Raw genomic sequence first — 56,629 nt, forward strand, 5'->3', positions numbered from 1 at the left:
CGACCGAGGTCCGCGAGGGCTACGAATGCGGTCTGACGCTCTCGTACTCCGACATCAAGATCGGCGACGTCATCGAGACCTACGAACTGGTCGAGAAGCCGCGCGACTGAGTTACCCCGGCCGGGTGCGGCCGGCGCTATCCCGCGCCGGCCGCACCCGCCCGCTTATCCCCGGGGCCGGGTGGCCCGACTGATGTTCACAGGTGTCATTGAGATAGATCTGCTCCTGGGCGACGTGCATTCGCTCAAGCACAAGCGTTCCGTCGTCCGGCCCATCCTGGCCGAGTTGCGGCGGTTCTCCGTCAGCGCGGCCGAGGTGGGCCATCAGGATCTGCACCGCCGGGCGCTCGTCGGCGTCGGGCTCGTGGGCCCGGATGCGGGCCACGTCGGGGAGGTCCTCGATCATTGCGAACGTGCGGTCGCCGGCCACCCCGAGGTGGAACTGCTGTCGGTGCGGCGGCGTCTCTGGGGCCCGGAGGACTGAACGTTGAGTGTGGTCGACGCAGGTGCCGACGCCGCGGTGCCGCACCGGGATATGCTCGCTGTTCCATCGGTTGAAAACACCGTTCCACCGATTGATCGTTCGACGTGTAAGGGAGGGAATGGCCATGGCTGACCCGGCACGGGCCGCTCGGCTCGCGAAACGGATCGGGACCATCGTCGCGACCGCGATCGAGCACGACATCAAGGATCCGCGGCTCGACTACGTGACGGTCACCGACACCAGGGTGACCAACGATCTGCACGACGCGACGGTCTTCTACACGGTCATGGGCCCGACGCTCGACGTCGAGCCCGACTACGAGGCGGCCGCGGCCGGCCTGGAGAAGGCCCGCGGCCAGCTCCGGAGCAAGGTCGGCGCCGGTACCGGCGTGCGCTTCACGCCGACGCTCCGGTTCGAGCTGGACGGGGTGCCCGCCGCCGTCGCGAACATGGAGGCGCTGCTCGCCAAGGCGCGCGAGCAGGACGAGCGGGTCGCCGCCGTCGCCGCCACCGCGAAGCCCGCCGGCGAGGCGGACCCCTACAAGCACGACGACGAGGACGCCGACGACGAACCGGACAGGGACGAGCGGTGACGGACGCCGCAGCGGCCGCCGCGGCGGCGCTGGACGGTGCGCGCAGCGTGGCGATCTACTGCCACGTGCGCCCCGACGCCGACACCCTCGGTTCGGGACTCGGCCTCGCGCGAGTACTGCGCGCGGGCGGAGCCGAGGTCACCGTCAGCCACCCGGGCCCGGACCTGCCGTCCGGGATCGGCCTGCTGCCCGGCGTCGACGGCTTCACCGCGCCGCGCGCGGATGCGGAGGTCGGCGTCGCCGTCGACTGCGCGAGCTCGGAGCGTCTCGCGGGCCTAGAGGAGTCGTTCCACGCGCACCCGGTACGGGTGGTCATCGACCACCACGCCACGAACCCCGGGTTCGGCACCGTCGACCTCATCGACGCGAGCGCGAACTGCACCACCGAGCTCGTCCTCGCGGTCGTCGACGCGCTCGGCGCGGAGCTCGACCCCGGGACGGCCGACTGCCTGTACGCCGGGCTGATCACGGACACCGGCTCGTTCCGGTGGGCGACGCCCGCGGGACACGTCATGGCGAGCCGGCTGCTCGCCGCCGGCGCCCGCGGCCGCGAGCTGTCGCGCGACCTGCTCGACAGCCATCCGCGCGACTGGTTCGCGATGGTCGCCTCGGTACTCGGATCCGCCACGGCGGTTCCCCAGGCCTTCGGCGGCCGGGGCGCCGTGTACGCCGTGTGCCGCGCGGAGGATCGCGGGCCGCTCGGCTGGGACGCCGCGGAGTCGCTCATCGACCTCCTGCGCACCGCCGAGGACTGCGAGGTCGCGGCCCTGTTCAAGGAGAGCGACAGCGGCGAGTGGTCCGCCTCGCTCCGGGCGCGGACCGACCTCGACGTCTCCGAACTCGCGCGGGGCTTCGGCGGTGGCGGTCACCGTCTGGCCGCGGGCTATTCCGCCACCGGCTCCGGCGACGACGTCGTCGCCGCCTTCCTCGCCCGGGTCTGATCCGCGCATGACGGGATACGCGTGAGCGAGACCGCCGTCGTGCCCGCCGGACTCGGCAGGCGCATCATCGGGCAGGCCCTGCCCGCGCTCGGGGTCCTCGCCGCCGAGCCGCTGTACCTGTTGTGGGACACCGCCGTCATCGGCCGGTCGGGCGCGCTGCCCCTGGCCGGCCTCGCCGTGGGCGGGCTCATCCTCGCGACCGTCTCGACCCAGCTGACCTTCCTCTCGTACGGCACCACCTCGCGGTCGGCTCGGCGCTACGGCGCGGGCGACCCCGGCGGCGCGGTCGTCGAGGGCGTGCAGGCGACGTGGATCGCGCTGGCCGTCGGCGGCGTGCTGCTGGCGCTGGTGCAGGGCTTCGCGGGCCCTGTGACGCGGGCCGTCGCGGGGCGGCCGGAGATCGCCGAGGCCGCCGAGTCGTGGCTTCGGGTGGCCGCGTTCGGCATCCCGCTGATCCTCGTCACCATGGCCGGCAACGGCTGGCTCCGCGGGGTGCAACGCCCACGCGCGCCGCTGGTCTTCGTCCTCGTGGGGCTGGGCCTGTCGACGGTGCTGTGTCCCGTGCTGGTCTTCGGCTGGGGTGGTGCACCGGAACTGGGGCTCGTCGGCTCCGCGTGGGCCAACCTCGCGGGACAGATCGTGAGCGGCCTGCTCTTCCTCGGGGCGGTCGTGCGCGCGGCGAGCGTGAGCGCGGGCGCGGGTGGGGTCGCGGCGCTGCGGCCGCGGCCCGACCTGGTGCGCGCGCAACTGGTGCTGGGGCGCGACCTGATCGTGCGCAGCCTCTCCTTCCAGATCTGCTTCGTCTCCGCCGGCGCCGTGGCCGCGCGGGCGGGCGCGCAGTACGTGGGTGCCCACCAGATCGCGATGCAGCTGTGGAACTTCGTGGCGCTCGTGCTCGACTCGCTGGCCATCGCGGCGCAGACACTGGTGGGCGCTGCCCTCGGCGCGGGGAACACCGGCGCGGCCCGTTCCCTCGGGAGGCGCGTCACCGCGTGGTCCACGGCCTTCGCCGTGGGGATCGCCGCAGCGCTCGCCGCGGTGCACGGCGTCCTGCCGCGCCTCTTCACCACCGATGCCGCGGTCCTCGACGCCCTCCGCGTGCCGTGGTGGTTCCTCGTCGGGATGATCCCGATCGCGGGCGTGGTCTTCGCGCTCGACGGGGTACTGCTCGGCGCGTCCGACGCCGCGTTCCTCCGGTCGGCGACGATGGCCGCCGCCCTCGTCGGCTTCCTCCCGCTGATCTGGTTGTCCTACGCCTTCGGCTGGGGGCTCGCCGGCATCTGGTCCGGCCTCGCGACGTTCATGGTGCTGCGCTGCGCCGCCGTGGTCGCGCGCTTCCTGGGCCACCGGTGGGAGCGGGTGGGCACCGCGCCGGTGTGACGGCTTGCATTGCGGCCCTGAATACGGTCCTATGTTGCACATGGCATTCACTGTGATTACGACCACGGCCGCGTTCCGTAGGACCCTCGCCGGTGCGGCGGTCGTCGCGGCGTGCGGTGCGGCTGTCGCCTGCGCCCCGTCGGACCCCGAGTCGGTGCCCTCGTTCACCGTGAATCCGTCGGCGGCGCAGAGTGCGCCGACGAGCTCGTCGTCCGCGCCGGCCACGTCCTCCGCCGCGGCGTCGGCGACCACCACACCCGCCCCCGCTCCGACGGTCACGCAGGAGCAGCCCGCGGGCGGTGGCGCGCAGTACACGCCGCCGACCACGACCTACCCGACCGCGGAGACCACCACGGCCGCGCCGACCACGACGCAGGCGTACCCGACCACCGTGGTGATCCCGCCGGCGATCCAGCTGCCCCCGGGGGCTCCCCGCACCATCACCATTCCACCGGGGCTGCCGATCCCGCACTGACGGTCGCGCCCGGATCCGCGCACGTCGCGGCCCCGGGGCGCGGCGTGCGGATCCGCCGCCACCGCGCCTCCGGGGCCGGGCGCGAGGTCAGCGCGCGGCGCGCGGCGCCCCCTGGCCCGGGTCGATCCGCGCCGGGCCGTCCTTGCCGGGTGTGACGTCGAAATCGAAGATCGACGTCGGGATGTACACCGTGGCACAGGAGTTCGGGATGTCGACGACGCCCGACAGGCGGCCCTCGATCGGCGCCGCACCGAGCAGCAGGTAGGCCTGCTCCGGGCTGTAGCCGAACTTCGTGAGGTAGTCGATCGCGTGCAGGCAGGCGCGCTGGTACGCGAGATGGCTGTCGAGATAGCGCTGTTCGCCGTCCAGGGTCACCGACGTGCCCGAGAAGGCGAGGAACTGCTCGTACCGCGGGCCCACGTCGCCGCCGGGCAGGAAGATCGCGTTCTCGCTGACGCCGTAGGTCTCCATGCCGCCGGAGATGATGTCGACGTGCAGGTCGATGAAGCCGCCCATCTCGATGGCGCCGCAGAAGGTGATCTCGCCGTCGCCCTGGCTGAAATGCAGGTCGCCCACCGAGAGGTTCGCCCCGTCCACGAAGACCGGGTAGAAGACGCGGGTGCCGCGGGTCAGGTTCTTGATGTCCTGATTGCCGCCGTTCTCGCGCGGCGGCGCGGTGCGGGCGGCCTCCGCGGCGGCCGCGGTGAAGGCGTCGCCGGTGAGGGTGCCGAGGATCGCGTCGTTCGGCTCGGGCGGCAGCGCGAGCGGCGGCACGCGGTCGGGATCGGTCGCGATGAGCGCGGCCTCGCGGGCGTTCCACCGCGCCAGCAGGTCCTTCGACGGCGCCGTGCCCATCAGGCCCGGGTGGATGATGCCGGTGAAGCTGACGTGCGGCACGTGCCGCGACGTCGCCGTGTGGCCGGTGAAGTCCCAGATCGCCTTGTAGGCGTCCGGGAACTGGTCGGTGAGGAAGCCGCCGCCGTTCTCCTTGGCGAAGATGCCCGTGTACCCCCAGCCCTGGCCGGCCAGCGGCCCGCTGTCCTCCTGCGGGATCGGGCCCACGTCCACGATGTCGACGATGAGCAGGTCGCCCGGCTTGGCACCCTCCACCGCGATCGGCCCCGACAGCGTGTGCACCGTCGTCAGCGGGGCGTTGAGGATGTCCTCCGCCGAGTCGTCGTTGTGAATGGCACCGTCGAACCACTCCCGGCAGTGCACGCGGAAGGTGTCGCCGGGCTTGACCGTGACCGCCGGCGGGATGGCGTAGTGCCACCGGTTGTGGCCGATCTTCTCCTGGTCGGTGAACTTCTTACTGGAATCGAGCGGAAAGACGACTTCGGGCATGGAGCGGGCCTTTCTTGACGTTCGGTTTTCCTGGGTTCAGGGTCGGGGGAGGCGTGCGTGCAGGGGGTTCGACGGTCCCCGGCTGGGCCGGGGCGCGCCGCCGCTCCCCGTCAGTGAGCCGCCGGCAGGCGCGGCGACCACCGCCGGCCGCTCCGCGGTCGCCTTGGTGGCGTCGAGCAGCTTCATCGCGCCGGAAGCGCCACTGCCGAGCCGGGGCGCGGTGATGCCGCGACGCGCCGAAGCGCCGCAGTCACATGCCGTGGTCGCGGGGACCTCGCGCATGCTGAAGACGGCGTCGAAGGGTCCGCAACTGCTGCAGCGGAATTCATAGGTGGGCATGAGTGGACCGTATTCCTTTCGTCCGGTTCCCGAGGGGAAACTACCGAATCGGTATCGTCTTGCGTGAGTACGGTGTGTCCGTGCCCCCGAAGTCGACGCCGCCGCGCGCGCGGACCCGCAAGGCCAGGATCGCCCGCCGTCGCGCGAACCGCGTGGCCGCCGCCGACAACGACCTGACCGGTGCCCAGTGGGCCGAGCTGCTCGAGCTGTGGGGCGTGTGCGCCTACTGCGGGGGTGAGGGCCCGTTCCAGAAGGACTGCGTCCTCCCGATCTCGCGCGGCGGCCGCTACACCCAGCAGAACGTGGTGCCCGCGTGCCGCTCCTGCAACGCGAGCAAGTGCAACTCCGAGGTCACGGGGTGGATGCGGCGCAAGAAGCTCGACGAGCGGGCCTTCCTGCAGGGGCACGCCGAGATCCTCCTGCACCTGCGGGAGCGGAACGACGACGACGGCGCACCGACCGGGGAGGTCGGCGCACCGTCGGCGATGTGAGCAGGGCCGGACGGCGCTACGTCACCGGCGGATCGGCGGGGAGCACGTGCGTGCCCGACTTGTCCGTCGACAGCGCCAGCGAGCTGATGTACTGCTTCTCGCCGCCGGGGCCGGGAACCGCGGAGGCCAGCATGTCGGGCCGCTCGAACTCGATCCCGGTCACGCAGCACAGGAGCTTCTCGCCCGACGGGTTGCCGTCCTCGTCGAACATCGGCAGGTCGATGCCGTCGTCGCCGCGGCGCAGGTAGTACTTGCCGCGGGTCGCGACCGCCAGCACGGGCGGCAGGACGAGCGCCAGGACCAGGGCGACGAGCGGCGAGTAGGGCTGGATGCCCGAACCCAACAGCCCGAAGAACGCGGCGATGGACAGCCCGCCGGCCACGACGACGGAGACGAAGCCGACGGGGTTGACGCTGTAGAGCATGCCCCGGCGGAACTCCGGATCCTTCGGCGAGATCTTCAGCAGGTACTTGTTGATCGCGATGTCGCTGGCGACGGCCACGATCCACGCGATGCCGCAGTTGGCGTAGAAGCCGAGGATCGAGTTGAGGAAGCTGAACATGTCGGCCTCCATGAGCACCAGCGCGATCGCCACGTTCAGGACCACGAAGACGAGACGGCCCGGGTAGGTCTTGGTGACGCGGGTGAAGCTGTTCGTCCACGCCAACGAGCCCGAGTAGGCGTTGGTGACGTTGATCTTGATCTGGCTGATCACCACGAGGATCACGGCCAGGGTGACGGCGAGCCAGCCCGGCAGGAAGTCCTTGTAGATCTCCACGAACTGGTGCACGGGCTCGTTGGCGATGCCGGCGTTGTCCGCGGTCTGCGCGATCAGATAGACGGCGAGGAAGAGGCCCACGACCTGCTTGGCGGCGCCGAAGACGACCCAGCCGGGCCCGGCGGTGAGCATGGCGGTCCACCAGGCGCGGCGGTTCTCGGCGGTCTTGGGCGGCATGAAGCGCAGGTAGTCGATCTGCTCCGCGATCTGCGCGATGAGCGACAGGCACACGCCCGCGGCGAGCATGGTGCCGGCGAGGCTCACGCCGTGCCCGGCCGGGGTCGCGGACAGGACGTTCCCGGCGCCGTCGCGCACGATGTCGGTGCCCGAGTAGGCGAAGAAGTCACCGATGGCCTCCGGGTGGCGCAGGAGCAGGTAGGCGAACGGCAGCACCATCATCACGAGCCAGATGGGGGTGGTCCACACCTGCAGCTTCGCGAGGGTGTTCATACCGTAGATCACCAGCGGGATCACGAGAACGGAACTCACCAGGTAGCCCACGGGCAGCGGGATCCCCAGGCCGAGCTTGAGTCCCTGCGCCATGATCGCGCCCTCGAGCGCGAAGAAGATGAACGTGAACGAGGCGAAGATGACGTTCGTGAGGACCGAGCCGTAGTAGCCGAAGCCGCTGCCGCGGGTGATGAGGTCGAGGTCGATGTTGTACCGCGCCGCGTAGTAGGACAGCGGCAGTCCCGTTGCCATGATGACGATCGCGAAGAAGCCGATGCCCAGGAGCGCATTGCCGGTGCCGCCGGCGATGCCGATGTTCGCGCCGATCGCGAAGTCGGCGAGGTAGGCGATGCCGCCCAGCGCCGACGTGGCGACCACGGCGGGCCCCCATTTGCGGTAGCTGCGCGGCGCGAAGCGCAGGGTGTAGTCCTCGAGCGTCTCGCGCGCGGCGGCGTCGCGGAGCGCGGACGACGGTGCGCCCTCGGCCTCCGCGGGTTGCAGTGCGGTCACGGTTGTCCCTTCCGGCCCGCACCGCCCGGTGCGGGGTTGGGAGAAATCGTGCTGCCGCGGCGTTCGGCGGGGGTGACTGCGCCGTAACGGATCGGTTACGGGGCCGGGCGCGGTGTGACGGAGGTGTTTCCCGGTCGCGCCCGCGTCTCCGCATCCTCCTTGCGTTTGACCGAGTCCCGGATCTGGTCGATGTTCTCCCGCAGCATGTCGGCCACCAGTTCGTCGGTCCGCTCGTCGGCGAGCACCTGCAGGACCATGCGGAAGGTGGTGTCGACGATGAGCTGGATGATCTCGTCGTGGAACGGGATGTACTTGACGCGCTTGGTCTGCGGATCGTTCTTGATGGTCTCCAGGATCATGCCGCTCATCTCGGCCTTGTTCTCCTCGAGCGCGGCCGCGATGTTCTTGGTGTAGTGGCCGGACTTGAGCACCTCCGCGACCTCGTCGAGCACGGCCACCGTGATCGGGCGCTTGACGGCGTCCACCACGGTGTCGGTCGCCCGGTTCACGACCGCCGCGGTGATCCGGTCGCCGTAGAGCCGGTCGATCGCCCGTGCGAGGCGGGCCAGAGCGACGGCGATGCGGATCAGCCGGAACAGGCGCGGTGCGGGGTTCGGGACGAGCAGCGCCGGGATCATGCCGAGGATCTCGTACCAGTTGACCAGGAGGAAGCGGTGGTGCCAGCCGACCTGCCGCCAGCGCCACAGGAACTCGGCTGCGAAGATCGCGCAGATCACCGCGTCGACGATCAGTACCGTCCGCAGGGTCGTGGGGGAGACATCGAAGAAGGTGATCCAGACGATCAGGCCGACCGAGACGAAGGCCAGGGCGACCATGGCCCAGTCCGTCCACAGGACGGGTGGTTTCCGCGGATAGGGCGCGAGTCGTGCGTCGGTCGAGGCGTTCATCGCGTCCGAGACTACTGAGCGGCGAGCGCGGGGGAGGGCGGTCCGTGCGGACCACCCCGCTGCGCGCGGGTCAGGCCCTCGGTGTCACGAGCCGCTGCACGTCGTCGATGATGCGCCCGGCGCCGAGCACGCCGATGCCGACCATCCACGTCTCGTCCTCGACCGCGAAGGCCCGATGCGCGGCGACCGCCGGCAGTGCGCCCCAGCGGCCGGTGACGGCTGCCGTGGTCGCCGCGGCGTTGGCGCCCTGCGTGTAGAAGACCGTGTCGCCGTCGATCTCGGCGAAGTTCTCCAGCGAGGTCTCGATCATCGAGTACTCGCCCCAGGTCTTCTGCGGCAGGGAGAAGCCCATCGCCGCGATCACGCTGCCGGAGAAGGTCTCGGGGCCGTAGAGGCGGAAGCCGTTGGCGCGGAATCGGACGATCGACAGGGTGGTGCCGGAGGCGCCGACCTGCCTCCCGACAGCGGCGGCGCGCGCGTCGAGCTCGGCGAGCCGGGTCGTCATCTCCGCCGTGCGGTTCACGGCGTCCGCGGTGATGTTCGCCTGTTCCTTCCAGTTGGTGCCCGTCTCGACGGAGAAGACCGTCGGGGCGATGCCGGACAGCTGGGCGTACATCTTCTCGTGGCGCACCGTGGATCCGATGATCAGGTCGGGCCGGAGTGCGGCGATCTGCTCGACGTTCGGCGTCGTGGTGGATCCCACCGAGGTGGTGCCGCCGAGCCTGTCCCGCAGGTAGCCGGGGAAGCCGTCGTTCGCGGCGGAGACGGTGGCGCCGACCGGCGCGATGCCCAGCGCCACCAGGGCGTCCAGGTGCGGCGAGTCGATGACGACGACCCGCTTCGGCGCGACGGGGACGGTCGTTTCGCCCATCGCGTGCCGCACGACGCGGGTGGCCGCCGCACCGTCGTCGGAGGTGGTCGATCCGCAGCCCACCAGCGCGGCGGCGGTCGCCGCGGCGAGGGCGGCGGTGAGGAAGCGGCGGCGGTTCGGTCCCGATGCGATCGTCATGCCGGAAAGATAACATTTGGTTAGGCTTGCCTAGGCAAATGGCGGACAGTCGCTGGCAGACCGTTGGGGCGCGACGCCGGACGGACGTCGCCCGGTGCTCCCGGTAGCGTGGAGGGGTGGCGAAGCTCTGGGCGATCAGTGACCTGCACGTGGGGCACCGCGGCAACGAGGGGATCGTCGACAGGATCCGGCCCGCATCGTCCGACGACTGGCTGATCCTGGCCGGCGACCTGTGTGAACGCACCGACCAGCTCGACGAGGTGCTCGCCGCGCTCGTGCCGCGGTTCGCGAAGCTGATCTGGGTACCGGGCAACCACGAGCTGTACACCACCTCGAAGGACCCGATGCAGGTCTTCGGCGGGGCGCGGTACGACCATCTCGTGGAGATCTGCCGGCATCACGGCGTGCTCACCCCGGAGGACCCGTTCCCCGTCTTCGACGACCCCGACGCGGGACCGGTCACGATCGTGCCGATGTTCCTGCTCTACGACTACACCTTCCGCGACGAGGGGCTCACCACGCTGCAGGCCCTGGCCCGCGCGAAGGACAAGAGCGTCGTCGCCACCGACGAGTTCCTCCTCTCGCCCGAGCCCTACGCGACCCGCGACGCCTGGTGTCGGGCCCGGATCGAGTACACCCGGCGCCGCCTCGCTGCACTGCCCGCCGGCACCCGCACCGTGCTCGTGAACCACTGGCCGCTGCGCCGCGAGCCCACCGAGGTGCTGTTCTACCCGGACTTCGCGCTGTGGTGCGGCACGACCGCGACCCGGGACTGGCACACGCGCTACAACGCCGAGGCGGTCGTGTACGGCCACCTGCACATCCCGCGCACCACCTGGTACGACGACGTGCGGTTCGAGGAGGTCTCCGTGGGGTACCCGCGGGAGTGGCAGGAGCGGGGCCTGCCCGAGCCCCTGCTGCGCCGGATCCTGCCGGCCCCGGAGTACACCGAGGAGTCGCTCGGTCACTACGGCGTGCACTTCGAGGTGGACCCGAAGTACCGCGACGACCCGGAGAAGTTCGCCGCCGAACGCGCGGCGGCACAGGAGCGGCTGAGCGACCGCCGCGTCGCCGCCCGGGAGCGGATCGCCGAGCGCCGGGCGGCGCGGGCGAAGGAGGGGGAGAAGTGATCCTGCAGTCCATGCTCCCGCGCGGCGTCGTCGCGCGGGAGGCACACGGCGACGTCGATGCGCCGCTGCACCCGCGCGAGGCGGCGCAGATCGCCAGAGCCGTGCCCAAGCGGCAGGCCGAGTACGCGACGGTGCGCCACCTCGCCCGGGAGGCCCTGGGCGAGTTGGGTATCGGCGATGCCGTTCTCGTCAAGGGAGACGGCGGCGGCGTGGACTGGCCGCGCAACGTGGTCGGTGCGCTCACGCACTGCGACGGCTACCGCGGCGCGGTCGTGGGTTACCGGATGGGGGTGCGCACCGTCGGGATCGACGCCGAGCCGCACCTCGCGCTCCCGGACAAGGTGCTCCCCACGGTCTCGCTCGAGTCCGAGCGGGAGGTGCTCGCGGCGCGCCCCGACGACGGGCTGCACTGGGACCGGCTCCTGTTCTGCGCCAAGGAGGCGACGTACAAGGCGTGGAACCCGATCACCGGGCGCTGGCTGGGATTCGAGGACGCCGAGATCACCTTCGACCTCACCGACCGCACGGACGACGGCACCGCGGCGGGCACGTTCACCTCCCGCATCCTCATCGACGGGCGGACGACCGACGGCGGGGCTCCCCTCGCCGTGCTCGACGGCCGGTGGCGGATCACCGACGGCCTCATCGTGACCTCGATCGCGGTGGTGTGAGATGGCATCCAGCAGAGGCTTTCTCGAACCCGCCGGCGCGGGGCTCGTCATCGTCGACAAGCCCTCGGGCCTGACCAGCCACGACGTCGTCGCGCGCTGCCGTCGCGCCATGAGTACCCGCAAGGTCGGGCACGCCGGCACCCTCGACCCCATGGCCACCGGTGTCCTCGTCATCGGCATCGAACGCGCCACCAAGCTCCTGGGCCACTTGGCGCTGACCACCAAGGCCTACTCGGCCACCGTCCGGCTCGGCGCCGCCACCACGACCGACGACGCCGAGGGGGAGATCACGGGCGGCGCGTCCGCCGCGGCGCTCGCCGAGGACGCCGTGCGGTCCGCGATGGCACCCCTCACCGGCGGGATCGAGCAGGTCCCGTCGACCGTGAGCGCCATCAAGGTGGACGGCAAGCGCGCCCACCAGTTGGCCCGCGAGGGCGCCGACGTGCAGCTCAAGGCCCGGCCCGTCACCGTCGACGAGTTCGCGGCGCACGCCTTCCGCCGCGAGGGCGAGTTCCTCGACGTGGACGTGACCGTCGAGTGCTCGTCCGGCACGTACGTGCGCGCTCTTGCCCGCGACCTGGGGACCGCGCTCGGCGTGGGCGGCCACCTCACCGCCCTGCGCCGCACCCGCGTCGGTCCGTACGGGCTCGATCACGCGATCACCCTCGACGAGCTCTTCGAGACGCCGCGCCTCTCGTACGGCATCGACGAGGCGATCGCCGCGGGCTTCGCGACGCGGGAGATCACCGAGGAGCAGGCCGTCGACCTGGCTCTCGGCCGGTGGCTCGACCCCGTCGGGATGCCCGGCGTGTACGCGGCGGTCACCCACGACGGTCGGGCCTTCGCCCTACTCCAGGAGAGCGGTAAGCGCGCGAGCTCCGTTTTCGTCGTGCGGCCATCCGCCTGACGCGGCTACCCGTCGTCGCGGAGGCGGGTCCAGCTCTCCCGCGGTGAGCCCTCGTCGCCGATCGTCGGCAATGTCGGCCCCTCGGAGGAGAATCCGACCGCGGTGAGGGCGTCGTGTGCGAGGGCGTGCCGGTCGGCCAGCGCGATCGTGAGGCGCCGGGTGTCCTGGTGCTCCGCCAGGGCGCGGCAGGCCGCGACAAGGACCGCCGTCGCGATCGTCGCCTGTGCATCCGTGCGCAGCCAGTCGATGATCGTGGTCGTCGAGCTGCCCCCGTCGACGTGTACCTGCAGCGCACCGATCGGCGCCCCGTCGACGGTGACCGGGTAGCGGCCGCCGTGGGGCGCACCGAACCCGATGTCGAGTCCGTCGTCGGTGTGCAGCAGCGCGGGGAGCGCCCTCGTCTGCGCGGTCGGGCCCGCGGCGCGCCGTGCGCGCAAGCGCCGGACGGAGATCCGCGCCAGGTCCACCGCGGCGCGGGCAGGCGGGCGCGGCGCGCGACTGGCCGGCATCGGCTGCGGGTCGACGGAGGCGACGATAGCCTGAAGATCGCGGCGGGTCTCCGGGGTGTTGTACCGGACGTAGATGGTGTGATCGGCGGGTTCGCCCTTGTAGTCGCGCAGCGATCGCGCGGTCTGCAGGTAGGTGAAGCCCAGCGCCTTTGCCAGCGCGAGCGAGCCGCGGTTCTCGACGGGCTGCACGGCGAGCAACGCCGTGACCCGGGGGTCCGCGAACGTGTCGAGAACGTTCACCGCCGACAACCACAGCGTGATCGCCTTCGAATCGGGCAGGCCTGCGACCCAGGTGAGCGATTCGGCGTGGCCGGAGCGCGGGTCGGGGCCGCGCATCGACTGCTGGCCGACCACCCGTTGTCCGGTTTCGTCGTCGACGGTCAGTACGCGCGAGACGAGGACGTCCGCGGCGGCGCGGGCGTCCCACCACTCCTCCGCCCAGGCGGTGGCGGAATGGCGGTCCTCCCAGGACACGTGGGGGTCGTGGAAGGCATCGTGCAGTCGCTTCTCGTGCTCGAGATTGGTCCGCCGCCACGACGCGGCGTCGGCGAGCCGAAGGGACCGCAACTCGACCACGTGATCGCCGATTCGGTACCGTCCGGCATTCGTCCTCATCATGACGTTATGTCATTGCAACGACCTGGAAGGTGCTCAACCTCGGGGCCGGTTTCGGCGGAACGTCGCGTTCAGGCCGCAGGGACGGGGAGCGGGCCGGTGTACCGGGCCGAGGGGCGGATGATCTTGCCCTGACGCACCTGCTCGAGCACGTTCGCCGTCCAGCCGACGACGCGGGCGACGCCGAAGGTGGGCGTGAACATCGACGGCGGCAGACCGACCTCGCCCATCACCACGCCGGCGTAGTACTCGACGTTCGCGTAGAGCCGCCGGCCCGGCTTGAGCTCGTTGATGGCGGTCTCGATCTCCGTCTCCACCCGCAGGGCCTGGCGGACCAGGGGTGAGTCGTACCGACGGGCGACGCCCTTGAGCAGCTCTGATCGCGGATCGTGCGTGCGGTAGACGGCGTGCCCGAAACCCATGATGCGCTCGTCGCGCCCGATCTTGCCGCGGACCCACTCGCGGGTGTTCGACGGGTCGCCGATCTCGTCGAGCGCCGCCAGCGCACGGCTCGGCGCACCGCCGTGCAGCGGGCCGAGGAAGGCGCCCAGTGCGCCGAGTAGGCAGGACGTCATGTCCGAGCCGGTCGAGGCGATCACTCGGCCGGCGAAGGTCGAGGCGTTGAAGCCGTGGTCGATGGTCGCGACGAGGTAGGTCTGCAGCGCCGCGGCGTCGGCGGGATCGGTGTTCCCCGTGGCCATCCGGAGGTAGTCGGCCGCGTGCCCGGCGTCCGGGTCGGCTTCCGCGGGTTCCTCGCCCCGGGCCAGCCGGTGCGCCGCCGCGAGGATCGTCGGCGTCACGGCCGCGGATCGCAGCGCCGCCGCCGTCCGCTCGTCCTCCGGCAGGTCCATGAGGGGCCGGTCGCCGAGCCCGAGGGCGGCGAGCGCCACGCGCAGCGCGTGCATGGGCTCGGTCCCGGAGTCGACGGTCGCGCGCAGCAGGTCGACGGTGCGCCCGTCGAGGGGGCGGAGCGCGCCCACCTGCTTGCGGAAGGTGTCGTCGGCAATGCCGCTGTCGGCGTCTCCGGCCCCCTCGGGCACGGTGCCGAACAGCATGAGGTGCCACGCGTCCTCGAAGGAGACGGTCCGTGCGAGTGCGGTCGCATCGTGGCCGCGGTAGTGGAAGAAGCCCTCCTCACCTCGGACGTCGCCGAGTTCGGTGTCGGTCACGATGACGTTCTTGAGCCCCGCCGGGGCGATGAGCGGTGTGGTCATGGCACGAGTGTGAGCGATGTTGATCAACACTTGCAATGTTGATTGAATCAACCCGTGGACAGGTGGATCACGACCTCCGAGGCGGCGGAACGCCTCGGGGTCAAGCGCGGGACGCTGTACTCCTACGTCAGCCGCGGTGTGCTGCATTCACGGCGCATGCCGGGACAGGCGGAGTCGCTCTTCGACCGCACGCAGGTGGATTCGTTGGCGGCGGCCAAGCACGACGGCCGGCGGGAGGCCGACCGGCTACTGCGGTTCCGCGCCGTGACCACGCGCGTCTCCGCCCTGCGGGGTGACTCACTGCGCCTGCGCGGCCGGCCGATCGCCCGCGTGTGCGCGGAGATGGGCTTCGCTGCGGCGGCGCGCTTCGTCCTCGAGGCCGACGCTGCGGTGCCCCCGCCCGTCGTCGATCTCGCGGCCGCGCGGGCGGTCGTGCTCGAGCGCCGTATCCCGCTGGCGGTGGCGCTGCTCGCGGCGCACGATCCGCTGCGCGCGGATCGGTCCGCGGTCGCCGAGCGCACGCTCGGCCTGCTACCGGTGCTCGCCGAGCTGGTGCCCGAGGTGCGCCTGGAACACCCGTGGGTGCAGGCCCAGTCGACGTGCCTCATCGACAACGGGCTCGCCGCGTCGACCACGGCGGCGCGCGTCGCGGCCTCCTCGCGGGCCGGTCTGTACGACGCCCTCCTCGCCGGCTACGGCGCGATGGCGGGCGTGCTCCACGGCGGGGCCCCCGCCGCCGCGTACGCCATGCTCGGGCGGGTGCTCGAGGGCGGCGATGTGGACGCGGCGATCGCGGACGCGTCGTGGGGCGGCCACCTCGCAGGTTTCGGCCACATCGTCTACACGGGGGAGGATCCGCGGGCCACCGTCGTGCTCGGGATGATGCGCGCCGAACTGCCGGACGCGCCCGCCCTGCAGGCGGTCTCGGTACTCGCCGAGCGGGTCGGCCGGGCGGTGAACATCGACCTGGCGGGCGCGGCCGTCGCGCACGCGCTGGGGCTGCCCGCGCGCGCCACCGAGGTGCTCTTCCAGTACGGGCGCACGGTCGGGATGGCGGCGCACATCGCCGAGGAGTACGAGGAGTCGCCCCTGCGTTGGCGCGGCGCGAACAGCGGCGGCGTGCGCTGAGGGTTGTGGTTCACTAGGTTAGCCGAACCTTAGGAGCTGTCGTATGCCCATCGTCCTTCCGACGGTCCGCCCGACCAGCCGCCGCGACCTCTTCCGCGGGGCCGGCCTGCTCGGCGCCGCAGCCCTCGCCGCCGCGTGCGGGACGGAGGGGAACGCCCCCGAGTCGGGGCGGCGCACCGTCGAACACGTGCGGGGGAGCACGGTCGTCCCCGACGATCCGCAGCGCATCGTCACCGTCGGCTTCAGCGACCAGGACCCCGTGCTCGCGCTCGGCGGGCGCCTCGTCGGCGTCACGGACTGGTACGGGGACTACGAGTACGCGACGTGGCCGTGGGCGCAGATGGCGCTGGGCGATCAGAAACCCACCGTATTGAACAAGGGGAAGTTCACCGGCACACCCGATTACAAGTACGAGGAGATCGCGGCGCTGAAGCCCGACCTGATCCTCGGGTTGTACACGAAGATGAGCCCGGACCAGTTCGAGCAACTCTCGCGGATCGCGCCGACGGTGGGCCCGCCGGCCGGGCACAAGGAGTTCACGGCGCCCTGGGACGTGGCGACCCGGCTCACCGGCGACGCGCTGGGGCGGCGCGACGCCGCCGACCGGGCGATCGCCGCGGTGAACGAGAAGATCGCGCAGGCCCGCGCCGCACATCCGGAGTTCGCCGGGCGCACGGCCCTCGTCGTGGAGCGGTTCAAGCAGGGATCGAGCTTCGTGCGCTCGCCGGGCGACCCGCGGTCGCGACTGCTCGCCGCGCTCGGCTTCACGGTGCCGGAGGTCGCGGGCAGCGCGGGCAGCGGTAACGACGGCGTGGATCTCGCGGACGAGCGGATGGCCGAGCTCGACCAGGACGTGCTGGTGTGGAACGTGGGGAGCGCGCCCTCGCGGAAGGCGGAGGTCGAGGCCCTGCCGATCTACCGGACGGTGCCCGCGGTGCAGGCGGGACGGTCGGTGTTCGTCGACGACCCGCTGGTGTCCGGGGCGTGGACCTGGGGAACCGTGCTGAGCATCCCGACGGTGGTGGACGCACTCGCGAGTAGCATCGCGCCCGTGATGAAGCGATGACGGACCTCGCCGCGGCGATCCGTGCCGAGTTGCGGGCCGCGGCGGACCCCGAGCGCGCGCCGAAGATGCAGGCCTACATGAAGTCCGAGATGCCCTTCCTCGGCGTGCCGGCCCCGGCGGCGCGGTCGATCGCGGCGGCCGCGCGGCGTGCTCATCCCCCTGCGGGCAGGGACGACCTGGTGGCCACCGTCCGCGACCTCTGGGACGGCGCCGAATACCGCGAGGAGCGCTACGCCGCGCAGCACCTGCTGCGGGGCAGGCTCACCAAGGGGCGGCTCGAGCTGCTGCCGCTGCACGAGCACATCGCCGTCACCGGCGCCTGGTGGGACCACGTCGACGAGACCGCCCGCCACATCGCCGATCTCCACGACACGCATCCCGATGAGGCGGCGGCGGTGGTCCGCGCCTGGAGCCGCGGCGAGAACCTCTGGCTGCGCCGCCTCGCGATCATCTCCCAGCTCGGCCGGAAAGACCGGCTCGACACCGAGCTCCTGACGGAGGTGATCGAGCCGGCCCTTCCCGAATCGGAGTTCTTCCTGCGCAAGGCCATCGGCTGGGCGCTGCGCGAGCACGGCAAGACCGATCCGGACTGGGTCCGCGCCTACGTCGCGGCGCACGAGACCGAACTCAGCGGGCTCTCCCGGCGCGAGGCGCTCAAGCACCTGTGAGGCACTCCCGTGGGCGCTCGTCGACGGTGCGGCGCGCGGCGCGGGCCGACGCGGAGTCGGCGATCGCGAGCCCGGCCGCGACCACGGCCAGCGCGGCGCCGGCGAGGGGCAGCGCACGGTAGGAGGCGCCCAGGTCGAGTAGCGTCCCGCCGAGCCACGGCCCGACGGCTATTCCCGCGTTGAAGGCCGCCACCGTGAACGCCGGCGCGAGCGTCGGCGCACCCGGTGCGAGGGCGAAGACCCGCGAGTTCAGCGCCGGATTGGTGACGAATCCCGCCGCGCCGAGCAGTGTCGCTGACAGCGCGGCGAGCGCCGGATGGGTGAGCGTCGCCGCGAGGGCCGCCGAGGCGAGGGCGAGTGCCACGGTGCCGCCGACGAGGACGGACTCGGGTCGGCGGTCCGCGAGACGACCTCCGGCCGCGATCCCCGCGACCGCGCCCACCCCGTAGAGGGCCAGCACGATCGGGACCGTTGCCGGAGCGGCGTGCGCGGTCTCGAGCAGCATCGCCCCGAGATAGCCGAAGGAGATCAGCAGCGCGGCGATCGAGAACGCGGTGATCGCGTACGACAGCCATAGTCGACCGGTGCGCAGCGCCCGGATCTCCTCCCGGGGAAGCGCGGTTGCCGAGGGCGCGACCTCCGCGGGCACCGTCGCCGCGATCGCGATCCCCGCCACGGCCGTCGCGATCGCCACCGCGACGAAGGTCGCGCGCCAGCCCGCGTGCTGGCCGAGCAGGGTCCCCAGCGGGAGTCCGATCACGGTCGCCAGAGTGAGCCCGCCGGCGACGACGCTCATCGCCCGTCCGCGCCGGTCCGCCGGAACCAGCGCGATCGCCGTCGTCGCGGCGACCGACCAGAAGCCCGCGTACACGAAGGCCCCGACGAAGCGGGTCGCGAGCAGGACCGCGAAGGAATCCGTGGCCGCCGCGAGCAGGTGCGTGAGGGCGAAGACGGCGGTGAAGACCAGGAGCGCACGGCGTTTCGGCCAGCGCAGCGTGGCGAGGGCCAACACGGGCGCGCCCACCATCATCCCCAGGGCGAAGCCCGAGATCAGCAGGCCGGCCTGGGGTACGGAGACGTGCAGGTCTGCGGAGAGCTCGGGGATCAGGCCCGCGAGCATGAGCTCCGAGGTGCCCTGGGCGAAGATCCCGAACCCGAGGACGACGATCGCGAGCGGCATCACAGCAGCGACCCGCCGCTCGCGTCGATCCACTGCCCCGTGACCCACCCGGCGGCCTCTGAGACGAGGAAGCCGACCACGCCCGCGACGTCGGCGGGCTGTCCGATCCGCCCGAGCGGGGAGTCCGCGGCCATCGCGGCGCGACCCTCCTCGGTCGCGAGCCGGGCCGCGTTCATCTCGGTGGCGGTCCCGCCCGGGCCGACCGCGTTGACGGTGATCCCGCGCGGCGCGAGCTCCTTGGCCAGGGCGAAGGTCAGCGCGTCGATCGCGGCCTTGGACATCGAATAGGGGAGCAGCGCCGGATTGTAGGAGCCGTGGGTGAACCTCGTGGAGACGTTGACCACCCGCCCGCCGTCCGCGAGCCGGGACAGGCCGTGCTGGAGCACGAAGAACGGGGCGCGGGTGTTGACCGCCAGCACCCGGTCGTAAGTCTCGGGAGTGACATCCGCGAACGGTGTCCTCCCGCCGAGGATCCCGGCGTTGTTGACGACGATGTCCGCGCGCGGGGCGTGCCGGTCGTACTCCTGCCAGAGCGCCGCGGCGGCGCCGTCGGCGGCGAGGTCCGTACCGATCGCGAACGCCCTGCCGCCGTGCTCCGAGATTGCGCGCACCGTCGCCTCCGCCGCGCTCTCGTCTGCGCCGTAGTGGACCGCGACGGTCGCCCCGCGACGCGCCAGATCGTCTGCGATGGCGCGCCCGATGCCGCGGCTCGCGCCCGTGACCAGTGCGTACTTGCCCGTCAAGTCATCGTGCACAGTGGACCTCCTCAATTACGTAGTGAACGCTACGGAAAACCGTAGCAGCAATTCGTAGTGATCGCTATAGAATGAGGTCGTGGCGACGACGACCCGTGGCAGGCCCCGCTCCTTCGATCGGGAGGCGGCCCTCGATGCCGCGGCACGGATCTTCTGGGAGAAGGGCTTCGAGGCGACGTCCATTCGTGACCTCACTGAGCGACTCGGGGTCGAGGCGCCCAGCCTCTACCGCGCCTTCGGTGACAAGCGGACGCTCTTCGAGGAGGCCGTGGCCGTCTACGACCGCACCTACGGCGGCTTCATCGATCGCGCCTTCGCGGAGGAGGTCACGTCGCGCGCCGTCGCGCTCCGGCTGCTGGCGGAGGGGCCGCAACGGTACACCCGCGACGGGCTGCCGCGCGGCTGCCTCGTGGTGAGCGGCGACGCCGGAACGGACGACGCCGAGGTCGCGGGTCACATGATCGCGATGCGCGGCGCCAACGTCGGGAGGTTGGCCGATCTCATCGCGCGCGACGTGGAGTCGGGCGTGCTTCCCGAGTCGGTCGACCCGCTCGCGCTGGCCCGCTTCACCTTCGCCGTCCTGAACGGCCTCGCCGAGGCGGCCAGGGAGGGGGTGCCGGTCGGCGAGTTGGAGGCGGTGGCGGCCGTCGCCGCGGCCGCCTGGCCGGTCAGCTCCTGACCCAGATGGCCTGCGCCGCCACGTCTCCCAGATCCAGCGGAGCGCCGTCGTCGACGGTGACCGCGATGGTCCCGAGGAACTTGCGCAGTTCCACCACCGCGATCCGCGCGTCGGGAGCGATGCCGACCTCCTGGAAGTAGCGCAGCATCTCGGGGTCGGAGTCGGAGATCCGGGCGACGGTGCCGGTCTGGCCGGCGGCGAGCTCGGAGAGGAGGCAGGCGTCGGGCGTGGGGACGGTGCCGTCGGGCTGCGGGATCGGATCGCCGTGGGGGTCGCGATCGGGGTAGCCGAGGCGCTCGTCGAGGCGGGCCAGGAAGCGTTCGGAGACGGCGTGCTCGAGCACCTCCGCCTCGTCGTGCACCTCGTCCCAGCCGTATCCGAGCTCCGAGACGAGGAAGGTCTCGAGGAGCCGGTGCCGGCGCACCATCGCGGTGGCGGCGGTGCGGCCGTCATCGGTGAGCGTGACCGCGCCGTACTTCTCGTGGTCGACCAGCCCCTGGTCGGCGAGCTTGCGGATGGCCTCGGACGCGGTCGAGGCGGAGACACCGAGCGCATCGGCGAGCGACTTGGTGGTGACCTTCACGTCGGACCACTCCTGGGCGGTCCAGATCTGCTTGAGGTAGTCCTGCGTGACCGCGGACAGGTCGCCGACGGGGCGCGGCGAATCGGGCAGGGGAGGCTTGGGCACGCACCCACCATAGGCCGTCCGATAGGGTGAGTGCGTGCTTCGCTGGCGAGGGCTCGATGACGTTCCCGCGGACTGGGGACGCTGTGTTGTGACGATCGGCGTGTTCGACGGTGTACACCGCGGACACGCCCAGTTGATCGCACGAGCGACCGCGGAGGCCCACGAACGTGGCCTCCCCGCGGTCCTCATGACGTTCGACCCGCATCCGGCGGAGGTGGTGCGGCCCGGATCGCATCCGCCGCAGCTCACGACGTTGACGCGGCGGGCGGAGCTCGCCGAGGAGCTGGGCATCGACGTCTTCTGCGTCATGCCCTTCACCGCCACGGTCATGGCGCAGCCGGCCGAGGACTTCGTGCACTCCGTGTTGGTCGAGCGGTTGCATGCCGCCGCCGTCGTGGTGGGCGACAACTTCACCTTCGGCTACCGCGCACTCGGCAACGTCGAGATGCTCGGACGGCTCGGCCACAAGTTCGGGTTCTCCGTGGACGCGGTGCCGCTCCTCACGGAGCATTCGGTGACCTACTCCTCGACGTACATCCGCTCCTGCGTCGACGCGGGCGACGTCAAGGCCGCCGCCGAGGCGCTCGGGCGTCCGCACCGCGTCGAGGGCGTCGTCGTGCGCGGCGACGGGCGCGGCCGCGAGCTCGGTTTCCCGACGGCGAACGTGGCCCCGCCGATGTTCGCGGCGATTCCGGCCGACGGCGTCTACGCGGCCTGGTTCACCGTCCTCGGGCCCGGCCCGGTGGTCGGGCAGGTCACCCCGGGTGAGCGGTATCCCGCCGCGGTCTCCGTCGGCAGCAACCCGACCTTCTCGGGGCGCACCCGCACCGTCGAGGCCTTCGTGCTCGATACCTCCGCCGATCTCTACGGCCAGCACGTCGCCGTGGACTTCGTGGACCGCGTACGGGGAATGGAGCGCTTCGAGTCGGTGGAGGCGCTGCTCGACGCCATGGGCGGCGACGTGGACAAGACCCGCGCGATTCTGGGAATCTCCTGACTCCTGGTATCGTGGCTACTCGTGCCTGCTGCAGTTCGCGGTGGCGGCACGGATCCATGTCGACGCGATACTGAAACAAGGAGCAATCCATGTCGCTCACCACTGAGCAGAAGAAGTCGATCCTGGCCGAGTACGGCCTGCACGAGACCGACACCGGTTCCCCCGAGGCGCAGGTCGCGATGCTGACCAAGCGCATCACCGATCTCACCGAGCACCTCAAGCAGCACAAGCACGATCACCACAGCCGCCGCGGCCTGCTGCTGCTGGTCGGCCGTCGTCGCCGCCTGCTGAAGTACGTCGCCTCGGTCGACATCAACCGCTACCGTTCGCTCATCGAGCGCCTCGGCCTGCGTCGCTGAGAGTCTTCTCCGAACGGCCCGTTCCCGGACTTCCGGGGGCGGGCCGTTCTGCGTTTCCGGGGCGCGGCGGCGCGCGGCGACGGACGCAGAGTAACGCTGCCGAACCGTGGGCGATATTCACACTGACCGCATCGGCATCGCCGCCGGTGCACCGGTCCAGTCCTCGGCCGCGGAACACCGACCTACGAAACGAGTGATCATGAACCGTCGCACGCCCGTCGTCACCGCAACCCTCGCCGTCACGGGAGCCCTCGCCGCGAGCCTCACCTTCGGCGCCGGGGCCGCCCAGGCCGCACCCCTCGCAGTCCAGCAGATCCCCGCCGTCGGCACCGGCATCAGCGGACTGGTGGTACCCGTGAAGGTCGAATCGCGCGTCGTCGCGCAGAGCACCGCCGACCCCATGAGCGTGCGCTTCTCGGCGCCGAACGGGCCGTCGCAGTGCGCGACCACCTTCAACAAGGCGCTCGTCCGCATCGACTGGCGCAATCCGGCGACCGGCCGGTTCGGCACCGTCACCATCAAGCCCTGCCCGGTCGGATACAACCCGGGCTTCGGCACCGACGCCTCCGTGGTCACCGGTCCCGGCCGGATCACGTTCACGCAGGTGATCACCGGCAGCCCCGAGAGCGCGACGGCCGGCCTTCCGGCGACCCCGGGCAGCGGCACCGTGCTGCGCTGATCGCCGCATTCACTGCGGGTTCACATCGACGGGGCGCGGGCGACACCTCGCTGTGAGGGGTGCGTCACGTCGCTTCGGTAGACGAGTACCCATGTCGGACCACTCAGCCCGTTTCCGCCTTCTGCCCGACCGCACCGTGATCGCGGGGACGTCCCGCCGCCGGTTCCTGACGTGGATGGGCGTGGTCGGCGGGGTCGCCGCGACGCCCCAGCTGCTGCGCCCGGCGTTCGCCGACGCGGAGCCGTCGACGGGCGATCCGTTCACCCTCGGCGTCGCCTCCGGCGACCCGCTTCCCGACTCGGTGGTGCTGTGGACCCGGTTGGCGCGCAGCCCGCTCCGGCCCGGCGGCGGGATGCCGAACGCCCCGGTGCCGGTGCAGTGGGAGATCGCGGCGGACCGCGGCTTCCGTTCCGTCGTGCAGCGGGGGAGCTCCGCGGCCGTCCCGCAGGACGGCCACAGCGTGCACGTCGACGTGCGCGGGCTGCGCCCCGCGACCGACTACTTCTACCGCTTCCGGTGCGGCGGTGATCTCTCGCCGATCGGCCGCACGCGCACCGCTCCCGCTGTGGGCGCGCGTGTCGCGGAACTGACCTTCGCCGCGGTCTCCTGCCAGGCCTGGACCGACGGCTACTTCAACGCCCTCGCCGATCTCGCCGCCCACGGGCCCGACGTGGTTTTCCACCTGGGCGACTACGTCTACGAGTACGAGATCAAGCCGGCCACCGTCCGGCGGCCCACGGCGGAGGTGCCCGCGTCGGCGTGGCGGGAGATGACGACCCTCGCCGACTACCGGGACCGGTACGCGTTGTACAAGCTGGACCCGGACCTGCAGGCCGCGCACCACGCGGCGCCCTTCATCTGCGCCTACGACGATCACGAGGTCGAGAACAACTGGGCCGCCGGCATCCCGGAGAAGGGGCAGTCGCCCGAGGAGTTCATCGTGCGCCGCGCTGCGGCGTTCAAGGCGTGGTGGGAGAACATGCCGGTCCGGGCCGCGTTGCGGCCCAACGGTCCCGACCTGCGGATGTACCGCCGGTTCGAGTTCGGCGATCTGGCCCGGTTCAGCGTCCTCGACACCCGGCAGTACCGCAGCGATCAGGCCAACGACGACAAGGACAGCCCGCAGGACGCCACCACCGCCGATGCCGCCCGCACGATCACCGGTGCCGCGCAGGAGAAGTGGATCCTCGACGGGCTCGCCGCGGTCGGTGCCCGGTGGAACGTGCTGGCGCACCAGACCACGATCGCCGACCTCGCGCGTTCCAAGGACGGTGAGCGCACCGTCTCGATGGACGGCTGGAGCGGGTACGAGGCCTCCCGCGCGCGGATCCTCGACGGTGCCGCCCAGCGCCGCGTGCCGAACCTGGTGTCCGTCGTCGGCGACATCCACCGCAATGTGGTCTCCGAGCTGAAGTCCACCTACACCCGCGACGCCCCCACCGTCGGTGTCGAGCTCGCGGGCACCTCGATCGCGTCCGGTAAGGACGGCCAGGACAGCGACGCCGCCGACCGGGCCATCAAAGCGGCTTCCCCGCACGTGAAGTTCGGCAACGCGCAGCGCGGGTACATGCTCAACCGGGTCACCCCCGGGGAGTGGCGCGCCGAGTTCCGCGTCGCCGATTCCATCGCCAGCCGCGGGCTCGGCCTGCACCGGCGCGCCGTCGTCACGATTCCCGCCGGCCGTCCCGAGATCCATGTCGACTGACGGCCGGCCGGGCGACGATACCGAGCTCGCAGACCACGCTGATCGGATCGGATCCCGGGCCTCATGGCGCTCCTGCCCCTGCATAGCGGTGCCCCGCTATGAGGGGTGAGAACGATGGCGGGACGCTGCGCCCGCGTCGTTCCCGCTTCGTGCCGGCGTCCGCGGCGCTCGCGGCGCTCAGCGGTCCTGGGGCTTGACGAAGGGGAAGGCGAGCGTGGCGCGGATGTTCACGCCCGCGAGGAGCATGACGATGCGGTCCACGCCGATGCCGAGGCCGCCGGTCGGCGGCATCGCGTAGGAGAGCGCGTCCAGGAAGGACTCATCCAATTCCATCGCCTCCGGGTCGCCCGCGGCGGCGGCCATGGACTGCTTCGTGAGTCGCTCGCGCTGATCGATCGGGTCAGTGAGCTCCGTGTAGGCGGTGCCGAGTTCGGCGCCGAAGCCGACCAGGTCCCACTGCTCGGTCAGGCGCGGGTCGTCACGGTGCTTGCGGGCCAGCGGCGAGACCTCGATGGGGAAGTCGCAGTAGAAGGTCGGGAAATCGGTCTGCTTCTCGACCAGCGCTTCGTACAGCTCCATCACGAGCTTGCCCGCGGTCGCCCCGCGCGGTACGGCCACGTGATGGCGAGCGCACACCGCGGCCACCTCGTCGAGTGGGGAGGCCGACGTCAGCTCGGTCCCCGTCGCCTTCGAGACCGCGGAATGTACCGTCACGACGGGCCACTCGGCGGTCAGGTCCACCTCGCGGGTACCTCCGGCGCCGTCGGGCCGCACGGCCACCGGGCGGCCGTTCACCGCCAGCGCCGCGGCCAGGATCACCTCGCGCGTGAGCGTCCGCATCGTCGTGTAATCGCCGTACGCCTCGTAGGCCTCGAGCGCGGTGAACTCCGGGTTGTGCGTCGCATCGGCGCCCTCGTTGCGGAAGTTGCGGTTCAGCTCGAAGATCCGCCCCATCCCGCCGACCGCCAGCCGCTTGAGGTAGAGCTCCGGCGCGATCCGCAGGTACAGCCCCATGTCGTAGGCGTTGATGTGCGTGGTGAACGGGCGCGCCGCGGCGCCGCCGTGCACCGACTGCAACATCGGCGTCTCGACCTCGGTGTAGCCGCGACCCACGAACACCCCGCGCATCGCCGCGACGGCGCGGGACCGGCGGTACAGCAGGTCGACGGCGCCGTCGTCGGTGATCAGCTCCAGCGGGCGGTTGCGCGCCCGGGTCTCATCACCGAGTCGCGCCCGGGTCTTCGGCACGGGCGAGAGGCACTTGCCGGCCATCGCCCACGAGGTGAGGAGCACCGACAGCTCGCCGGTGCGGGAGTGCGTCACCTCGCCGGTCACGGAGACGAGGTCGCCCATGTCGATGGCGGTGCGCCACAGGGCTCGTGCGTCGTCCGGGGTCCGGGAACGCTCCGCGATCACCTGCAGGTGCGAGCCGTCCTCGTGCAGGTCGACGAAGGTCACGCCGCCGTAGTCGCGCACCGCCCGGACACGGCCGGTGACGGAGACGACGCTGCCCGGCGCACCGTCGGCGCGGACGGCCTCGAGCGACGTGGTCCGCGGGACCGACGGGGGATAGCCCGGCATCCCGGCGTCCTCGAGGGCCTGCAGCTTGCGGCGCCGCACGCGCTGCTGCTCCGACAGGCGCACGGGCGGGGCCTCTCGGCGCAGCAGTCGCTCCTCCTCGGCGAGCAGCCGGTCGACGAACTCCGGGTCGCGCGGGAACTCGTCGGGGATCGACGGTCCCGCGAGGAACTTCGGCCCGATCTGCGGGAGGAAGCCCTCGGCGGTTCCGACCGCGATGCCGGCGCGGACCGCGGTGAGCGAGGGGTCGTAGCAGAGGATGCGGGGCACCCATTCGGGCCGGTACTTGTCGTTCGAGCGGTACAGCGATTCCAGCTGGTAGAACTTCGATGCCAGGCTCAGGACGGAGTCGACCATGCGCGTGATCGGGCCGGCGCCCACCCGGTCGGCCTCGGAGAAGACGGAGCGGAAGACCGCGAAGTTCAAGGAGATCCGGCGGATCCCGAGTTCGCCGCACTGCTCGATGAGGGTGGCGACCATGTACTCGTTGAGGCCGTTCTCCGCATCGCGGTCGCGCCGCATCAGGTCGAGCGAGAGCCCGCGCGTGCCCCACGGTACGAAGCTCAGGAGGCCGCGGACGGTGCCCTCGGCGTCGTGCGCGGAAACGAGCACGCAGCGCCCGTCCACGGGATCGCCGATGCGGTTGAGCGCCATGGAGAAGCCGCGCTCGGTCTCCTCGCCGCGCCACGCCTCGGCGAGCTCGGCGACCTCGGCGAGCTCGGCCGCGGAGAGATCCGCGTGCCTGCGCACCTTGAGTCTGTATCCGGCCGCGCTCACGCGGGTCACGGCCTGCCGCACCGCGCGCATGTCGCGGCCCTTCAGGGTGAAGTCATCGACGTGGATGATCGCCTCGTCGCCGATCGTGAGCGTGCGCAGCCCCGCGGCCTCGTAGACCTCCGCGCCCGCGGCGCTGGCCGCGAGGACGGCGGGGTAGAGGCTGTGGCTTCGGCAGTCCTCGATCCAGGCTCCGACGGCGGCGGGCCAGGCGTCGGGATGCCCGATCGGGTCGGCGCTCGCCATGGACACCGGGCCGACGGCGCGGCAGGTGACGACGGCACGCCTGTCCGGCGCGGCGATCACCGCCTTGTCGCGCCGTGTGGCGAAGTAGCCGAGCGAGTCCTCCTCGCCGTACTCGAGCAGGAGGCGCCGGACCTCGAGCTCCTCGGGCTCGGTCATCAGCTCGTCGCCGCGACCGGCCCGCCAGAAGGCCATGAGGGCGAGGATCAGGACCGAGGCCGAGAGAACGCCGGCCAGCGAGTAGATCCATACGGGACCGCTGTGGCCGTTGAGGGCCACGTCGATCTGACGGGGCACCGCGACGCCGAAGGTCGTCCGCAGCGACCACACGAGCACCTCGACGCTGCCGTCGAGCCGGTTCGGCCCCCGTCCCGGGAACGTGTAGGCGAGGGCGACGACCACCAGGTACACGCCGACGAAGCCGCCGACCAGTACACCGATCGCGGTGCGCCGCGAGCCGCGGGCCAGCTTGGCGGGGAACCGCGGACGGGCCGCGATCACGAGGGCGAGGCAGACGGCGCTGATGAGCGCCGTGAGCGCGGCGCCCGGCAGCGAGAAGCGCACGGAGACGTAGGCCTGCAGGTACGCGGGGAGGTGCCTGGCCTCGTCGGGATCGAGCTGGTCGGTCGCGACGATCACCAGCGTCGCGATGTTCACCAGGACCTGCAGTGACATCATGATGACGGCGACGGTGTGCGCGGCCCGGAGTCGGCGGCGGAGGGCGCCGCTGAGCACGGTGAGCGCGGCCACCAGCAACAGGCTCGGGTGCGACGGTATGCCGACGATGCCCAGGAGGTCCGCCACGAAGGGCAGCGCGCGGTCGCCGCGGATGATCGCGCTCAACAGCGAGACCACCGCCGCGACCAGAGTCATCCGCGCTATCCAGACCGCGGTCGCCTCCTGGGTGCGCTCCCGGCTGGTCTGCGACACGACGATTCCTCCTCGGGTGCGCGCACGGCGTGTGCGACTCACGTGGAAAAGACTCCCGATGATAGCCTTGATGCAGGTCCGTCCGACGTCGGTGCCGGTAGATCCGGCCCCCGACTTCTGCGGTGCGCCATCTCGGTGTCACTCCCCGCGGGGTGGTCCTCGGTAGTGGTTGCCGGAAACCTCGTCCGTACGGACGGGCGGGTCCGGCGGCTTCGATCGATGACCGCGCCAGGGCGCCCCGCCGCCGTGTCGAACGACTTCGGCCGCGCGCAGCATGCGCGCCGCCCAGGTGGGGACGGTCCGCGCGAAGAGAGGTTTCTTCCCCACAACATGTCAGACAACACTCAGGTCGAGTTCGACGACGACATCACCGAAGCGGTCGCCGTCATCGACAACGGTTCTTTCGGCACCCGCACCATCCGGTTCGAGACCGGCCGGTTCGCGCAGCAGGCCGCCGGCTCCGTCGCCGCCTACCTCGACGACGAGACGATGCTGCTGTCGGCCACGTCGCACAGCAAGCACCCCAAGGAGCACTTCGACTTCTTCCCCCTCACGGTGGACGTCGAGGAGCGCATGTACGCCGCCGGCCGCATCCCCGGCTCGTTCTTCCGCCGCGAGGGCCGCCCGTCGACCGACGCGATCCTCACCTGCCGCCTGATCGACCGGCCGCTGCGCCCGTCCTTCGTCGACGGCCTCCGCAACGAGATCCAGGTCGTCGTGACCGTCATGTCGCTCGATCCGAAGGATCTGTACGACGTCGTCGCGATCAACGCCGCCTCGGCGTCGACCCAGATCGCGGGCCTTCCCTTCTCGGGTCCCGTCGGCGGCGTGCGCGTCGCGCTCATCGGCGGCCAGTGGGTCGCCTTCCCGACCGTCGAGCAGCTCGAGGGCGCGGTCTTCGACATGGTCGTCGCCGGCCGCATCGTCTCGGGCTCCGGCAAGGACGCCGACGTCGCGATCATGATGGTCGAGGCCGAGGCCACCGAGAACGTCATCGAGCTCATCGAGGGCGGCGCTACCGCGCCCACCGAGGCGGTCGTGGCCGAGGGCCTCGAGGCCGCCAAGCCCTTCATCGCCGTGCTCTGCGAGGCGCAGAAGCAGCTCGCCGCCGGTGCCGCGAAGCCGACCGGCGAGTTCCCGCTGTTCCCGGCCTACCAGGACGACGTCTTCGCCGCCGTCGAGGCCGCGGGTGCCGCCGGCCTCAACGATGCGCTGTCGATCGCCGGCAAGCAGGAGCGCGACGCCGCCACCGACGTCGTCAAGGCGCAGGTGCTCGAGTCCGTGGGTCCGCAGTTCGAGGGCCGCGAGGGCGAGATCGGCGCTGCCTTCCGCTCGCTGACCAAGAAGCTGGTGCGCAAGCGGATCCTCACCGACCACTTCCGCATCGACGGCCGTGGCATCACCGACATCCGCTCGCTCAGCGCCGAGATCGCCGTGATCCCGCGCGCCCACGGCAGCGCGCTGTTCGAGCGCGGCGAGACCCAGATCCTGGGCGTCACCACGCTGGACATGGTGAAGATGGCGCAGCAGATCGACTCGCTGGGACCCGAGACCAGCAAGCGGTACATGCACCACTACAACTTCCCGCCGTACTCGACCGGTGAGACCGGCCGCGTCGGCTCGCCGAAGCGCCGCGAGATCGGCCACGGCGCGCTCGCCGAGCGCGCCCTCGTGCCGGTGCTGCCGTCGGTGGAGGAGTTCCCCTACGCCATCCGTCAGGTCTCGGAGGCGCTGAGCTCCAACGGTTCCACGTCGATGGGCTCCGTCTGCGCGTCGACCATGTCGCTGCTCAACGCCGGCGTGCCGCTCAAGGCGCCCGTCGCAGGCATCGCCATGGGCCTGGTGTCCGACGAGGTCGACGGCCAGGCCCGTTACGTGGCGCTGACCGACATCCTCGGAGCCGAGGACGCCTTCGGCGACATGGACTTCAAGGTCGCCGGTACCAGCGATTTCGTCACCGCCCTGCAGCTGGACACCAAGCTCGACGGCATCCCGTCGCAGGTGCTGGCCGGCGCGCTGGGCCAGGCGAAGGACGCCCGCACCACGATCCTCGAGGTCATGGCCGAGGCGATCGACGCCCCCGACGAGATGAGCCCGTACGCCCCGCGGATCACCACGATCAAGGTCCCGATCGACAAGATCGGCGAGGTCATCGGACCCAAGGGCAAGACGATCAACTCCATCACCGAGGAGACCGGCGCCAACATCTCGATCGAGGATGACGGCACGGTGTTCGTCGGTGCCGCCGACGGCCCGTCGGCGCAGGCGGCGATCGATCGGATCAACGCCATCGCGAACCCGCAGCTCCCGAAGGTGGGCGAGCGCTTCCTGGGCACCGTGGTCAAGACCACGGCGTTCGGCGCCTTCGTCTCGCTGGTCCCCGGCCGCGACGGCCTGGTGCACATCAGCAAGCTCGGCAGCGGCAAGCGTGTGAACAAGGTCGAGGACGTGGTCAACGTCGGCAGCAAGCTGCAGGTGGAGATCGCCGACATCGACGAGCGCGGCAAGATCAGCCTGATCCCCGTGGTGGAGGAGAAGGCCGACGAGACCGCTCCCGCTGGCGAGGAGTAGGAACTGAGCAGCCTGAAAACGACGGCTGCGCGGACGGGGGCATCCGGATCGGGTGCCCCCGTTCGTCGTAGCGTCCTGCCCGGCGGCCTGCGGGTGGTCACGGAGACGGTGCCGGGGTCCCGGTCCGCCGCCGTCGGCCTGTGGGTCGCGGTGGGCTCGCGCGACGAGCACCCCGCCTCGGCCGGATCCGCGCACTTCCTGGAGCACCTGCTGTTCAAGGCGACGCCCCATCGCGACGCGGCCTCCCTGGCCGCCGAGGTGGACGCCGTCGGCGGCGAGATCAACGCGTTCACGTCGAAGGAGCACACCTGCTACTACGCGCACGTGCTCGACAGTGACCTCGAGCTGGCGGTCGACGTGGTGACCGACGTCGTCCTCGGCGGCCTGTGCCGGCCCGCGGACGTCGAGGTGGAGCGCGAGGTGGTGCTCGAGGAGCTCGCCATGCGCGACGACGACCCGGAGGACCTGGTCAACGAGGCCGCGACCTCCGCCCTGTTCGGCGATCACCCCCTGGCCCGGCCGGTGCTCGGCACCGAGGAGTCGGTCGCGGCGATGACCGCCGCGCGCCTGCGCGGCTTCCATCGCCGGCGGTACACGCCCGAGCGGATGGTGCTGGCGGTCGCCGGCAACGTCACCCACGCCCAGGTCGTCAAGCTGGCGCGCGGGGCGTTCGCGGGCCGCCTCGACGGTGCCGCCGACTCCGCCCCCGTGCGGACGGGCGTCCGGCGTCGCCCCGGCGGACCGACGCTCGAGGTGGTCAACCGGGACGGGGAGCAGTCGCACCTCGTCGCGGGCACCCGCGCCTACGGCCGCTTCCACCCGGACCGGTGGGCGCTGTCGGTGCTGAACACCGCGATCGGCGGGGGCCTGAGTTCGCGCCTGTTCCAGGAGATCCGGGAGCAGCGCGGCCTGGCGTACACGGTGTACTCGGCCGTGGACACCTACGCCGACACGGGGCTGTTCTCGGTGTACGCCGGATGTTCCCCGGAGCGGCTCGGCGAGGTGGCGACGGTGGCGCGCACGGTCCTCGAGGCCGTCCGCGACGACGGACTCACCGCAGAGGAGCTCGCGCGGGCCAAGGGTTCGCTCCGCGGCGGCCTCGTTCTGGGCCTGGAGGACGCGCAGTCCCGCATGCACCGCATCGGTCGCAGCGAGATCAACTACCAGAACCAGCGAACCGTCGCGCGGACGTTGTCGGCGATCGACAAGGTCTCGGCCTCGGATGTGAACCGGGTCGCGCGGGATCTGCTCTCGCAGCCCTTCGGCGGCGCCGTCCTCGGGCCGCACCGGGGCAAGCGGGGAGTGCCCGCGTCCGTCCGGAACTGGTTGGGATGAACCCGGCGGACCGGGCGGCCTAGGTCGTTCCCGGTCCGCCGGGCGCCGCGTCGGCGCCGCTCCCGGCTCGCGCCGCGGACGCGGCGACGACCCGTCGAACGTGCTCGCGCAGCGCGGATCCCGCCGCAAGGAGGGGGTCCGGGCTGCGCAGCGACCGGGCGAGCACGAATGCTCCCTCGAGTGAGCTCAGCACCGCCAGTGTCAGTTCCCGCGCGGCGTCGTCGGCGAGGCCGCGCGCGGCGAAGTAGGCGGTGCCGCCGGCGATCCAGTCCGCGAAGACCTCCGCCGCCGCGGCGGCCACCTCGGGCTCGGAGTCGGCGACCTCGCCCGCGACGGTTCCGACAGGGCACATCGTGATCCAGCCCGCCTCGGCGATGTGCTCGGCGGCCAGCGCGAAGGCCCCCGGGATCGCATCGTCGAGGTCCGGCGCACCGTCGAGCAGGGTGGGGATCAGCGCCAGGTACGCGGCTCCGGAGGACCGCAGCGCCGCTGCGGCGACCTCGGGTTTCCCGCCGGGGAAGTGGTGGTAGAGCGAGCCCATCGTGGCGCCCGCGACCTCCGTGAGCTGCTTGACGGTGGTGGCGCCGTAGCCCTGGCGGCGCAGGAGTTCGCCCATCGCCACGACGAGGCGCTCGCGGGTGGGCATTGACCGGTCGACCATCACGCCCTAGATTCTAGAGTACCCGCTCTAGAGTGAACGCTCCAATGGAGGTGATGGGAATGCCGGAGGTGTCCGTCCCTGCGGGCCGGGTTCACTACGAGGAGTTCGGCGCCGGTCCGCCGGTCGTCCTGCTGCACGGCCTGCTCATGGATCACACGGTGTGGCACGACGTGTTGCCGCTGCTCCCGGACGGGCATCGCTATGTCCTGCCCGACCTGCCGCTGGGCGCCCACCCCGTGCCGCTGAACGCGGACGCCGACCTGTCCAACGACGGCATCGCACACATCATCGCGGACTTCCTGGACGCGCTCGACCTCCGCTCGGTCACCCTCGTCCACAGTGACTGGGGCGGTGGCCTGCTCCTCACGGCGCTCGGCCGCGACGAACGGGTCGGCCGCCTCGTGATCCTGCCGAGCACCGCGTTCGACAACTTCCCGCCGGGCCTGCCGGGCAGGGCCGCGACGGTGGCCGCCCGGCTCCCCGGCCTGCGTCTCGGCCTGCGCGCCATGCGGATCGGCGCCGTGCGACGTCTGCCGATCCTCTTCGGGCGTATGGCGCGCGACATTCCGGACGCGACGATGCGCGCGTGGACCCGCCCCGCGATCGACGACCCGCTGATCCGGCGCGACCTGCTCAAACACGCACGGGCTCCATTCGACCGCGCCGACCTCACCCGCCGGACCGAGGCATTGCGCCGCTTCCCCGGCGACGCCCTCGTGCTCTGGATCGCGGACGGCACCGTCATGCCGCGGGAGCACGGTCGTCGGCTCGCGGACCTCTTGCGGCGCGGCCGCCTGGTCGAACTGGACGACTGCTACGTGCTGGCGATGCTCGATCAGCCCGAGCGCGTCGCGGCGGAGCTCGCCGCCTTCCTCGCGGAGACGACCCCGGCGCGCCGGGACTGACGGGTCCGGGCTACTTCGTGAATGCGCGGGGGAGCGGCTTGCCCGCCGCGGCCAGGACTCCGCGCAGGCGCGTCGGGTAGTCGGTAATGATGCCGTCGACGCCGAGGGCCAGCTGCGCGCGCATGTCCGCTGCCTCGTTCACCGTCCACGGGACGACGGTGAGGCCAGCGGCGTGCGCCGCGGTCACCGTCTTCGCGTCGGAGAGCTCGAAGTCGGGCGACAGCACGTCGAAGCCGGCGGCCTTCGCGGCCCGGACCACGTCACCGCCGTACTCCTCGTACCTGACGGGGCCGAGCCACGCCGACCCCTTCTTCCACGTCGTCGCGTCGTAGAGTGCGACCAACGGCACCGACGGCGCCTGCGCGCGCACCAGTGGCAGCGAACGCCAGTCGAAGCTCTGGATCTCGATCCGATCGAGTACCCCGGCGCGACGCGCGGCACCGAGGATCTGCGCGACGAACGCAGCCGGCTCCGCCGACTTCGAGCGCTCCTCGGCCTCGATCTTGGTCTCGATGTTGAACCGCACGGTGTTGCCCTCGTACTGCGCGACCAGGTCGAAAAGCTGTGGTAACGCGGCGATCCGGTTGCCCTCCACGACCCTCGCCGCGGGGAACTTCGCCAATTTCTTCGCGCACACCAGCGTCCGCACCTGGGCGTAGGTGAGGTCGTGGATCGTCTTGCCCACGTAGGGGAACTGCGGGTCGCCGGGCGTCGCGGGCGCGGTGTCGGCGCACTTGTCGGCCTGCACCGTCGGGTCGTGCCAGATCAGCGGAACCTCGTCCTTCGTCAGGACGATGTCCAGCTCCAACGTCGTCACGCCGAGCTCGAGGGACCGGGCGAACCCGTACAGGGACTCCTCGGTGTGCTCACCCCGCCCGCCGCGATGCGACTGCAGGTCGAACGGGGCCGACGGTGCCGCCTGGACGGGGGCGGCGAGCGCGGCACCACCGAGTGCGACGACGACCGCCGCCGCGAGTGCGGCCGCACGGGAGCGGAGACGGAAGCGGGGGATCATGGCGGCAACGTAACCGCACCCGGTGAATCCCGGGTGAACGGCGCGGGGCGTCCGCGCCGTCCCGGAACGGGTGGTGCCGGTCAGGCGAGCGGCGGCACCGGTGCGCCCAGCGGGGGCTGAGCGGGCGCTGGTGCGCCGGGCGCGCCGAGAGAGGGTGCCCCGGGGGCGCCGTGCGCCGGCGGTGCGGGCTCGCCGGGCGCGGCTCCGGCCGGGGGAACGACGGTGCTCGGGCCCGCCGGTGCGGCCTGCGCCGCCGCGGCGAGCGGGACGCCCAGCGCCGCGGTGGCGACGGCGGCGAGGATCAGGCGGCGGCCGCCGGTGATGAGAATCGACACGGTTCACTCCTTCGTTGACCGGCCGCCGCGCCCGGTGCGGGCGGCCGGTGTCGACGCTAGGGGCGCAGCGTCCCCGGCGGATCGGCGTCCGGTCGCAGCAGTGTCCCGTCCCGGTCCCGGAGACGACGGACGCCCGCCGGCGAGCCGGCGGGCGTCCGAGGAGCGGAGCCTACTTCTCGGCGGAGTCCTTGAGCGACCAGCTGGGCGAGAGGTCGCCGCCGGTGTGCTCGAGCACCTTCGGCTTCACGGCGATCCAGCCGATGGCCAGGATCGCGACGAAGGCGGGGATGCCCAGGATGACGACGATGAGGTTCGTCTTGTCCCAGAAGCCGCCGTCGGACTTGTAGCCCGAGTAGGCCATGCCGACGAGGACGAGGAACAGGAAGACCAGGCCGACGTAGCTCATGAACGGGGCCAGTGGGGCACGGAACGGGCTCTTGGTCACGATCCCGGCGTCCGACAGCTTCCGGTACCGGATGTGGCACAGGAAGATCAGGCTCCACACGCCGACGACCGCGATGGCCGAGGCCTCGAGGGCGATGTCGAAGGCGTGACCGGGGACGAGTGCGTTGAGCACGGCGCCGAGCACGTAGAAGATCGACGTCACGATGATGCCGGTGGCGGGGACGCCCGACTTGCTCATCTTCATGAACATGCTGGGGGCCTCACGACTGGCGGCGAGGCTGCGCAGCATGCGTCCGGTGGTGTAGAGACCCGCGTTGAGCGAGCTCATCGCGGCGACGATGAGCACGCCGTTGATGAGGGTCGCCATCCAGCTGATGCCCATGCGCTCGAAGACCGTGACGAACGGCGACTCCAGGTCGCCCTCGGCGTTGCGGGTGCCGTACTGGCTGGTCGGCAGGATGCACACGAGAAGGAAGATCGAGCCGCAGTAGAAGACCGCGATACGGAGGATCACCGAGTTGACGGCCTTGGGGACCTCGCGCTGCGGGTTCTGCATCTCGCCCGCCGCGATGCCCACCATCTCGATGGCCGCATAGGCGAAGACCACGCCCGACATCACGACGATCGGCGCGATCCAGCCGAAGGTGTCGCTGTGCGGCCAGAAGCCGCCCGGGTTGGACCACAGGTTGGAGATGCCGGCCTTGTGGGCCTGCTCGCCGCTGCCCACCGTGATCTGGCCGACCACGATGACGAGGCCGACGACGAGGAAGATGACGATCGCGGCGACCTTGAGCACCGATGCCCAGAACTCGAACTCCCCGAAGGCGCGCGCCGAGAGCAGGTTGATCACCAGGACCACCGCGAGCGCGATGATCACCGAGACCCAGTTGGGCAGCTCCCACCACTTCCTGACGTACACCGCCACGGCCGAGAGCTCGGCGACGCCGGTGAGCGCCCAGAAGATCCAGTACAGCCATCCCGCCGCGTAGGCCGCGGCCTCGCCGAAGAACTCGCGGGCGTACGAGACGAAGGCGCCGGAGCTCTGGCGGTACAGCACCAGCTCGCCCAGGGCGCGCATGAGGAAGAAGGCGATCACGCCGACGAAGGCGTAACTGAACAGCAGGGCGGGACCCGTGCTGTTGAGGCGGCTTGCGGAGCCCAGGAACAGGCCCGTGCCGATGGCGCCGCCGATGGCGATCATCTGCACGTGTCGCCGACCGAGGGTCTGCTTGTAGCCCTCCTGCTCGGCCGCGAACTTATCGACGGATTGCGTCATGGATGAGTCTTTCTCCTCGACGTATCTGTGCGCATGGGGTTGTGCGCTGGATGGGAATGTAGACCTCGCAACGCTTCCGCGGACGCGTTACCGAGAGATGACTTCGGGATGTCGATCGGTGCGGGCGTGTAAACATAGGTCCATGACCGACTTCTCGGACCTCGGGGAGCTGTTCGCCTTCCTCTCCGGACACGCCCCCTTCGACGGGCTGCCCGACGACGTTCGCGCACGTCTCGCGGCCGAATCGGCGATCAGCGAGTTCCCCGAGGGCGCGACGATCCTCGACGGTTTGTCCGCTTCGCCCGATCACGCCTTCGTGGTGCTCGACGGCCGGGTCGGAGTGTGGAACTTCCCGTCCGCGTCGCCGACCGAGGTGGGCGACGTCGACGAGGTGGTCGGGCCCGGTGGGGTCTTCGGGTACGTGGTCATCCTGGTGGGCGCGAGAGGCGGCCCCCGTGCGGTCGCGCTCTCCGACGTCACGCTGCTCCGTCTGCCCGCTTGGGCGGTGGGCGACATGTTCTCGACGCCGGCCGGTGCCGCATTCCTCGCCACCGAGCTCGCCAGGCCCACCACGGCCGTCTCCGCAGAGGAGGTCCGCGAACGGACCGCGGGCGAGATCGTGCGGCGCGCGCCCGTCATCTGCCCGCCCACGGTCACGGTGCAGGAGGCCGCCACCGCGATGACGGCGGCGAAGTCGGGCTACATCGTGGTGGAGAACGCGGCCCGCGAGCCGCTGGGCATCGTCACCGACCACGATCTGCGTGCCCGGGTGATCTCGGTGGGGCGCCCGGTGACCGATCCGGTGACCGCGGTGATGACCGCGCCGCTGGCCGCCGTCCCGGAGTCCGCGCTCTCGTCGGACGTGCTCATCGAGATGCTCGACCGCAAGCTGCACTACATGGCGGTCCTCGACGAGCACGCGGCGGTGCGGGGCGTCGTCCAGGACGTCGACTTCCTGACGGTGCCGACCACCTCGACCTTCGCGCTGCAGCGCCGGATCGAACGCGCGGGCGCGGCCGAGCTGCCGGAGATCGGCGCCACGATCCGGGAGATCTTCCCAGTGCTGTGGGGGCAGCAGGCGCCGGTACGCCACATCTCCGGCGTCGCGGCCGTCGCGATCGAGGCCATGGTCCGCCGCTGCATCGAGCTCGAGCTGCCCGTGCACCCCGAACTGCGCGAGGGCGACTTCACGTGGCTCTCGTTGGGCAGCGTGTCGCGCCGCGAGGTGGTTCCCAGTTCGGACGTCGACAGCGCGATCATTCTCAAGGACGTTCCCGGCGCGACCGCCGAGGAGATCGAGGTGCGGCGTGCGGCCGCGCTGGCGCTGGCCGCCGCGGTGCACGGGCGGCTGGAGGAGTGCGGCATACCTTCGGACACCAACGGCGCGGTCGCCGCGCAGACCCGCTTCTGCCGCACCGAGTCCGAGTGGCTGTACGCGGCCGGAGAGTGGATCGAGGCGCCGCTGTCCAACAACGCCATGATGATGGCGTCGCTGCTCGTCGACGGCCGCCCCGTCTGGGGCGACCTCACCCTGCAGCCGGTGGCCGGTGTCTACCAGCATCTCTCGGAACATCCCAGGGCCTTCATCCTGATGTTGCGGGAAGCGCTCACGGCCAAGGCGCGACTGCGCTCCGTGCGCGATGTGATCTCGTTGCGGGGCGGCACGTTCGATATCAAGGCGCACGCCCTGGTGCCGGTGGTGAACATCGCCCGCTGGGCGGCGTTGAGCCGGGGCTCGACCAAGCTGCAGACCCGCAACCGGCTGGCGGCGGGCGCCGATTCGCCCGTGCTGCCCGACGATTCCGCGGAGGTGCTGCGCGAGGCCTTCTCGATCCTCGAGCGTCTCCGGATGGAACACCAGGTCGAGCAGATGGCGGCGGGGCGCCCGCCCGGCGATGTGCTCTCGATCCGCCGGATGCCGTCCCTGGACCGGGGGCTCCTCGAACAGTGCGTGCGCGAGGTGGCGGCGGTGCAGCGCCGCATGGCCAACCTCGCGCAGTACCTCGACGCCGGCGAATGGTGAACCGGCGCGGACGGTGCGGCGCCGGACTCAGGCCAGCACGGCCTCGGGGGCCTTGGACTCGATGCCGAGGGCGGCGCCGACACCGGCGTTGAGGAGCACCCCGTCGTGCGTGGACAGGCCTGCGGCGAGCGCGGCGTCCTCGGAGCACGCGGCCTTCCAGCCCTTGTCCGCGATCCGCAGCACGTAGGGCAGGGTGGCGCCGGTGAGGGCGAAGGTCGATGTGCGGGGCACCGCGCCGGGCATGTTCGCGACGCAGTAGAAGACGGTCTCGCCGACGGTGAAGGTCGGATCGTCGTGCGTCGTGGGGCGCGAGTCGGCGAAGCAGCCGCCCTGGTCGATCGCGATGTCGACGAGCACGGCGCCGGGGCGCATGCGGTGCACGAGCTCGGTCGAGACGAGCTTCGGTGCGGCGGCACCCGGGATCAGCACGGCGCCGATCACCAGGTCGGACTCGACGACGGCCTCCTCGAGCGCGAGCGAGGTCGAGTAGCTGGTGTGCACGCGGCCGCCGAACTGGGCGTTGACGGCGCGCATCTTGCGCACGTCCAGATCGAAGACGGTGACGTCCGCGCCCATGCCCGCGGCGATCTGCGCGGCGTTGATGCCGGAGACGCCGCCGCCGAGCACGGTGACCCGCGCGGGCGCGGTGCCGGGGACGCCGCCCATGAGCACGCCGCGGCCGCCCTTGGACCGCATCAGGTGGTAGCTGCCGACCTGCGGCGCCAGCCGGCCGGCGACCTCGGACATCGGCGCGAGCAGCGGCAGCGAGCCGTCGGGCAGCTGCACCGTCTCGTAGGCGATCGACGTGGTCCGCGAGGACAGCAGCGCGTCGGTGCAGGGCCGGGACGCGGCCAGGTGGAGGTACGTGAAGACGGTCTGGTCGGCCCGCATCCGGCCGTACTCGGCCTCGATCGGCTCCTTGACCTTGAGCAGCAGGTCGGCCTCGCCCCAGACGTCGTCCGCCGTCGGTACGATCCGGGCGCCCGCCGCGACGAAGTGCTCGTTGTCGATCGCCGACCCCGCGCCCGCGCCGTCCTCGATCAGCACGTCGTGGCCGCGGCGGGTGAGCTCGGCGACGCCGCCCGGCGTGATCGCCACGCGGTACTCGTTGTTCTTGATCTCGGTGGGGATTCCGACGCGCATCGTGTGCTCCTGTCAGGCGGGGTGGCTTGTGTCACATAGTCTGAAGAAACATCGATAACCGATCAAGAGATCAGAAGAAGATTCTGGAGATTCGTGACATGAGCGATGTCCATTCCGTCAGAACGGCATATCGGCCGCAGTCATCGAACGATCGTCGCCCGCTGCTCGACGACGCCGACCGACGCATCCTGCTCGTCCTGCAGCGCGACGGGCGCGTCTCGAACGCCGCGCTCGCCGACGAGGTGGGACTCGCGCCGTCCACCGTGCACACCCGGGTGCGTCGCCTCACCGACGCGGGGGTGATCCGCGGGTTCTTCGCCGACGTCGACCCGGCCGCCGTCGGCCGGCCGCTGCGCGCGATGATCGCCGTGACTCTGCGGTCCACCGCGCGCCACCGGATCCGCCAGTTCGTGGACTCGGTCATCGACCTGCCGCCGGTGATCGACGCCTACTTCCTCGCCGGCGGAGACGACTACCTGCTGCACATCGCCGCGGTCGACACCGACGACCTGCGGCACCTCGTCGAATACCTCAGCGCCCGCGAGGAGGTGGCGGGGACCAACACCTCCCTCGTCTTCGAGCACGTGCGCGGCTCCGCTCCGCTCTGAGCGGGCCGGTGCAACCCGCTGCAACGTTCGACGGGGCGTGCGGACGCAGCGACTGTGGGGTGGATCACACGCCACCACCGGAGGAATCCCATGCGAGCAGCGCGCTACTACGACCGCAACGACGTCCGGATCGAGGACGTCCCCGCGCCCGCGACGACGGACGGGACCGTCGCCATCGACGTCGCGTGGTGCGGCATCTGCGGCACCGACCTGCACGAGTACGTCGACGGACCGATCTTCGTCCCGCCGCACGGCCATCCGAACCCGGTGAGCGGCGAGGCCGCGCCGCTCACCATCGGCCACGAGATGTCCGGCGTCGTCGCGGAGGTCGGCGCGGGCGTCGCCGATCTGCAGGTGGGGGATCACGTCGTGGTCGAGCCGTACATCATCTCCGACGACGTGGACACCGGCCCGCAGAGCGAGGACTACCACCTCTCGCCGAACATGAACTTCATCGGTCTCGGCGGCCGCGGGGGCGGGCTCTCCGAGCGGATCGTGGTGCAGCGCCGCTGGGTGCACCGGATCTCGAAGGACGTCCCGCTGGACCAGGCCGCGCTGATCGAACCGCTCGCCGTCGGTTACCACGCGGTGCAGCGCTCCGGCGCCGGCGAGGGCGCCTTCGCGCTCATCACGGGTGCGGGACCGATCGGCCTGCTCACCGCCGCCGTGTGCACGGCTCGCGGCATGACGGTGGCGATCAGCGAGCCCAGCTCGTTGCGCCGGGAGCGGGCGGCGGAGACCGGCGTCGCGGACCACGTCTTCGATCCCACGCAGGTCGACGTGGTCGAGGCCGTGCGCGAGCTCACCGGCGGGCGGGGTGCCGATGTCGGTTTCGAGTGCACCTCGGTCCAGCCCGCCCTCGACACCCTCTTCGACGCGCTGCGGCCCCGGGGCGTGCTGGTCGTCGTCTCGATCTGGGGGCACCCCGGCACCGTCGACATGCAGAAGCTGGTGCTCAAGGAGATCGATATGCGCGGCACCATCGCCTACGTCAACAACCACGCCGAGACGATCGCGCTGGTCGAGAGCGGCACGGTGGACCTGGCACCGTTCATCACCGGCAGGATCGGCCTGGACGAGCTCGTCACCGTCGGCTACGACACCCTGCTGCACCACAACGAGACCGCCGTGAAGATCCTGGTGTCGCCGTCCGGAGCGGGGCTGCCCGCCGGAGTGTGACGGCGGTACCGGCCTACGCTGTCGGGGTGAGCGAGAGAAGGATCGTCCCGGCCGCCGACCGGACACACTGGCGCGGCGAGGGGATCTACACGCGGCAGTCGATGCCCTTCACCGGCAACTTCGATCTCGGTGAGAACGCCCACGGGCAGCTGCTCGTGCACAACGACGACCTCATCGACCCCGGCTCGGGGGTCGATCGGCACTTCCACCGCGACGCCGAGATCGTCACCTGGGTGATCGCGGGAGAAGTCCACCACGACGACTCGTCGGGCGAGACGGGCCTGGTCCGGGCCGGCCAGGTGCAGGCGATGAGCGCGGGCAGCGGGGTGAACCACCGCGAGCAGAACCCGCGCGCCACCGGGGTCGTGGCCCGGGTCATCCAGATGTGGCTGCCGCCGAACGAGCCCGGCGGCGAGCCCGAGTACCGCACCGCCGACGTCCCGCTCGACGGGCGCGGCCTGGTCCTCGTCGCCTCGGGGATGGCGGGCCGGGAACCGGCAGTGGTGATCGGCAACGACGCCGCCGCGCTGTACGCCGCCCGGCCGGCGGCGGGGGAGTCGGTCGTTCTCCCGCCCGCGCCTTACGGACACCTGTACGTGGTCTCGGGTGCGGTCGCCGTCGGCGACGACCGCCTCGGGGAGGGCGACGCACTGCGCACCGTCCACACCGGCGCGCTCACGGTGACCGCCTGCGAGCCCGCCGAGATCCTGTTCTGGGAGATGCACGCCCAGGCGGTCTCCGCGCGCTGACCGCTCACGATGTCGACTTCCGACAGGGCGCGGGTGCGCAGGAGCACGTGTACCCCCGCCGGACTCGAATTCGTGAGGCACCTCGGCGACCTCCTGCGGCGCGGCCCGCGGTGTAGGAGGATTCTCCGGTGCAGAACGCCGAGTCCACCGCCGAACATCGCCGCCTCGCGGAGAGCCCGGGCCCGGACGGGCCGTGGCGCCTGTGGGGTCCGTACCTGGCCGGCCGTCAGTGGGGCACCGTCCGGGAGGACTACAGCAGCAGCGGCGACGCCTGGGCGAGTTTCGGCTTCGAGCAGGCCCATCGCCGCGCGTACCGCTGGGGAGAGGACGGGCTCGGCGGTATCTGCGACCGCTACGGCTTCCTGAACCTGGCGGTCGGCCTGTGGAACCACCACGACCCGATCCTCAAGGAGCGCCTGTTCGGCCTCACCAACGAGCAGGGCAACCACGGCGAGGACGTCAAGGAGTACTGGTGGCCCGTCGACGGGACGCCCACGCACAGCTGGATGCACTGGATGTACCGGTACCCGCAGGCGGAGTACCCGTACCAGCAGCTCCGCGACGGCAACGCCGCTCGGGACCGCACGCAGCGCGAGTACGAGCTCGCCGACACCGGCGTCCTCGCCGACGATCGCTTCTTCGACGTGCACGTGCGCTACGCCAAGGCCGCGCCCGATGACATCTGCGTGGAGATCGAGGCCGTCAACCACGGCCCGTCGCCCGCGCCGCTCGACCTGTTGCCGCAGCTGTGGCTGCGCAACACCTGGGCCTGGGGCCACGACGAGCGCCGTGGCGAGATCGCGCACGTCGGGGCCCCCGAGGCCGGCGGTCTGGAAGCGGTGCGCGTCACGCACCAGTGGCTCGGCGAGTACCACCTCGCGGCCGAGGGTTCCCCGCAGGTGCTCTTCTGCGACAACGAGACCGACGCCGTGGAACTGTTCGGCGCCGCGGCCAACGCCTCGCCCTACCCGAAGGACGCGATCACCAAGCGCGTGGTGCACGGAGACGAGAGCGCGGTGAACCCGGAGCAGCGCGGCACGAAGGCCGCCCTCTGGTACCGGTTCGCCTCGGTGCCGGCGGGGGAGAGCGTCACGGTGCGGCTACGGCTCTCGCGCACGGCACCGTCGCTCGACACCTTCGGTCCGGGCTTCGACGCGGTCGTCGCGGATCGCCGAGAGGAGGCGGACGAGTTCTACGGCACCGTCATCCACGAGGACGTGCAGGGTGAGGACCGTGCCGTCGCGCGCCGCGCCTACGCCGGGATGCTGTGGAACAAGCAGCTCTACCGGTACGACGTGGAGTCCTGGCTCGAGGGCGATCCCGCCGTGGATCCGTCGCCGCGCGAGCGGGCCGATCAGGGGCGCCGGAACACCACGTGGAAGCACTTCTCGCTGGCCGACGTGATCTCCATGCCCGACGAGTGGGAGTACCCGTGGTTCGCGGCATGGGACCTCGCCTTCCACTGCATCCCGCTGGCGCACGTCGACCCGGAGTTCGCCAAGGAGCAACTGGTCCTCATGTGCCGCGAGTGGGCCATGCATCCGAACGGCCAACTCCCGGCGTACGAATGGGAGTTCGGCGACGTCAACCCGCCGGTGCACGCGTGGGCGGCGTGGCACGTCTACCGCATCGATGGGTGGCGGGACCAGGACTTCCTCGTCCGCGTCTTCACCAAGCTGCTGCTCAACTTCTCCTGGTGGGTGAACCGCAAGGGCTCCGACGACGCCGGTGTGTTCGAGGGCGGTTTCCTCGGGATGGACAACATCGGCTTCTTCAACCGGTCGGCGCCGCTGCCGCCCGGGTACCGACTCGAGCAGTCCGATGCCACCAGCTGGATGGCCTTCTACTGCCAGCAGATGTTCAAGATCGCCATCGAGCTGAGCCGGCACGACCCGGTGTGGCAGGACTGCGCGACCAAGTTCCTCGAGCACTTCCTGCAGATCTCCAAAGCCACCTACAACTTCGGCTCGCACAGCCTGTCGCTGTGGGACGAGGAGGACGGCTTCTTCTACGACGTCCTCGTCCGTCCGGACGGCAGCGCCCTGCCGATGCGGGTGCGTTCCATGGTGGGGCTGCTCCCGGTCCTGGGCACCACCGATGTCCCGGCGTGGGTGGCCCAGGAGTGCCCCGACGTGACGGCGCGCCTGAACTGGTTGCGCTCGCGGCGGCCGGAGCTCGTCGAACCGGTGCTCTCGAACGCCTCCGACGACGGCTCGGACGACGGCCGGATGCTGCTCTCGCTGGTCAGCCCCGAACGGCTGCGGCGCGTGCTGGAGCGCATGTTCGACCCGGCGGAGTTCCTCGCGCCCTACGGCATCCGGTCGCTGTCCAAGGCGGAGCAACAGGTGACCGAGGACGTCGACGGCAACACGGTCTCCATCCAGTACGAGCCCGGCGAGTCCACCACCGGCATGTTCGGCGGCAACTCCAACTGGCGCGGCCCCGTGTGGTTCCCGGTGAACGTCCTGCTCGCCGACAAGCTGCGCACGTACGGCCGGCACTTCGGCGACGACTTCACCATCGCCATTCCCACCGGCTCCGACAACCTCTGCACCCTCGAGGAGGCCGCCGACGTCATCGACGAGGGACTGGTCGGGCTCTTCCGGCCCGTCGCACGGGCCGACGGTGGCGGCACTCGCCGCCCCGCCGACGCCGGGCGGATCGAGGGCAGCGACAACCCGCTGTGGGCGCAGCACCCCACCTTCTACGAGTACTTCGACGGCGACACGGGGGAGGGCCTCGGCGCGACGCACCAGACCGGCTGGACCGGCCTGGTCGCGCACCTGCACAACCCGCGTCTGCCGATGGAGCCGCCCGGCGTCACGCCACGCGAAGGATGAAGTAGGTCATCGACGCCAGGGCGAGGACCAGGAAGGCGCCGGGGAAGGCGATGTTGTAGTACACCCCGGCGCGCACGTGGACACCGACGGCGCCGAGGAAGAAGGCCACGAGGCCGATCCCCGCGGCGAGGCCCAGCCAGGGAGCGCCGAGCAGACCGATCGTCAACCCCGCGGCGCCCGCGAGTTTGAGCGTTGCGAGGTACGGCACGGCGCGGGCCGGGACGCGCACCTCCGCCGAGTTCTTCAGCACGAATGCGGCGGGAACGAAGTCGGCGATCGCGATCCCGGCGTTGGCGACGATGCAGGCGAGGGTTGCGATGAGCAGTGCTGTGATCATGGTCGTGTGAATCCTTCCGAGTACGGTGTCGACCATCCGACGCCCCTGCTCGCGGAAAGGTGACAGTGTGATCGATGCCGGCGAATTCGAGGCTGCGCGGCCGAATCTCGTCGCGATCGGATTCCGCCTGCTCGGGTCGGTGCACGACGCCGAGGACGCCGTCCAGACGGCGTGGCTGCGCGCCGACGGTGCCGTCGACGTACGGAATCCAGGGGCCTGGCTGACCACCGTCGTCACCCGGATATGCCTGGACCAGCTGCGCGCCCGCGCACGCAGGGGAGAGCTGCCGCTCCTCGCGGAGGACGTCCCGGCCGATGCCCTCACCGCGGACGAGCGGTACCTCCAGCGGGAGCAGATCTCGCGCGCGCTGCTCCTGGTTCTCGACGTGCTGACGCCCGATCAGCGCGTCGCCTACGTCCTGCACGAGGCCTTCGGCCTTCCCTTCCGCGAGATCGCGACGGTCCTGGGATGCACCGTTGACGCGGCGAAACAGCATGCGAGTCGCGCGCGACGGCGTGTGGCGGCCGCGACGCCCCCGGACACGGGAGAGGCCGATCGGGCGGTGGTCGACGCCTTCCTCACAGCGGCCTCCGGCGGTGACGTCGCGGCGATGGTGGCTCTGATGGCCGACGACTGCGTGCGGTCGGCCGATCCGTCGCTCGTTCCGCCGGGAGTGCCGACGACGGTGCGCGGCGCCCGCTCGGTGGCCACCGAGACGGCCCGCTTCGTGGACCGGATCCGCGCCGCGGTGGAGGTCGTGGTCGGCGGACGCACCGTCCGGGTGATCGCCCCCGGCGGGCATCCCCTCGCCAGGCTGGAGGTCCGCGTGGAGGATGGCGTGGTCCATCGCATCGTCATCGCGCGACTGCAGTTGGAAACCATGGTTGACCTTGGATTTTGAAAACGGTGTACGGGATATTTCCGGTAGTACGATCCGTCCAGGCGGGTGATCGACCACCCGCCCGAACCGGTGGGAAAGGGCGTGATGCGGCAGCGGGAAGCGACGGACGACGGGAGTGTCGTCGACGTACTGGGAATCGGATTCGGACCTGCGAACCTGGCGCTCGCGATCGCATTGGCGGAGCTGCCGGAGCGGCGGCCCACAGTGCGCTTCCTCGAACGACGGGAGTCCTTCGCCTGGCATCCGGGGATGCTGCTTCCGGGCGCGTCGATGCAGATCAGCTTCCTCAAGGACCTGGTCACCCTGCGTAACCAGGCCAGCCCGTACTCCTTCGTGGCCTACCTCGGTGCCCGGGATCGACTGGTGGAGTTCATCAACCGCTCGGTCTTCACACCCGAACGTGCGGAGTTCGCCGACTACCTCGCGTGGGCGGCGGAGCCCTTCGCCGAGATCGTGCGGTACGGCGAGGAGGTGACCGATCTCGTCCGGGATCCCGATGGCGCCCGCTTCGCCGTGAGACATCGGGGGATCGACGGTGTCGAGCGGGTCACCCGCGCGCACTCGGTCGTGGTGGCCCGAGGCCTGCGCCCGGTGCTGCCCGCCTGGACCACGGGCCTGGACGACGACCGCGTCTTCCACAACATAGAGCTGTTGCCGCGGCTCGAAGCGTGGGAACGCACGTCGACCGGCGGTCCTGGGGCCGCGCGATTCCTCGTGGTCGGCGGCGGCCAGTCCGCAGCCGAGGTGGCTTTGCACCTGCACGACACCGGCGCTCGCGTGGACCTGGTCTTCCACGGCTTCGGGCTCGCCGACGTGGACGAGAGCCCCTTCGTCAACCAGGTCTTCGATCCGGACGTGGTCGACGAGTTCGACGCGGCGTCACCGGAGGTGCGCGACAGGCTGCTCCAGCGGCACGGCAACACCAACTACGCCGCGGTGGAGCACGCGCTGACCCGCGAGCTGTACGACCGGTGGTACCGCGAGAACGTGACCGGCCCGCGGCGCCTGGGCGTGCACCGCACCAGCGAGGTCGTCGGCGCGCGGAGCACGGGAGACGGCCGGATCGAGGTGGACGTGCGCCGCGCGACGACGGGCGAGCGCTGGACCGCGACGTTCGACGCCGTGGTGTGCGCCACCGGATTCGAGCCGGGCGGACTGACGGGCCTGGCGGGGGTGGTCCCCGACGGCGCCGAGGTGCGCGTGGCGCGCTCGCACCGCGCCGTCATCGACGGGCGGGAGGTCCCCGGGCTGTACGTCCAGGGCGCGGATCTTCCCGGACACGGGCTCGGCACCACGCTGCTGTCGAACGTCGCCGTCCGCGCGGGCGAGATCGCCCGCGCGCTGTACCAGGAGGAGTCGCCATGACCACGCGGACACCGGCGGGAACCGTGCTCTTCGCGGCCACGGAGCGCACCCCCTTCACGGTCTTCGTCGCGGAGGACCCGCGCGACATCGAGCGCGCCCAGGCCCTGCGGTACGACGCCTTCTCCACCGAGCTCGGGGCACCGCTGCCCGGAGCGGTGATCAGCGAGCGGCTCGGCCGGCCGATCGACGTCGATCGGTTCGACGACTACAGCGCGCACCTGCTGGTGCGCCACGATCCGACCGACGAGATCGTCGGCTGCTACCGGATCATCCTGCCGGCGCCGCGCGGTGAGCGGGAGGTGTTCACCACCAGCATGTTCCGCCTGAGCCCGGCGTTCGATGCGATGGCCGACGACGTCGCGGAATGGGGGCGGGCCACGATCGCCGCGTCGTACCGGGGCGGCGTCGTCTCGATCCTCCTGCGGATCGCGCTGCTGCTCTTCTACGAACGCTCCGGATTCCGGTACGCGATGGGCTGCATGTCGGTCCGGATGGAGGACGGCGTGCATCCCCGTGCCGCACTGGTGCGTGCCGCCCTCGGTTTCCTGGCCGACAACGACGCCCTCGCGGGCGGTGAGGTGCGGGTCGAACCGATCCGGCCGGTCGCCGTCGACGGCGTCCCGATCGAGGACCTCCCGCGACCCGAGGGGGCCGACGAGGACCTCGTGCCGCCGACCATCCGCATCGCCGCCCGGTACGGCGGCGTCATCTGCGGCATGCCCTCGTACGACCCCGATTTCGAGATGGCCGACTTCCTCGTGCTCTTCGACGCAGAGCGGATGCGCCGGGTCGGCACGCTCGACGAGGTCCGCTCGTTCCTCGCGGCGCTGTGATCGCCGCGCTGACCCGGGCCGTCGCCGCTCGGCCACGGACGGTACTGGCGGCGGCGCTGCTCGTCCTGATCGCGCTGGGGGTGCTCGGCACGGGCGTCGGCGGCGCACTCAAGAGCGGCGGAAGCACCGACCCGCGGGCGGAATCGGCCCGCGCGCAGGAGGTCCTCGAACAGGACTTCCGGCGCGGCGGCTCGTCCCTCGTCCTCACCCTGCGCAGTGAGACCCCCGCTTCCGTCGCCGCAGCGGAGTACGGCCGCGCGATCACCGAGTCGCTCCGCCGCTCCCCGGTGGTCCAGTCCGCCTTGTCCGGCTGGACCGACCCCGCCGCCGCGCCCCGCCTGACCTCGACGGACGGCCGCACCGGCCTGGTGGTCGCGAGCCTGACCGGTGGCACGGGAGAGGCTCCGGACCACGCCCGCGAGATCGTCGACGGCCTCCCGCGCCCGCCCGACGGCGTGCGGCTCGAGGCCGGCGGCGAGGCGATGACCTACCTGCAGATCAACGAACAGTCGGGCAAGGACCTGCTGCGGGCGGAGCTCATCGCGCTGCCGCTCACCTTCCTCGTGCTGGTGTGGGCGTTCGGCGGGCTCGTCGCCGCCGCGGTGCCGGTCGTGGTCGGGATCGCGGCGATCATCGCCACCTCGGGTCTGCTCCGGCTCGTGGCCGAGGCCACCGACGTCTCGGTGTTCGCGCTCAACCTGATCACCGCGATGAGCCTTGCGCTGGCGATCGACTACACGCTGCTCGTGGTCAGCCGGTATCGCGAGGAGGTACCGGAACGGGGCCGCGACGATGCCCTCGTGGTCGCGATGTCGACGGCGGGGCGCACCGTTCTGTTCTCCGCCGTCACCGTCGGCCTCAGCCTGGCGGCGATGGTGCTCTTCCCCATGTACTTCCTGCGGTCCTTCGCCTACGCCGGCCTCGTCGTCGTCGCCTTCACGGCGCTCGCCACGCTCGTCGTGACCCCCGCGATCCTGGCCCTGCTCGGTGACCGCATCGACCGACTCCGCGTCGGGCGCGGCCCGCGGCCGGCCGACGAGTCCCGCTGGTATCGCATGGTGACCGCGGTGCAGGGACGCGCGATCCCGCTCGGCATCGCCGTCGTGGCGCTCCTCGTGGCGCTGGGCGCCCCCTTCCTCGGCGCCAAGCTCGGCTACCCCGACGACCGGGCGCTGCCGACCACCGCCTCGTCGCACCGGGTGGGCGACGAACTGCGAACGGCCTTCCAGCCGAACCCGGCGTCCGACGTCCTGATCCTGCTGCCCGAGGGCGCACCGTCGGGCACGGAGGACTACGCCCGGGAGCTCTCCCGGGTGGCGGGGACCGGCCCGGTGACCGGGCCCGACGGGACGTGGCTGCGCGGCGGCCGCGTCGCCGACGGGGATCCGTCGGCGCGGGCCGGCTTCGCGCGACTGGTGACGGTGACGGGGGAGCACGACCCCCGCTCCGAGGCGGGGCGGGCGCAGCTCGACGCGCTGCGGGCGGTGCCGGCGCCCGCTCCGACGCTCTTCTCCGGTGCGGCGCAGGCGGACCGGGACGCGGTCGACTCTATCCTCGGAGCGGTGCCTCGCGTACTCATCACGATCGCGGTGACCACCTTCCTGCTGCTCTTCCTCCTCACGGGGAGCGTGCTCCTGCCGCTGAAGGCGCTGGTGCTCAACGTGCTCTCGCTCTCGGCGACCTTCGGTGCGATGGTGTGGATCTTCCAGGAGGGACACCTCGGCGGGCTCGGCACCACCGTCACCGGGCACCTCATCGCCGACATGCCGGTCCTGATGTTCTGCATCGCCTTCGGCCTGTCGATGGATTACGAGGTCTTCCTGCTCTCGCGGATCCGGGAGGAGTGGCGGAGCCGCCCGGGGCGCGACCGGGCGGCCAACGACGAGGCCGTCGCACGGGGCATCGCGAGCACGGCGCGGGTGGTCACGGCCGCCGCCCTGTTGATGGCGGTGGTCTTCGCCGCGATCGGCTTTTCCGAGGTCTCCTTCATGCGGATGCTCGGTGTGGGCCTGGCGATCGCCGTGCTGCTCGACGCGACCCTGGTACGACTGGTCCTGCTGCCCGCCTTCATGCGGATCGCGGGCACGGCCAACTGGTGGCCGCGCGGGCACGCGTCAGGAGTTGAGGGACCAGACCGCGTAATTGAGCGCCGTGGCGAACAGGATCCAGCCGAGGTAGGGGAGCAGCAACACCGCGGCTGAGCGGCGGACCCGCCAGAACAGCACGATCGTCACCACGACGAGGACGTCGAGGAGCAGGATCACCGCGAGCGCGACGCCCCGCAGCTCCAGGCCGAAGAACAGCGGCGACCAGGACAGGTTCACGAGCAACTGCACCGCGTACACCTGGATTGCCCGATTGCGCGGCGACGGATCGGCCCGCCACACCAGCCACGCCGCGACGGCCATGAGCAGGTACAACACGCCCCACGCGGGGCCGAAGAGCCAGCTCGGCGGTGCCCACGAGGGCTGCGCCAGCTTCGCGTAGTCGGCCGCGGCGTCCGCCGAGGCGAGCCCGCCGAGCAGCGCCACCACGGCGACCGCGGACAGCGAGACGAGCAGGGCGAGCGGGTGGAGGGACGGGCGTGAATCGGGCGATCCGGTCATGCGAGGAGCTTAGGGGCACGACCTCCCCGCCGCCGGTCGAGCGTCAGAGCCAGCCGCGGCGCTTGAACGCGGCGTACAGGCCTCCGGCCAGGACGAGCATCATCACCACGCTGATCCAGAATCCCCACTCCTTGCCGAAGCCCGGGTAGGGCACGTTCTGGCCGAAGTAGCCGGTGATCGCGGTGGGCACTGCGATGATCGCGGCCCAGCTGGTCAGCTTCTTCATCACGGTGTTGAGCTGGTTGTCCACCAGCGCCAGGTTGGTCGAACGCACCGACTCGACCGCGTCGCGCAGCCCCTCGGTCCAGTCGGCCGCCCGCATCGTGTGGTCGTAGACGTCCTCGGCGTAGGGGAGCAGCTCGTGCAGGTCGGGCGCCGCGGACACCCGGCGCAGCACCGAACCCACCACGTCGCGCATCGGCAGCACGATGCGGCGCAGCTCGCCCACCTGCTTGTGCAGCTCGAAGGTGATCTGGGAGACGCGGTCGCTGGAGCGACCGTCGAACAGGATCGACTCCACGTCGTCGAGCCGCTCGTCGACCGTCGTCACGCGCGCGGTGTACCCGTCGACGACCGCGTCCAGCAGCATCAGCTCCAGGGACTTCGGGCCGTACTGCAGCAGATCCGCGTTGTCGGAGATGTTCTCCGCCACGTCGTCGACGGGGAAGCCGCCGCCCAGGCGCACCGTCAGCACGCCGTGCTCGAACAGGAACAGCGAGAGCCGGCTCGTGGCACCGTCCTCGGCCACCGTGTACGCCGTGACGAACATGATGTCGCCGTAGCGCAGGGACTTCGGGCGTTCGTGGATAGTCAGGGCGTCCTCCACGGCCAGCTTGTCCAACCCCATCGTCGCCACGAACGGGGCGAACTCCTCCTCGGTCGGGTCGAGCACGTCCACCCAGATCAGGCCGGACGGTGCTGCCAGCGCCCGCGTGGCCGCGTCCGTCGCGGCGTGGTGGACCACGTCGAAGCAGGTGTCCGTGTCGCCGACGAAGGTCCGGATGGTCACGTCCATGGCCGCAACCCTAGGACGCGCCGGCCGGCGGGCGCTCCACGAGTTCGGCGAGGGCTGTCGGCGCCTGCACGCAGTAGGAGTCGGTGAGGAACTCGGCGACCTCGTCCCAATCGGTGCGCTCGTCGACGATGATCCCGACGGTGCTCTCGCCCCAGTTGACCCGGAAGTACGGGTCCCCGAGGTTCTCGAACGCCGGGACCTCGCCGGGTTCGGCGCGGAAGATGAGCCGGAACTGCTGGTCCTCGCCACCGAAGACGTGGGCCACCGTCGAACCGCGGACCCGCCAGCGCGTGCCGACCCACGCCCGATCGGCGACGCACTCGGGGAAGGCCTCGAGGATGCCGGCGAGGCGGTCGATCCACTCGTCGGGAACGTCTGGTCGGGCGGTCACCGTGCAAGGGTATCGTCGGGCTCATGCTGAACGTGGGTGTCCTGGGATCCGGCGGCAAGGTGGGCCGCGCGATGGTCGATGCCGTGGAGGCGGCCGACGACCTGTCGCTGAGCGCGGCGGTCGACGCCGGTGACATGCTCACCGGCCTGCTCGACTCGAACACGCAGGTGGTCATCGACTTCACTCACCCCGACGTGGTGATGGACAACCTGAAGTTCCTCATCGACAACGGGATTCACGCGGTGATCGGCACCACCGGCTTCACCGACGATCGCCTGGACACCGTGCGCGAGTGGCTCGCCGAGAAGCCCGAGGTGGGTGTCCTGATCGCGCCCAACTTCGCGATCGGCGCCGTGCTCACCATGCGTTTCGCCGCGCAGGCCGCGCGCTTCTTCGACTCCGTGGAGATCATCGAGCTGCACCACCCCTCGAAGGCGGACGCCCCGTCCGGCACCGCCACCCGCACCGCAGAGCTCATCGCGGAGGCCCGTGAGGAGGCCGGTCGCGGCAAGATGCCCGACGCCACCTCAGCCGAGTTCGACCGCGCCCGCGGCGCCCGCGTCGACGGCGTGCGCGTGCACTCCGTGCGCGTCGCCGGCCTCGTCGCGCACCAGGAGGTGCTGCTGGGCACACAGGGCGAGACCCTGACCATCCGGCACGACTCGCTCGATCGCAGTTCCTTCGTCCCGGGCGTGCTCCTGGGCGTCCGCGGCATCTCGTCGCGGCCCGGCCTCACCGTGGGCATCGAGCCGTTCATGGATCTGTGAGTCCCGTGGAGCGCCGCGAACGGGGAAATCTGGGCCAACTGCTGGTCATCGGGTTCCTCGCGGTCGCGATGCTCATGTACATCGGGCTGATCGGCGTATGGGCGTGGATGATCGCCCGTCGCGGCGGCGGCGCCAACCTGGGTCTCGCCTTCGGCATGGTGCTCGTCGGCCTGGTGGGCCTCTGGATCCTGTGGTCGGTGCTCAGCAACGGCTACGCGCACCAGAAGCTGGCGGCGTCCGCGAAGGCGCTCGGCCGCGACCTCGACGTCTCGGACCTGCCGACGATGCCGTCGGGGCGGGTCCAGCGCGATGCGGCAGATCAGTTGTTCGCCCAGGTGAAGGCGGAGTACGAGGCGGAGCCCGAGTCCTGGGTGAACGCCTACCGTCTGGCCCGGGCCTACGACTACGCGGGCGACCGTTCCCGGGCGCGCGACTGGATGACCAAGGCCGTCTCGATGGAGAAGAAGTCCCGCTGATGGCCGTGCTCCTCGTGATCCACCACACGCCGTCTCCGCACTGCCAGGAGATGTTCGAGGCCGTGATCGCGGGGGCCACCGACCCGGAGATCGAGGGCGTCGAGGTGGTGCGGCGGGCCGCGCTCACTCTGTCTCCGGCCGACGTGCTTGCGGCCGACGGGTACGTGCTCGGCTCGCCCGCGAACCTCGGCTACATCTCAGGGGCGCTCAAGCACGCCTTCGACACGATCTACTACCCGTGCCTCGATTCGACCCGGGATCGCCCCTTCGGGCTGTACCTGCATGCGAACGAGGGCGGCGAGGGGGCCGTGCGCGCGGTGGATTCGATCACCGCGGGGCTGGGCTGGGTGAAGGCGGCGGAGCACGTCGTGGTGTCCGGTAAGCCGACGCGTGAGAAGGTCGAGGAGTGCTGGAACCTCGGCGCGACCGTCGCCGCACAGCTCATGGAGTAGTGAGCACAGGGCATTCCAGGGTGCCGTCCCCCCGTCAGGCCGTCCTCGGGTCGGCGGCGGTCGATTCGACGGTGTCGCCCGGTGTGTAGAACATCTCCACGACGTTGTCGATGTCGAGGTGGCGGTGCCAGTGACCGCGCGGCACGATCGCGAACTGCCCGGGGCCCAGGCGGAGCCGTTCGCCGCCGGTCGTCGTGAGGATCTCCACGGTCACCTCACCGCTCAGAACCATCAGGAATTCGTCGGTGTCGGGGTGTAGTTCCCAGTCGGATGCGTCCAGGTGGTCCCCGAAGTACATGTGCAGGGCGCCGTCGTTGAACGTCGCGATCTCGTGGAAGTCGAACGGGCCGAGTCCTTCCGCGATGGCAAGGGGATCGTGCTTAGACATGGCGTTGGTTCCTTTCGGTCGAGGGATCGCCGGTTCCCGCGAGAAACGGGCGGACGAGGTCGGTGCAGTGCTCGAGATCGTCGAACCACGGGGCGTGTCCGCCCTCGGTGGCGACGATGTCCGCCCGTGGCATCGCCGACACTGCGGCGCGGACGAGGTCGTCAGGTGCCAGGAAGGCGTCGTGGCGCCCCCAGACGAACAGGATCGGGGTTTCGATCGTCGCGAGCTCGCCGGGACCGATGACGTTCTCCGGGCGTACGGACCGCCCTCGGATCAGTCGCCGCAGGAGCGCCCGGTAGGACGCTGCCCGCCCGGGGAGGCGCAGGGGGAGTCGGTGCAGATCGACGATGTCCGCCGGGAGCGCGCGGGCGGTGTCACCTCCCACGGCTTCGGCCAGGGCCGCTCGGGCGACCGCTCGCGGTGTCGGACACCGCATCAGGGACTCGGCGAGGCGGCCCCGCACATCGGAGGCCGTTGCGCAGAACCCGGCCGTCGGCACGACGCCCGCGACGGCGGTTCCGGGCGCACCGAGCAGCGCCACCCGCGCGATGCGGTCCGGGGCGTCCGCGGCCGCCCAGAGCGCGAACTGTCCGCCGAGCGAGGCCCCAACCACGTCGGCACGGTCGAGCCGCAGGCGGTCGAGTACACCTGTGACGATGTCGACCGCCAGCGCGCGAAGAGACGGGCGGTTCCACCGGGAAGGGGGCGCGAGCGAATGGCCCGGGAGGTCAACTAGGACGTGTCGGGCGCCGGGCATGCGGGCGGCCAACGACGAGAGACCCATCGCCGGACTGCCGATGCCGTTGATCCAGACGATCGGTGGTCCCGAGCTCGCCGTCGTGAGAACGCGTGCGCACACGTCGGGGGCGTGCACGGTCACGAACAGCTCCTCCAGGTCGAGGCTGTGCGCGGCGGCCACCCTTCTTTCGATCGTGCGGATTCGTCGTTCCAGACGGCCGCCGGGACCGCTTCGCCGGCGGGGTGATCCGTTGTCGTCCATGCGGTCGACTCTCGTCGCGGGCGCGGCCTCCGTCTTGTACGAATCGGCTCGGTGCGACGCAGCCGTCACCGCCCGGACACCATCGCGGGCGTCGTGCCCGTGAAGGCGACCACGTCGCGATGGAGGTGCGGCTGGTCGACGTATCCGCACGCGATCGCGGTCTCTGCCACCGGGGCACCGCCGACGAGCCGCTCGAAGGCGTGACGGAATCGCACGATCATCGCAGCGCGTTTCGGGCTCGTGCCGATCTGTCGGCCGAACCGGGTTCGGAGCCGTCTCGGACTCCAGCCGGTGAGCTCGGTCAGGTCGGCGACCGTTGCGCGCCCCGCGGTGTGGAGAATGTGGTTCCAACTCGCCACCACCTCGGGATCGGGACCCCGCGGCGCCGCCCGATCCAGCAGGAAGCCGTTCACGAGCGCGAAACGGGAAGCCCAGTCCGGTGCCTCAGCCAACTGATGTCGGAGCTGGAGCGCGTGCGGCCCCCAGACGACGTCTGTGTCGACCAGGCCGCCCGTCAGTTCGTGGGGCGGGATTCCGAGAACGGGGTACGCCAGGAGAGGAGATATCCGGACCTCGACGCAGTCGACGCGATCGCACCGGACGGACTGGACGCCGGGGGCGATTCCCGCGATCAGGCCACCGGTATGGCCGCCGTCGACCTCGAAACATCCGTCGCCGGCCTGAAGGACGATCGACGCCGAGGGCATCGCGACGATCCGCATCGAGGTAGGCGGACCGCCGGTGTTGCGGAATCCGCGTGTCGCCAGGCCACCGACCGGATTCCCCGCAGCGGTCGCACACTCCCATTCGCTTCCGAGGTCGTCGTCCGACATGAGGGGGCGCACACCGTCGAGCGTAGGAGCGGCCCTGCCGGGGTG

Annotated in this window: 55 protein-coding genes; 32 read left to right on the forward strand and 23 right to left on the reverse strand. The window is 71.2% G+C overall.

The genetic code is table 11. The annotated features are described in order from the left end of the window. Positions 1–192 precede the first annotated feature (192 nt). The 5 genes from FK530_RS10725 (at position 193) to FK530_RS10745 (ending at position 3,871) form a co-directional block, all read left to right on the forward strand. A complete protein-coding gene (locus tag FK530_RS10725) occupies positions 193–483 on the forward strand; it encodes a DUF503 domain-containing protein (RefSeq protein WP_146487017.1) in 291 nt (96 codons plus the stop codon). Between the two features lie 124 nt (positions 484–607). Next, a complete protein-coding gene (gene rbfA, locus FK530_RS10730; RefSeq protein ID WP_146487018.1) occupies positions 608–1,075 on the forward strand; it encodes a 30S ribosome-binding factor RbfA in 468 nt (155 codons plus the stop codon). Further along, on the forward strand, positions 1,072–2,016 hold the full coding sequence (locus FK530_RS10735; protein ID WP_146487019.1) for a DHH family phosphoesterase: 945 nt from the start codon (positions 1,072–1,074) through the stop codon (positions 2,014–2,016). Before rbfA ends, FK530_RS10735 begins: the two co-directional genes overlap by 4 nt. Positions 2,017–2,037: 21 nt before the next feature. Continuing rightward, positions 2,038–3,396: an MATE family efflux transporter gene (locus FK530_RS10740; RefSeq protein ID WP_146487020.1), complete on the forward strand. Its 1,359-nt coding sequence runs from the start codon at positions 2,038–2,040 to the stop codon at positions 3,394–3,396. A 40-nt stretch (positions 3,397–3,436) separates the two neighbouring features. After that, complete coding sequence (locus tag FK530_RS10745) at positions 3,437–3,871, forward strand: hypothetical protein (protein WP_146487021.1); 435 nt, start codon at positions 3,437–3,439, stop codon at positions 3,869–3,871. A gap of 87 nt (positions 3,872–3,958) precedes the next feature. Here FK530_RS10745 and fmdA read toward each other — a convergent pair whose 3' ends face one another. Together fmdA and FK530_RS10755 are read right to left on the reverse strand one after the other, a co-directional pair. Continuing rightward, the gene (fmdA, locus tag FK530_RS10750; RefSeq protein WP_146487022.1) at positions 3,959–5,215 is read right to left on the reverse strand and encodes a formamidase; all 1,257 of its coding nucleotides are present in this window, start codon (positions 5,213–5,215) and stop codon (positions 3,959–3,961) included. Positions 5,216–5,251: 36 nt separating this feature from the next. Then, complete coding sequence (locus FK530_RS10755) at positions 5,252–5,554, reverse strand: FmdB family zinc ribbon protein (RefSeq protein ID WP_146487023.1); 303 nt, start codon at positions 5,552–5,554, stop codon at positions 5,252–5,254. Positions 5,555–5,634: 80 nt separating this feature from the next. On the opposite strand from FK530_RS10755, the gene FK530_RS10760 reads away from it, so the two are divergent. After that, on the forward strand, positions 5,635–6,045 hold the full coding sequence (locus FK530_RS10760) for an HNH endonuclease (protein ID WP_166443280.1): 411 nt from the start codon (positions 5,635–5,637) through the stop codon (positions 6,043–6,045). 16 nt (positions 6,046–6,061) lie between these two features. On the opposite strand, the gene FK530_RS10765 is transcribed toward FK530_RS10760, so the two are convergent. The 3 genes from FK530_RS10765 to FK530_RS10775 all read right to left on the reverse strand — a co-directional run bounded on the left by FK530_RS10765 (position 6,062) and on the right by FK530_RS10775 (position 9,700). After that, positions 6,062–7,783: a purine-cytosine permease family protein gene (locus tag FK530_RS10765; RefSeq protein WP_146487024.1), complete on the reverse strand. Its 1,722-nt coding sequence runs from the start codon at positions 7,781–7,783 to the stop codon at positions 6,062–6,064. A 95-nt stretch (positions 7,784–7,878) separates the two neighbouring features. Then, on the reverse strand, positions 7,879–8,691 hold the full coding sequence (locus tag FK530_RS10770; protein WP_146487025.1) for an ion transporter: 813 nt from the start codon (positions 8,689–8,691) through the stop codon (positions 7,879–7,881). A 70-nt stretch (positions 8,692–8,761) separates the two neighbouring features. Further along, positions 8,762–9,700 carry an ABC transporter substrate-binding protein gene (locus tag FK530_RS10775; RefSeq protein ID WP_191834289.1) on the reverse strand — a complete coding sequence of 313 codons (939 nt, stop codon included), beginning with the start codon at positions 9,698–9,700 and terminating at the stop codon, positions 8,762–8,764. A 116-nt stretch (positions 9,701–9,816) separates the two neighbouring features. Between FK530_RS10775 and FK530_RS10780 the strand changes: the two genes are divergently transcribed. From FK530_RS10780 to truB, 3 genes are read left to right on the forward strand one after another with little or no spacing between them, the layout of a single operon-like run. Then, on the forward strand, positions 9,817–10,830 hold the full coding sequence (locus FK530_RS10780) for a metallophosphoesterase family protein (RefSeq protein ID WP_146487026.1): 1,014 nt from the start codon (positions 9,817–9,819) through the stop codon (positions 10,828–10,830). Continuing rightward, positions 10,830–11,501, forward strand: a complete 672-nt coding sequence (locus FK530_RS10785; protein WP_146487281.1) for a 4'-phosphopantetheinyl transferase family protein — start codon at positions 10,830–10,832, stop codon at positions 11,499–11,501. The genes FK530_RS10780 and FK530_RS10785 overlap by 1 nt, the downstream gene beginning before the upstream one ends. A 1-nt stretch (position 11,502) precedes the next feature. After that, positions 11,503–12,408 (forward strand): tRNA pseudouridine(55) synthase TruB, encoded by a 906-nt coding sequence (truB, locus tag FK530_RS10790; RefSeq protein WP_146487027.1) that lies wholly within the window; start codon positions 11,503–11,505, stop codon positions 12,406–12,408. Positions 12,409–12,413: 5 nt separating this feature from the next. On the opposite strand, the gene FK530_RS10795 is transcribed toward truB, so the two are convergent. Further along, complete coding sequence (locus tag FK530_RS10795) at positions 12,414–13,535, reverse strand: GNAT family N-acetyltransferase (protein WP_146487028.1); 1,122 nt, start codon at positions 13,533–13,535, stop codon at positions 12,414–12,416. Positions 13,536–13,603: 68 nt separating this feature from the next. After that, positions 13,604–14,746, reverse strand: coding sequence for a citrate/2-methylcitrate synthase (locus tag FK530_RS10800; RefSeq protein ID WP_146487029.1), 1,143 nt, complete (start codon positions 14,744–14,746; stop codon positions 13,604–13,606). Positions 14,747–14,800: 54 nt separating this feature from the next. Here FK530_RS10800 and FK530_RS10805 point away from each other — a divergent pair, with 54 nt between their 5' ends. The 3 genes from FK530_RS10805 to FK530_RS10815 are packed head-to-tail and all read left to right on the forward strand — an operon-like array spanning position 14,801 to position 17,608. Beyond that, a complete protein-coding gene (locus FK530_RS10805; RefSeq protein ID WP_146487030.1) occupies positions 14,801–15,874 on the forward strand; it encodes a citrate/2-methylcitrate synthase in 1,074 nt (357 codons plus the stop codon). Positions 15,875–15,917: 43 nt separating this feature from the next. Next, a complete protein-coding gene (locus FK530_RS10810; RefSeq protein WP_146487031.1) occupies positions 15,918–16,940 on the forward strand; it encodes an ABC transporter substrate-binding protein in 1,023 nt (340 codons plus the stop codon). Further along, a complete protein-coding gene (locus FK530_RS10815) occupies positions 16,937–17,608 on the forward strand; it encodes a DNA alkylation repair protein (protein WP_146487032.1) in 672 nt (223 codons plus the stop codon). Before FK530_RS10810 ends, FK530_RS10815 begins: the two co-directional genes overlap by 4 nt. On the opposite strand, the gene FK530_RS10820 is transcribed toward FK530_RS10815, so the two are convergent. Continuing rightward, positions 17,595–18,788, reverse strand: a complete 1,194-nt coding sequence (locus FK530_RS10820; RefSeq protein ID WP_146487033.1) for a Cmx/CmrA family chloramphenicol efflux MFS transporter — start codon at positions 18,786–18,788, stop codon at positions 17,595–17,597. The genes FK530_RS10815 and FK530_RS10820 overlap by 14 nt on opposite strands. Then, positions 18,788–19,543 carry an SDR family oxidoreductase gene (locus FK530_RS10825; RefSeq protein ID WP_146487034.1) on the reverse strand — a complete coding sequence of 252 codons (756 nt, stop codon included), beginning with the start codon at positions 19,541–19,543 and terminating at the stop codon, positions 18,788–18,790. The genes FK530_RS10820 and FK530_RS10825 overlap by 1 nt, the downstream gene beginning before the upstream one ends. Positions 19,544–19,622: 79 nt before the next feature. On the opposite strand from FK530_RS10825, the gene FK530_RS10830 reads away from it, so the two are divergent. Continuing rightward, a complete protein-coding gene (locus FK530_RS10830) occupies positions 19,623–20,222 on the forward strand; it encodes a TetR/AcrR family transcriptional regulator (protein ID WP_146487035.1) in 600 nt (199 codons plus the stop codon). On the opposite strand, the gene FK530_RS10835 is transcribed toward FK530_RS10830, so the two are convergent. Further along, positions 20,212–20,910, reverse strand: a complete 699-nt coding sequence (locus FK530_RS10835; protein WP_231706586.1) for a metal-dependent transcriptional regulator — start codon at positions 20,908–20,910, stop codon at positions 20,212–20,214. The two genes, FK530_RS10830 and FK530_RS10835, sit on opposite strands and share 11 nt — an antisense overlap. 34 nt (positions 20,911–20,944) lie before the next feature. On the opposite strand from FK530_RS10835, the gene FK530_RS10840 reads away from it, so the two are divergent. From FK530_RS10840 to FK530_RS10855, 4 genes are all read left to right on the forward strand, one after another. After that, a complete protein-coding gene (locus FK530_RS10840) occupies positions 20,945–21,907 on the forward strand; it encodes a bifunctional riboflavin kinase/FAD synthetase (protein ID WP_146487036.1) in 963 nt (320 codons plus the stop codon). A gap of 89 nt (positions 21,908–21,996) precedes the next feature. After that, positions 21,997–22,266, forward strand: coding sequence for a 30S ribosomal protein S15 (gene rpsO, locus FK530_RS10845; RefSeq protein ID WP_068535417.1), 270 nt, complete (start codon positions 21,997–21,999; stop codon positions 22,264–22,266). A gap of 199 nt (positions 22,267–22,465) precedes the next feature. Continuing rightward, a complete protein-coding gene (locus FK530_RS10850) occupies positions 22,466–22,945 on the forward strand; it encodes a hypothetical protein (protein ID WP_146487037.1) in 480 nt (159 codons plus the stop codon). A 91-nt stretch (positions 22,946–23,036) separates the two neighbouring features. After that, a complete protein-coding gene (locus FK530_RS10855; protein ID WP_146487038.1) occupies positions 23,037–24,650 on the forward strand; it encodes an alkaline phosphatase D family protein in 1,614 nt (537 codons plus the stop codon). Between the two features lie 177 nt (positions 24,651–24,827). Here FK530_RS10855 and lysX read toward each other — a convergent pair whose 3' ends face one another. Next, positions 24,828–28,175, reverse strand: a complete 3,348-nt coding sequence (lysX, locus tag FK530_RS10860; RefSeq protein WP_146487039.1) for a bifunctional lysylphosphatidylglycerol synthetase/lysine--tRNA ligase LysX — start codon at positions 28,173–28,175, stop codon at positions 24,828–24,830. A gap of 330 nt (positions 28,176–28,505) precedes the next feature. On the opposite strand from lysX, the gene FK530_RS10865 reads away from it, so the two are divergent. Continuing rightward, positions 28,506–30,746 carry a polyribonucleotide nucleotidyltransferase gene (locus FK530_RS10865; RefSeq protein WP_146487040.1) on the forward strand — a complete coding sequence of 747 codons (2,241 nt, stop codon included), beginning with the start codon at positions 28,506–28,508 and terminating at the stop codon, positions 30,744–30,746. A 3-nt stretch (positions 30,747–30,749) separates the two neighbouring features. Next, the gene (locus FK530_RS10870) at positions 30,750–32,081 is read left to right on the forward strand and encodes a M16 family metallopeptidase (protein WP_146487041.1); all 1,332 of its coding nucleotides are present in this window, start codon (positions 30,750–30,752) and stop codon (positions 32,079–32,081) included. Positions 32,082–32,100: 19 nt separating this feature from the next. Here FK530_RS10870 and FK530_RS10875 read toward each other — a convergent pair whose 3' ends face one another. Continuing rightward, entirely contained in the window at positions 32,101–32,742 is a 642-nt protein-coding gene (locus FK530_RS10875; RefSeq protein WP_231706608.1) for a TetR/AcrR family transcriptional regulator, read from the reverse strand. A 59-nt stretch (positions 32,743–32,801) separates the two neighbouring features. On the opposite strand from FK530_RS10875, the gene FK530_RS10880 reads away from it, so the two are divergent. Next, entirely contained in the window at positions 32,802–33,647 is an 846-nt protein-coding gene (locus tag FK530_RS10880) for an alpha/beta fold hydrolase (RefSeq protein WP_146487042.1), read from the forward strand. Between the two features lie 10 nt (positions 33,648–33,657). Here FK530_RS10880 and FK530_RS10885 read toward each other — a convergent pair whose 3' ends face one another. From FK530_RS10885 to FK530_RS10895, 3 genes are all read right to left on the reverse strand, one after another. After that, positions 33,658–34,662, reverse strand: a complete 1,005-nt coding sequence (locus FK530_RS10885) for a glycerophosphodiester phosphodiesterase (protein WP_146487043.1) — start codon at positions 34,660–34,662, stop codon at positions 33,658–33,660. Positions 34,663–34,742: 80 nt separating this feature from the next. Next, on the reverse strand, positions 34,743–34,997 hold the full coding sequence (locus tag FK530_RS10890; RefSeq protein ID WP_146487044.1) for a hypothetical protein: 255 nt from the start codon (positions 34,995–34,997) through the stop codon (positions 34,743–34,745). Positions 34,998–35,166: 169 nt separating this feature from the next. Next, positions 35,167–36,678 carry an amino acid permease gene (locus FK530_RS10895; protein ID WP_146487045.1) on the reverse strand — a complete coding sequence of 504 codons (1,512 nt, stop codon included), beginning with the start codon at positions 36,676–36,678 and terminating at the stop codon, positions 35,167–35,169. A 142-nt stretch (positions 36,679–36,820) separates the two neighbouring features. Here FK530_RS10895 and FK530_RS10900 point away from each other — a divergent pair, with 142 nt between their 5' ends. Further along, on the forward strand, positions 36,821–38,701 hold the full coding sequence (locus tag FK530_RS10900; protein ID WP_158645076.1) for a putative nucleotidyltransferase substrate binding domain-containing protein: 1,881 nt from the start codon (positions 36,821–36,823) through the stop codon (positions 38,699–38,701). Between the two features lie 27 nt (positions 38,702–38,728). Here FK530_RS10900 and ald read toward each other — a convergent pair whose 3' ends face one another. Continuing rightward, entirely contained in the window at positions 38,729–39,844 is a 1,116-nt protein-coding gene (gene ald / locus FK530_RS10905) for an alanine dehydrogenase (RefSeq protein ID WP_146487047.1), read from the reverse strand. A 98-nt stretch (positions 39,845–39,942) separates the two neighbouring features. Here ald and FK530_RS10910 point away from each other — a divergent pair, with 98 nt between their 5' ends. From FK530_RS10910 to FK530_RS10925, 4 genes are all read left to right on the forward strand, one after another. Further along, positions 39,943–40,452 carry an Lrp/AsnC family transcriptional regulator gene (locus tag FK530_RS10910; protein ID WP_146487048.1) on the forward strand — a complete coding sequence of 170 codons (510 nt, stop codon included), beginning with the start codon at positions 39,943–39,945 and terminating at the stop codon, positions 40,450–40,452. A gap of 90 nt (positions 40,453–40,542) precedes the next feature. Further along, positions 40,543–41,631 carry a 2,3-butanediol dehydrogenase gene (locus tag FK530_RS10915; RefSeq protein WP_146487049.1) on the forward strand — a complete coding sequence of 363 codons (1,089 nt, stop codon included), beginning with the start codon at positions 40,543–40,545 and terminating at the stop codon, positions 41,629–41,631. 26 nt (positions 41,632–41,657) lie between these two features. After that, positions 41,658–42,380: a pirin family protein gene (locus FK530_RS10920; RefSeq protein WP_146487050.1), complete on the forward strand. Its 723-nt coding sequence runs from the start codon at positions 41,658–41,660 to the stop codon at positions 42,378–42,380. Positions 42,381–42,508: 128 nt separating this feature from the next. Next, positions 42,509–45,220, forward strand: a complete 2,712-nt coding sequence (locus FK530_RS10925) for an MGH1-like glycoside hydrolase domain-containing protein (RefSeq protein WP_146487051.1) — start codon at positions 42,509–42,511, stop codon at positions 45,218–45,220. On the opposite strand, the gene FK530_RS10930 is transcribed toward FK530_RS10925, so the two are convergent. After that, complete coding sequence (locus tag FK530_RS10930) at positions 45,201–45,557, reverse strand: DoxX family protein (RefSeq protein ID WP_146487052.1); 357 nt, start codon at positions 45,555–45,557, stop codon at positions 45,201–45,203. The genes FK530_RS10925 and FK530_RS10930 overlap by 20 nt on opposite strands. Positions 45,558–45,624: 67 nt before the next feature. Between FK530_RS10930 and FK530_RS10935 the strand changes: the two genes are divergently transcribed. The 4 genes from FK530_RS10935 to FK530_RS10950 all read left to right on the forward strand — a co-directional run bounded on the left by FK530_RS10935 (position 45,625) and on the right by FK530_RS10950 (position 50,857). Then, positions 45,625–46,458, forward strand: coding sequence for a sigma-70 family RNA polymerase sigma factor (locus tag FK530_RS10935; RefSeq protein ID WP_146487053.1), 834 nt, complete (start codon positions 45,625–45,627; stop codon positions 46,456–46,458). Between the two features lie 84 nt (positions 46,459–46,542). Beyond that, entirely contained in the window at positions 46,543–47,823 is a 1,281-nt protein-coding gene (locus tag FK530_RS10940) for a lysine N(6)-hydroxylase/L-ornithine N(5)-oxygenase family protein (RefSeq protein WP_146487054.1), read from the forward strand. Further along, positions 47,820–48,656, forward strand: coding sequence for a GNAT family N-acetyltransferase (locus FK530_RS10945; protein ID WP_146487055.1), 837 nt, complete (start codon positions 47,820–47,822; stop codon positions 48,654–48,656). Before FK530_RS10940 ends, FK530_RS10945 begins: the two co-directional genes overlap by 4 nt. Then, positions 48,653–50,857: an MMPL family transporter gene (locus FK530_RS10950; protein ID WP_146487056.1), complete on the forward strand. Its 2,205-nt coding sequence runs from the start codon at positions 48,653–48,655 to the stop codon at positions 50,855–50,857. Before FK530_RS10945 ends, FK530_RS10950 begins: the two co-directional genes overlap by 4 nt. Here FK530_RS10950 and FK530_RS10955 read toward each other — a convergent pair. From FK530_RS10955 to FK530_RS10965, 3 genes are read right to left on the reverse strand one after another with little or no spacing between them, the layout of a single operon-like run. Further along, a complete protein-coding gene (locus FK530_RS10955) occupies positions 50,771–51,262 on the reverse strand; it encodes a TspO/MBR family protein (RefSeq protein WP_146487057.1) in 492 nt (163 codons plus the stop codon). The genes FK530_RS10950 and FK530_RS10955 overlap by 87 nt on opposite strands. Positions 51,263–51,305: 43 nt before the next feature. Continuing rightward, the gene (locus tag FK530_RS10960) at positions 51,306–52,277 is read right to left on the reverse strand and encodes a magnesium transporter CorA family protein (RefSeq protein ID WP_146487058.1); all 972 of its coding nucleotides are present in this window, start codon (positions 52,275–52,277) and stop codon (positions 51,306–51,308) included. A 10-nt stretch (positions 52,278–52,287) separates the two neighbouring features. Further along, positions 52,288–52,668, reverse strand: a complete 381-nt coding sequence (locus FK530_RS10965) for an MmcQ/YjbR family DNA-binding protein (protein ID WP_146487059.1) — start codon at positions 52,666–52,668, stop codon at positions 52,288–52,290. Positions 52,669–52,691: 23 nt separating this feature from the next. Here FK530_RS10965 and dapB point away from each other — a divergent pair, with 23 nt between their 5' ends. The 3 genes from dapB to FK530_RS10980 are packed head-to-tail and all read left to right on the forward strand — an operon-like array spanning position 52,692 to position 54,363. Beyond that, positions 52,692–53,435, forward strand: a complete 744-nt coding sequence (dapB, locus tag FK530_RS10970) for a 4-hydroxy-tetrahydrodipicolinate reductase (RefSeq protein ID WP_146487060.1) — start codon at positions 52,692–52,694, stop codon at positions 53,433–53,435. Then, on the forward strand, positions 53,432–53,911 hold the full coding sequence (locus FK530_RS10975; protein WP_231706587.1) for a hypothetical protein: 480 nt from the start codon (positions 53,432–53,434) through the stop codon (positions 53,909–53,911). Before dapB ends, FK530_RS10975 begins: the two co-directional genes overlap by 4 nt. After that, a complete protein-coding gene (locus FK530_RS10980; RefSeq protein WP_191834121.1) occupies positions 53,911–54,363 on the forward strand; it encodes a flavodoxin family protein in 453 nt (150 codons plus the stop codon). Before FK530_RS10975 ends, FK530_RS10980 begins: the two co-directional genes overlap by 1 nt. Before the next feature lie 34 nt (positions 54,364–54,397). On the opposite strand, the gene FK530_RS10985 is transcribed toward FK530_RS10980, so the two are convergent. From FK530_RS10985 to FK530_RS10995, 3 genes are all read right to left on the reverse strand, one after another. Further along, positions 54,398–54,751, reverse strand: coding sequence for a cupin domain-containing protein (locus FK530_RS10985; RefSeq protein WP_146487061.1), 354 nt, complete (start codon positions 54,749–54,751; stop codon positions 54,398–54,400). Then, positions 54,744–55,670: an alpha/beta fold hydrolase gene (locus tag FK530_RS10990; protein WP_158645077.1), complete on the reverse strand. Its 927-nt coding sequence runs from the start codon at positions 55,668–55,670 to the stop codon at positions 54,744–54,746. The genes FK530_RS10985 and FK530_RS10990 overlap by 8 nt, the downstream gene beginning before the upstream one ends. Positions 55,671–55,816: 146 nt before the next feature. Continuing rightward, complete coding sequence (locus FK530_RS10995) at positions 55,817–56,473, reverse strand: helix-turn-helix domain-containing protein (protein ID WP_158645078.1); 657 nt, start codon at positions 56,471–56,473, stop codon at positions 55,817–55,819. Positions 56,474–56,629: the final 156 nt, after the last annotated feature.

It is taken from the genome of Tsukamurella conjunctivitidis, assembly GCF_007858475.1.
GTDB lineage: Bacteria > Actinomycetota > Actinomycetes > Mycobacteriales > Mycobacteriaceae > Tsukamurella > Tsukamurella conjunctivitidis.

Bases quoted from the DNA above. Each gene is read 5' to 3' on its own strand.
- fmdA (WP_146487022.1), bottom strand. From the start codon at position 5,215: ATGCCCGAAGTCGTCTTTCCGCTCGATTCCAGTAAGAAGTTCACCGAC.
- FK530_RS10895 (WP_146487045.1), bottom strand. From the start codon at position 36,678: ATGACGCAATCCGTCGATAAGTTCGCGGCCGAGCAGGAGGGCTACAAG.
- FK530_RS10980 (WP_191834121.1), top strand. From the start codon at position 53,911: ATGGCCGTGCTCCTCGTGATCCACCACACGCCGTCTCCGCACTGCCAG.
- FK530_RS10875 (WP_231706608.1), bottom strand. From the start codon at position 32,742: ATGGTCGACCGGTCAATGCCCACCCGCGAGCGCCTCGTCGTGGCGATG.
- dapB (WP_146487060.1), top strand. From the start codon at position 52,692: ATGCTGAACGTGGGTGTCCTGGGATCCGGCGGCAAGGTGGGCCGCGCG.
- FK530_RS10915 (WP_146487049.1), top strand. From the start codon at position 40,543: ATGCGAGCAGCGCGCTACTACGACCGCAACGACGTCCGGATCGAGGAC.
- ald (WP_146487047.1), bottom strand. From the start codon at position 39,844: ATGCGCGTCGGAATCCCCACCGAGATCAAGAACAACGAGTACCGCGTG.
- rbfA (WP_146487018.1), top strand. From the start codon at position 608: ATGGCTGACCCGGCACGGGCCGCTCGGCTCGCGAAACGGATCGGGACC.
- FK530_RS10795 (WP_146487028.1), bottom strand. From the start codon at position 13,535: ATGATGAGGACGAATGCCGGACGGTACCGAATCGGCGATCACGTGGTC.
- rpsO (WP_068535417.1), top strand. From the start codon at position 21,997: ATGTCGCTCACCACTGAGCAGAAGAAGTCGATCCTGGCCGAGTACGGC.
- FK530_RS10885 (WP_146487043.1), bottom strand. From the start codon at position 34,662: ATGATCCCCCGCTTCCGTCTCCGCTCCCGTGCGGCCGCACTCGCGGCG.
- truB (WP_146487027.1), top strand. From the start codon at position 11,503: ATGGCATCCAGCAGAGGCTTTCTCGAACCCGCCGGCGCGGGGCTCGTC.
- FK530_RS10940 (WP_146487054.1), top strand. From the start codon at position 46,543: ATGCGGCAGCGGGAAGCGACGGACGACGGGAGTGTCGTCGACGTACTG.
- FK530_RS10985 (WP_146487061.1), bottom strand. From the start codon at position 54,751: ATGTCTAAGCACGATCCCCTTGCCATCGCGGAAGGACTCGGCCCGTTC.
- FK530_RS10960 (WP_146487058.1), bottom strand. From the start codon at position 52,277: ATGGACGTGACCATCCGGACCTTCGTCGGCGACACGGACACCTGCTTC.
- FK530_RS10820 (WP_146487033.1), bottom strand. From the start codon at position 18,788: ATGCCGCTCGCGATCGTCGTCCTCGGGTTCGGGATCTTCGCCCAGGGC.
- FK530_RS10770 (WP_146487025.1), bottom strand. From the start codon at position 8,691: ATGAACGCCTCGACCGACGCACGACTCGCGCCCTATCCGCGGAAACCA.
- FK530_RS10815 (WP_146487032.1), top strand. From the start codon at position 16,937: ATGACGGACCTCGCCGCGGCGATCCGTGCCGAGTTGCGGGCCGCGGCG.
- FK530_RS10900 (WP_158645076.1), top strand. From the start codon at position 36,821: ATGACCGACTTCTCGGACCTCGGGGAGCTGTTCGCCTTCCTCTCCGGA.
- FK530_RS10880 (WP_146487042.1), top strand. From the start codon at position 32,802: ATGCCGGAGGTGTCCGTCCCTGCGGGCCGGGTTCACTACGAGGAGTTC.
- FK530_RS10810 (WP_146487031.1), top strand. From the start codon at position 15,918: ATGCCCATCGTCCTTCCGACGGTCCGCCCGACCAGCCGCCGCGACCTC.
- FK530_RS10955 (WP_146487057.1), bottom strand. From the start codon at position 51,262: ATGACCGGATCGCCCGATTCACGCCCGTCCCTCCACCCGCTCGCCCTG.
- FK530_RS10995 (WP_158645078.1), bottom strand. From the start codon at position 56,473: ATGCGGATCGTCGCGATGCCCTCGGCGTCGATCGTCCTTCAGGCCGGC.
- FK530_RS10865 (WP_146487040.1), top strand. From the start codon at position 28,506: ATGTCAGACAACACTCAGGTCGAGTTCGACGACGACATCACCGAAGCG.
- FK530_RS10945 (WP_146487055.1), top strand. From the start codon at position 47,820: ATGACCACGCGGACACCGGCGGGAACCGTGCTCTTCGCGGCCACGGAG.
- FK530_RS10855 (WP_146487038.1), top strand. From the start codon at position 23,037: ATGTCGGACCACTCAGCCCGTTTCCGCCTTCTGCCCGACCGCACCGTG.
- FK530_RS10800 (WP_146487029.1), bottom strand. From the start codon at position 14,746: ATGACCACACCGCTCATCGCCCCGGCGGGGCTCAAGAACGTCATCGTG.
- FK530_RS10775 (WP_191834289.1), bottom strand. From the start codon at position 9,700: ATGACGATCGCATCGGGACCGAACCGCCGCCGCTTCCTCACCGCCGCC.
- FK530_RS10910 (WP_146487048.1), top strand. From the start codon at position 39,943: ATGAGCGATGTCCATTCCGTCAGAACGGCATATCGGCCGCAGTCATCG.
- FK530_RS10725 (WP_146487017.1), top strand. From the start codon at position 193: ATGTTCACAGGTGTCATTGAGATAGATCTGCTCCTGGGCGACGTGCAT.
- FK530_RS10850 (WP_146487037.1), top strand. From the start codon at position 22,466: ATGAACCGTCGCACGCCCGTCGTCACCGCAACCCTCGCCGTCACGGGA.
- FK530_RS10930 (WP_146487052.1), bottom strand. From the start codon at position 45,557: ATGATCACAGCACTGCTCATCGCAACCCTCGCCTGCATCGTCGCCAAC.
- FK530_RS10755 (WP_146487023.1), bottom strand. From the start codon at position 5,554: ATGCCCACCTATGAATTCCGCTGCAGCAGTTGCGGACCCTTCGACGCC.
- FK530_RS10745 (WP_146487021.1), top strand. From the start codon at position 3,437: ATGGCATTCACTGTGATTACGACCACGGCCGCGTTCCGTAGGACCCTC.